The organism is Streptomyces sp. NPDC027189, from assembly GCF_055566975.1.
Genome location: NZ_JBVHRI010000044.1, coordinates 1 through 47,743, shown reverse-complemented (window position 1 = coordinate 47,743; position 47,743 = coordinate 1). Strand labels below are relative to the sequence as shown.

Here is a 47,743-nt window from a genome sequence, read left to right as displayed (position 1 = left end):
AGCTCCGCCTGCTGGGTGAGGGGATACAGGCGGTCCGAGCTCACTCCGGCGACAAGTGTCCTGGCGGTCACGCGGCGCAGGGTGGCGCGCGTACCGCCGCGACCGCGGCCGATGTCGTGAGTGTTCATGGCGTCTGCCAGCACGACATAGCCGCCCGCGTCGAAACGGCGCACCAGCTTGGCGGCGTGGTGGTCGAGATAGGACTCGACCTGGTACCGGCCGCCGTTCCAGGGGTCCTCCGTACCCTGGGGCGTGCGACCGAAGCGGACCTGCAACTCCGGCTCGCTGCGGTAGGTGACGTGGGCGAGGCGGCGGGCCAGGCCGAGCCCCGCGTGCGGACCCCGGCCGGTGTCGTGGTAGTCGCCGCCACGCCAGTGCGGGTCGCAGGTTCGCCAGAGGCGCCACCCGTGATCCACACCGTCGAACTCGGGTCTCCCAAAGGCCAGTTGCAGAGGGTGTTGCCTCTGACAGCCTCTGAGCGACCCGGGTCGAACCGGGGTCGCATCAGAGTGTTTTCCTCTGACTGCCTCCGATCGCCTCCGCAACCCGTCCTAGCAGGTCACAGCCTCATCGCCCCCACACAAGCGCAGGTCAGAAAGGTGCGCTAGCTGTACCACTGGTTCCTGGCGAAGGCGGTCATGTGCGGCATGGCTGCGGCTCCCGTCGTTGGGTGGTGGCGACATCGTCCGGAAGGGCGTCACGGCGCCGCAATACCTCTTCCGCCTCACGGAAGGGGTTGGGGAAAGCGCCTGTTCAGGGCGGGTGATCGTCCGCGGGGGCGAAATCAGGAGGGCGCTGAGTCGACGACCTTGCTGAGCGTTTCCGCCGATGGGTTGTGTCAAGCTCGGCACGCCCGCTTTGTGATACATGGGAGCTTTGGGCGTTTTGTATCGATTGTTGTGCCGCAAACTGGTGGTACATCGGCAGAAGTTGCATCGCTGCAGATCAGACATGATCATTTCCGCGTTGAGGGGTCGTGGGGTCGAATCCGGGTCGAATTTGCCATTTCTTCGCCCCTCCAGCGCGTAGTTGCAGGTCAGGAGTGCGTTGAGGTGGCGTGGTGGCAGGCAGTGCGAGAACAATTGCTGAGCCTGTGGCCCTGAAGGATGTACGCGAGCAGATTCTTCGTCTGCTGGTGGTAGAGAGGCAGCGCGTCGCCGGCCTGGGCAAATAGCCTCCACCGCTTCAGCTGGGCCACGGCCCGGCTGCACGTTGCCCATCCGCCGCGGCCCTGTGCCGTGAAGTGGTTCGCGACCTTTGTTCGACTTCTCTGCACCAGCAACCGCCCTGCGGAGTCCCGTTACCGAGCCTCACAGGTAGAGGCAGTCGCCACTGACGTAGTCCAGGAACTTGCCGGTCAGTTCAGGAGTCCACACCTTGACAGGCCCAGGCTTCTCGCCCGTCCGCTTCCAGTGCTCCACCCATTCCGGCGTCCACACCAGCGGCTTGGGCCGGCCGGGGGAAGCTCGACCAGCTGAGCCCAGTTGGTCGTGTACTCGCCGCGCACGATCCCGCTGCCCAGGAAGGAGCTGAGTGTGGGGTTGATGCGGTGCATCGTCGCCGCGCTGCTCGCGGCCGGCGCAATGCCCCTGGAAGAACTGCTGCGGGTGATGTAGTCGCGGAGGTTGTCCTCGACGGTGCCCTGACCGGCCACCGGCGGTTCACCGGCGCCAGCCATGACGGTCGTGACGTGCGCGTGCAGGGCTTCAGCGAGGAGTTCTTCCTTGTCCGCGAAGTGGTTGTACAACACGCCGGCGGCGACCTTGGCCTCGCGGGTGATGCCGCGCGGTCAGGCCCACGCTCCCGTGTTCGGCGATGAGGCGCGCAGCAGTGGCGATCAGGTGCTCGCGGAGCGTCTGATCGCCTCCGCCGTCCCGCAATACTGCGGGTTTCCTAGGTGACATCACGTCGCAGTGTAGTGAGGCTCGCAGCGGTGGCGATGACCACGGCGTACACGGCCAGCATTACCGCGCCGCCCCACTGAGGCAGCAGGCCGTCCTTCACTCGTGGGCCCCCGACAGGTTGCGTACTGATCGCGTTCGGTAGGCACCGGGGGTCGCACCGGTCCACCGGCGGAACGCGCGGATGAATGCCGCCGCGTCGGCGTACCCGAGACGTACGGCGATCTGGTCGACCCCGAGTCCGAGGGTGGACAGCATCTCGACAGCACGAGCGTGCCGCGCTGCGTCGACCAGACGCCGGTAGGACGTGCCCTCCACCGCCAGCCGCCGGTGCAGAGTGCGAGTGGAGACGTGCAGCGCGGCTGCGGCAACGCCCATGTCGGGTATGCCGTCCGGCCACTGCATGAGCAGTTCCCGTACCCGCGCTCCGAATCCGGTGTCGGTGCGCCGGGCCAGCAGGAGCCTGCACTCGCGTTCGCACACCTCCATGGTGTGCTTGTCCGCCTGCGGCAGCGACTGCTCCAGTACCGCCGCGAGGGTGACGATCGCGTTGCGCGGCGCCCCGAAGGCGATGGGCACGTCGTCAAACGCCTCGTACGGCGCGGACTTTTCAGACCGTGGGAAGCGCAGATCCAGCCGGAGGGGGGTGAAGGGCCGGCCCACAATGGTGTCAAGGAGGGCCCGGATATTGGCTATTTCCCGCTCGATGAAGAAGTGCCGGACGGGCGGGGGCACCAGCCCGTCGTCCAGGACGAGACGGACCTCGTTTCCGTCCTCCTGAAGGTGCATCCCGACCATGGCGAAGGTGAGTTCCAGGTAGCGCAGTCCCACAGCCGCGGCCTCGCGCAGCGTCGGGCTGGCGAGCAGTGCGAAGCCCAACACGCTGTACGTACGCAGCGGAATCCGGCTGCCGACCTCGAGCCCCAGGCCGGGAGCGTCGCCCGTGGCGCGGACCAGGTTCTGCGCCACAGTGAGCTCCTGCCAGGCCCGGACATGAGCGGCATCGTCGGCAAGAGCGTTCTCGTCCACACCACTGCCGTCGAGGCATGCCGGTACGGGCACTCCGCGCTCGACGCCCACGTCCACCATCGCGCGCACGCCTGCGATGCCTCGGTTGAACAGCCGCGGAGCTGTGGAGACTTCGTCGGCCGCCGCCGTGTGTCCGGAACGGCCAACAGCATGGCCGCCATTGCCTGGAACCAGCACTGCCAATCCCCCTAGCATCGGAAGGGATCGATGCGGCGTATCCCGCCGTAGGCTGCCATTCAGCCTAGTCGGGATGTGCGTGCGGGCCAGGGGGCGTACGCGTTATCAGCCACCGCTGTCTGTAGCGCTCGGCGCGCCCCACGGTCATCACGTGCGCAACCGCTGCACCGGAAAACATTCTCGAGCACAGCCAGTGAAACACACAGTGCCGGTTGCTGGTTGCCGAAGGCAACGGGGGCACTTCCGAATCGCACGGGCGGAGCGAATGATGGACGACTTCAGCACGTTGGAAGTAATGCTGGTCGACAATGAGGATCTCGTGCGCCGCGGATTCCGGCAGGCCCTCGGGGAGGCGCCGGATATCACGGTGGTCGCCGATACGAGAGTCGGCGAGGAAGCATTACGCATGGCCGAGCTGCGGCGACCGCAGGTCGTCCTCGTGGATGCCGAATGCGAATTCATCCGGAAACTCGCCCAGCCTTTGGGGACGGCAGTACCCGGAGTCGCGCCGGGGATAATTGTCCTGACCAGCAACGCCCTTGACAGCCATCTGCTCGGGTCGCTGAAGGCGGGCGCACGTGGTTTTCTGCTCAAGAGTGCCAGCCAGGACGAGCTGATCTCAGCCGTCCGTGCGGTTGCTGACGGCGCGGCCTTCTTGTGCCCCACGATGACCCGACGGCTGATCGATCGGTTCGAGATCCTGCCGCCGCCACATGAGCGGTCTCACGCGGTCGCCCTGGCAAGCCTGAGCGGCCGCGAGACCCAAGTTCTCTGCGGTATAGCCATGGGCAGGTCGAACCAGGAGATCGCCCACGAGCTGCATGTCACGCTCGCCACCGTGAAGTCCCACGTCTCGCGCATCCTCGCCAAGCTCGAGTTGCCGAACCGGATGCACGCGGCGCTGCTGGCCCAGCGGAGCGGTCTCGTGCACCCGCCCCAGCCACCGCGGGCCAAACAGGCCGCGGCAGGCCCCCTGCCCTCCGTCCCGTCCCGAGCCCGTGGTCAGGCGGGCTTGGTGAACGCGAGGACCACGTTGTGACCGCCGAAACCGAAGGAGTTCGAGATGGCCGCGGTGACCCTGATGCGCCGCTGGGTTCCCGTGACGATTTCCACCTTCACCTCGGGATCCTTGTCGTTGAGGTTCCTGGTCGCGGGAATCACGTCGGTGAAGACGCTCAGGACCGTGAAGATGGCCTCGATCGCGCCGGCCCCGCCTATGAGATGGCCGGTGATCGACTTGGTCGCCGTCACAAGAGCATGCGGACCGAGCGATTCCAGCAATGCCGCCGCCTCGATACGGTCACCGACGGGCGTACCGGGAGCGTGAGCGTTGACGTGAACGATGTCCTGCGGGCCGAGGCCGCCGGAGCGCAAGGCCTCGCGGATCGCACTGATCTGACCGTCCGCTGACGGAGATGTCATGGTGTGCGCGTCGGAGCTCATCCCTGTACCGGCGAGCGTGGCATACATCCGCGCGCCACGAGCTTTCGCGAACTGGGTTCGCTCCAGCACTACGGCACCGCCGCCCTCGGACATGACGAAGCCGTCACGGGCGCTGTCGAACGGCCGCGATGCGTTCTGAGGGTCCTCATGACGGCCGGACAGGGCTCCCATGCGGGCGAAAGCCGCCATGGACAGCCGGCCGATGCATGCCTCGGTGCCGCCGGCGACAACGACATCGGCCCGCCCGGCACGCAGTATGGCGAGCCCCATGGCTATTGCCTCCGCTCCGGAGGCGCAGGCACTGGTCGGCGCGTGGGCGCCGGCCCGGGCGTCGAGAGCCAGACTGACGGCGGCGGCCGAACCGTTGGGCATCAGCATTGTCACCGCGAACGGCGACACGCGGCCCGGCCCCTTGGCCAAGGACAGGTCGTGCTGGTCGACCAGCGTCGTCCCGCCGCCGAGGCCGGTGCCGATCACCACGGCCAGCCGCTCCGGCGCCACCTCGGGCGCGCCGGCGTCGGCCCATGCCTGCCGGGCAGCCACCATCGCAATCTGCTGGCAGCGGTCCATCCGTCGGGCCTCGACCCGGTCCAGTACCTCGGTCGGTTCCTGACTCAGCCGGCCTGCCAGCCGTACGGGCAGATCGCGAGCCCACGGTTCGTCGAGCACGGTGATCGGGGATTCGCCGGCAAGCAGCGCCTCCCAGGTGGAGTGGACGTTGCCACCCAGCGGCGTGGTCATTCCCAAACCGGTGACCACAACGCCGGTCGTACCCAGGACCTCCCCGTCCGGGCGACCGGGGAGTTCGGGGAGTTCGGGGAGCTTCGGATAACCCAAGAAGTAGTCGTCAGATGCGTCGTAGGACATCAAGGTTCCCTTTCTGAAGCCTTCTGGGGAAATGTTCTCCCTTGGATACGGGCCATTCGTCGCCCACTGGCCGTCGTCATGACGGTAGCCAGTACGAGGCACTTTCCGTAACGGCCGACGGACCGAACCGTGACGGCGGCCGGAGGATGGCTTTCATCCGTCTTCCGGCCTACTCGAAGCTCGCCTCCGGTAGGGGGATGGACACCATCCCGCGGCGGATACCCGATATTTCTCTGCCGACTTAGCATCTCTTCGAGTGGAACCACCATGACGCACACGTACAGCAATGGCTGGATACGTAACCAAGTCCCGGTGGGTCAGTGGGGAAATGGCAGGGGCAATGCCAATGGCCGAGTCGAACAGGAGGACCACGATGTCAGAGGATGCCGTCACAGAATTCCGACAGGAGCCGACGACCTTGGTCGAGCTCTGCAGGGATCGCGCGTCCAGGGAGCCGGATCGACGGATGTTCGCCTTTCTGGAGAACGGCCTTGAAGAGTCCGACTCGCTCACCCTCGCCCAACTGGACGCCCGGGCAAGGGCAATCGCCGCGCGTCTGAGCAGGCAAGCCCCGCAGGGCGCCCGCGCCGTGCTGAGTTACCCGCCCGGCCTGGACTTCGTGTCCGCCTTCTTCGGCTGCCTGTATGCCGGCCTGATCGCGGTGCCGGCTCCTCCGGTGCTGCGCGTCGGCGTCGACGACCGGTCTACGCGCTTCCGGGCAATCGTCAACAGCTGCCAGCCGGATGTGCTGCTGTCGAACGGGTCAAGGCTGAACCGTGTCGACGCGTTGCTGAAGGACATCTCCACACCATGCCGGCCAACCTCTGTGGCGACCGACGAGATCAGTGAGACGGACGCGTACGGCTGGAATGCCCCCGGCATCGGCCCGGACACGATCGCGTACCTGCAGTACACCTCCGGCACGACCGGTCCGCCCCGGGGTGTGGAGCTCACCCATGGCAACGTTCTGCACAACCTCTCGCTGATCTTGGCCAACGGTACCCGGGCCACGGACGACTTCGACCGGCTGCCGCCTGTCGTGTCCTGGCTGCCCGTGTTCCACGACATGGGACTGATCACCGGGGTCCTGCAGCCGATCTACGTCGGGTACGACGCCGTACTGATGCCGCCCTCGGCGTTCACCCAGCATCCGGTCAACTGGCTCCGCGCGATATCGGACCGCGGGGCGGGCATCAGTTCAGCACCCGGTTTCGGGTACGAGTTGTGCCTGCGGCGCGTCTCCGAGGAGCAGTTGCGTTCCCTCGATCTCAGCGCCTGGCGGATCGCGGTGGTCGGCGACGAGCCGGTGCGTGCAGAGATGATTGACCAGTTCAGTGCCATGCTCGCCCCGTTCGGCTTCCGCCGCGAGGCGTTCTTCCCGAGTTACGGCATCGCCGAGTCCACTGTCATGCTCAGCGGCGGGCCGGTGGAGCCCGAACCGGTGATCCGCCGGTTCGACGCGGTGGCGCTGGCGAAAGGCAAGGTGCAGCGAGCCGGTCGCGAGGACGAGGTCCGCCGGCTGGTCGGCCTGGGCCAGGTGCACCCGTCCATGACCATCGCGGTGGTGGATCCGGCCACCGGCGATCCGTGCGCCCCGGACGAGACAGGGGAGATCCTGGCTTCCGGACCGAGTATCGGTGCCGCGTACTGGAACGCCCCGAAGGAGACAGCGCGTACGTTCAACGCCACCGTGCGCGGCCACGAGGGCCGCCGGTTCCTGCGCACCGGCAGCCTGGGCTTTCTGGACGGCGGTCAGCTCTTCGTCACCTGCCGTGTGGACGACCTCATCGTCGTGGAGGGCATGCAGCACTACCCGTACGACATCGAGGCGACCGCGGCAGCAAGCCATCCCGCCATACGGGAGGGCTGCTCCTGCGCCTTCACCGTCGAGGACGGCGGACGCACGCGCCTCGTCGTCCTGGCTGAGATCAACAGCCGGTACCGCGTCATGACCGAACCCGTCCCGGACACTCCGTCAGGTGCCCGCGCGCCCCTCGCGGCGGATGAGGTCGAAGAAGCCGTCCGGGAGGCCGTCTTCGCCGGGCACGGCCTCCGGGCCGACGACGTCCTCTTGGTCAAGGCCGGTGCGCTGCCGTTCACCACCAGCGGCAAGTTGCAGCGCGCACAGTGCCGGTCCAGGTACCGGGCGCGGGCATTCGCCACAGTCTGAACGTCGCTCCATGCAGGGGGCGCACGAACTGTCCGTCGCCTTCTTCCTCTTCCTCCGTTTGGAGTGGTCACATGCGAACCAATCACGAGCACGGTGTCCGACTGCCCGAGGCGGTGGCCGGCGAGCACGGCGCACTGCCGACGCTGATCGACCTGTGCCGCACTCGTGCGGCAGCCGAGCCCGACCGGAAGAGCTTTGTGTTCCTGGGCGACGGTGTCGAAGAATCAGAATCACTGACCCTGGCCGAACTCGACCGCCGGGCGCGGGCGGTCGCCGTGACGCTACGACAGCAGGTTCCTTCCGCGCGCGCACGCGCGCTGCTGAGTTACCCGCCGGGACTGGATTTCCACGCCGCCTTCCTGGGCTGCATCTATGCGGGTCTGATCCCGGTTCCGGTGGCTCCGCTCGACGGGACGCGGAGCAATGCCAAATGGACTCGGGTGGAGTCGATTGCCGCGAGTTCCGAGCCCTCGCTGTTCCTGTCGACCGGCCCAGCGCTTGTCGCCGCGGAGCACGTCCTCACCGACACCGACGGGCTCGCCCAACTCAACCGGGTGGCGACCGACGAGGTATGCCTGGACCTGGCCCAGGAGTGGACCCCACCGGTGGCCGCCGCTGAGATGGTCGCCTATCTGCAGTACTCCTCGGGATCGACCGGTGTGCCGAAAGGCGTCGCGATCACTCATGGCAATGTGCTGCACAATCTGTCGTTGATATACGACAACACGCGTCGGTCTGCCGACGACGCCGGGCTGCCCCGCCCGTCGTCGGTGTCGTGGCTGCCGCCGCACCACAACATGGGCCTCATCTGCAATGTCCTCGACTCCCTTTTCTCCGGCCGGGACGTCACCCTGCTGCCGACGATGACCTTCGTGCAGCGTCCGCTCACGTGGCTGCGGGCCATCTCCCGGCTCGGACGCGCGGACAGTTGCGCGCCGAACTTCGCCTACGACCTGTGCGTCCGCCGGGTGACGGACGCACAGCGCCGGGAACTCGACCTCAGCCGCTGGGAGATGGCGCTGGTCGGAGGTGAGCCCGTCCGCTCCGATACGCTCGACCGCTTCAGCGCGGCATTCGCGGAGGCCGGCTTCCGGCGCGAGGCGCTGTCCCCCGCGTACGGCCTCGCCGAGGCGACAGTGATGGTCACGGCCGTGCCGGTCGGCCAGGCCCCGGAAGTCCTGCGGCTGGACTCCGAGTCGCTCGCCGCCGGAAAGGTGCGCCCAGCCGCGTCGGCACAGGACAGCCGGGAGTTGGTCGGCTGCGGCCCGATCCATCCGTTGAGCACGGCCATAACCGTAGACCTGGAGACAGGCAAGCCCTGCGGGGAGGACGAGGTGGGTGAGATCTTCGTATCCGGCCCGAGCGTCGCAACGGGGTATCTGAACGCTCCCAAGGAGACTGCCGAGACCTTCATGGGGTCCATTCCCGACCAGCCGGGGGAGCGGTTTCTCCGTACTGGTGACCTCGGTTTTGTGCAGAACGGGGAGCTGTTCATCACCGGCCGGGCAAAGGATGTCATCATCATCGCCGGTGCCAACCACTACCCGCAGGACATCGAGGCCACCGTTGAGGCCAGCCACCCGGCAGTCCGCGAGTTCGGTACTTGCGCGGTGTCGGTCGACGACGGCGTACACGAACGGCTCATCGTGCTCGCCGAGACGACGACGGCAGCCGGAGGCGAGACCGGTGATCAAGTGGCCGTCCAGGAGATCAAGCAGGAGATCAGGCGCGCGGTCCATGCGGGACACCGCATCCAGGTACACGATGTCGTCCTCCTCAAGCCGGGGACGCTGCCGCTCACGACGACCGGCAAGCTGCAACGGCGCGACAGCCGGGACCGATACCTCGGGGGTTCCTTCGAGGCAGCCCTCATCGAATGACGGTGCGCCCTCTGCACATCCGGTGCCCTGGCGGGGCCTTGCCGGCCAAGGCACCGCGCAGGTTCGCCGACGCCGGATCCCGTTGCCGCCCGGACGCTGACGGAGTCGATCCGCAGGAATCCGTTTTGGCAGGTCTCTCAGGGAGCGAAAGGGACCACGCAGGGACCGCAAGGACAAGAACCAACCGATAAGGACCAGGCAAGGCCAACACAACTGCACACGCCTGACCTGCAATGTATTCGCGAGGGGGCCGAGGACACCGGCCTGCTGGGCGTTCACCGCGGGGTGCCTGAAGAATGCGTCCTGGCGATGGCCGGTAGGCGCCAAGGAAACGGCCCCGAGAGGAAACGGCCCCGAGGAGTCACTCAGCGGCTGACCGTTCCCGGCCGCCGGGCGTGACGCGGATCGTCTCGGTGCTGTGCGGTGCCGCTGATTGCCCTGGTGACAGCGTGTCACCGGATCACAGTGGTCCGGGGTGGCTGAAGCGTCCGGCCCGGCGTTGGATGCGGTGACGGCGGGTGCGGTGGCGTACCGGCGGAAGCGCGGCTCGCGCGTCGGCGTGGGTGTAGAAGACGTGCTTGGCGCCCTCGATCAGCACCAGGTAGAGCACGACCATCAGGGCCAGGGCGAGGACGAGTCCGGGTGGCAGGGAGCGGAAACCGAGCGGTCCTGCGAGCGGTGACATCGGCAGCGCGACACCGACGGCGACGACACCTATGGCGCTGACCAGCAGGGGGCGGCTGGGCCGGCTGCGGTAGAACGGCACCCGGCGGGTGCGGATCGCGAAGACGACCAGCGCCTGCGTGGCGAGGGACTCCACGAACCAGCCGGAGCGGAACAACTCGGCGCCCGTGTGGAAGACCCCGAGCATGACCGCGAAGGTGAGGAAGTCGAAGACGGAGCTGACGGGCCCGAAGAAGAGCATGAAGCGACGGATGAAGGCGATGTCCCAGTGCGAGGGCGCGCGCAGTTGCTCCGGGTCGACGTGGTCGGTGGGGATGGTCAACTGACCGGCGTCGTACAGGAGGTTGTTGAGCAGGATCTGCGAGGGCAGCATCGGCAGGAAGGACAGCACGAGGGAGGCTCCGGCCGCACTGAACATGTTGCCGAAGTTGCTGGAGGTGCCCATCAGGACGTACTTGATGGTGTTGGCGAAGATCCGGCGGCCCTCGGCGACCCCGTCGGCGAGTACGCCGAGGTCCTTCTCCAGGAGCAGGACGTCGGCCGCGTCCTTGGCCACGTCGGTCGCGGTGTCCACGGACAGCCCCACGTCGGCGGCATGCAGGGCCAGCGCGTCGTTCACGCCGTCGCCCAGGAACCCGATGTCCCGGCCCCGGCGCCGCAGCGCCCGTACGACTCGTGCCTTTTCCTGGGGCGAGACGCGGGCGAAGACGGTGGTGGTCTCGGCCGCCCTGGCCAGCTGGTCGTCGTCCAGCTGACCGATGTCCCGACCGGTCAGGGCCCGGCCGGGCGGCAGGCCGAGGTCGGCGCAGACCTTCTGGGCGACGAGCGCGTTGTCGCCTGTACAAATCTTGACGGTGATGCCGAGGTCGGCGAAGCGGCGCAGTGAGGCGGCGGCACCGGCCTTGGGCGGGTCGAGGAAGACCAGGAAGCCGGCCAGACGCAGCCGGTACTCGGCGGCGGCGGTGAGGGATGTCTGCCCGTCCGCGTCCCTGGTGGCCACGGCGACCACCCGGCTGCCCGCCGCGAAGTGCTCCTGGAGCACTGCCGCGGCCTCCTCCGGTACGTCACCGCAGCGGGCCAGGACCGCCTCGGGCGCGCCTTTGGTGACGAGCAGGCGGCTGCTGTCCGGACGCTCGACGAGCGCGGAGCCCAGCTGCCGGTCGTGGTCGAAGGGCAGCAGCGCGAGCCGGTGGTGACCGTCCGGGTGCTTGCCGGACGCGGCCTCCCACAGGGCGATGTCCAGCGCGTTCCCGCCCACCTGGTCGAGGTCGCCCTCGGTGGCCAGCAGGCCCAGCGCCAGCACCGCGTCGGACGGTGTTCCGGCCGGGTCGAGGGCCGCCTCGAAACGGATGCGGCCCTCGGTGAGGGTGCCGGTCTTGTCGGTGACCAGGACGTCCATGTCGCCCAGGTCCTCGATGCACACCAGCCGTTTGACGAGAACCTTGCGCCGCGCCAGCTGCCGTGAGCCGGTGGCCAGGCTCGTGCTCACCACGGCGGGCAGCAGCTGCGGGGTGATGCCCACCGCGATGGCCAGCGAGAAGAGCAGGGCGTCGAGCAGCGGCCGGTGGAGCAGGAGGTTGATGACGAAGATTCCCGTGGTGAGGGCGGCGGCGACCTTGAGGAGCAGCATGGAGAAGCGGCGCAGTCCCGCCTGGAAGTCGGTCTCCGGCTGCCGTTCTCCCAGCCCCAGCGCGATCCGCCCGAACTCGGCACGGCCCCCGGTGGCGACGACCACTCCGGTCGCGCTGCCCCCGTGCACCACCGTCCCCATCAGCGCGCAGGAGGCCAGTTCGGCCAGTGCCGCCCCCGCTGCGACCGGCTCCGGGTCCTTGTCGGCGGGGGTGGACTCCCCGGTGAGGACGCTCTCGTCGCAGGCGAACGCGGTGCACTCCAGCAGGCGCAGGTCCGCGGGCACCACCTGCCCCAGCGTCAGACGTACGACATCGCCCGGCACCAGCTCGGTCACATCGACCTTGGTGGCCGCGCTGTCCCGGACCACGACGGCCGTGTGCCGCACCCGCGAGTGCAGGGCCTGTGCCGCCTTCTCCGCCCGGTACTCGTTGACGAAACCCAGCGCCACGCTCAGCACCAGAATCGCCGCGATGATGACCGCGCCGGTCCGCTCGCCGAAGAAGTACGAGACCCCGGCCGTCACCGCCAGCAGGATCAGCAGGGCGCTGCGCAGTTGCCGCCCGAGGACCGTCAGGACGTGGACGTGGTGCGTGCGTACGGCGTTCGGCCCGACGGCCGCGAGCCGCTCGGCCGCCTCACCCGTCTCGCCCCCCGACAGGCCCTCGGGACTGCTCGCGAGCGCGGCCAGTACGGCCTTCGCGTCTTCGGCGGCGGCGTCCCCCACCCGCAGCTCTGCCACACGGGTGGTCACTGACTCCAGGTCCATTCGGCGACCTCGGGCAGGTCCGCCCCATGGGTGCGGATCCAGTCGTGATGGCGGTAACGGACGTCGACCATTCGCTGCCGCAGCGCCGCCGCGCGGACCGCGAGACCGGGCACCCGGTCGATGACGTCCATGACCAGCCGGTACCGGTCGAGGTCGTTGCGTACGACCATGTCGAACGGGGTCGTGGTGGTGCCCTCCTCCTTGTAGCCGCGCACGTGCAGGTGCGGGTGGTTGGCGCGGCGGTAGGCGAGCCGGTGGATCAGCCACGGATAGCCGTGGTACGCGAAGACGACGGGCTTGTCGGGGGTGAACAGTGCGTCGTACTCGCTGTCGGGCATGCCGTGCGGGTGTTCCTCCGCGGGCAGCAGCCGGGCGATGTCGACGACGTTGACCATCCGTACCGCGAGTTCGGGCAGATGGTGGCGGAGCAGCGAGGCCGCGGCCAGCACTTCGAGGGTGGGTACGTCGCCCGCGCAGGCGAGCACCACATCGGGCTCGCCGGGGTCGGACTCGGTGCCGGCCCAGGCCCAGATCCCGGCGCCGCGGGCGCAGTGCGCGCGGGCGGCGTCGAGGTCGAGCCAGTCGAAGCAGGGCTGCTTGCCCGCGACGACGACGTTGACGTAGTCGCGGCTGCGCAGCACGTGATCCGCCACGGAGAGGAGGGTGTTGGCGTCCGGGGGGTAGTAGACCCGCACGACCTCCGGCGACTTGTTGAGTACGTGGTCGACGAAACCGGGGTCCTGGTGCGAGAAGCCGTTGTTGTCCTGGCGCCACACGTGCGAGGTGAGCAGGTAGTTGAGGGAGGCGATCGGACGGCGCCAAGGGAGCCGGCGGGCGACGCGCAGCCACTTGATGTGCTGGTTCGCCATGGAGCCGACGATGTGGACGAAGGCCTCGTAGCAGGAGAACAGGCCATGCCGCCCGGTGAGGAGATAGCCCTCCAGCCAGCCCTGGCAGGTGTGTTCGGAGAGGATCTCCATCACCCGGCCGCCACGCTCCAGGTGTTCGTCCGTGGGCAGGACCTGGGCCTCCCACGCCTTGCCGCTCGCCTCGTAGACGGCCTGGAGGCGGTTGGAGGCCGTCTCGTCCGGGCCGACCAGCCGGAAGTCGCGCCGCTCGCCTGTGTCGGCCATCACCTGCGCCAGCAGGTCACCGAGGACGCGGGTCGGCTCATGCGCTGTCGCGCCGGGCTTGTCGACCGGGACGGCGAACCGCTCCAGGGGCGGGAGGGGCAGGTCGTGCAGCAGCAGACCGCCGTTGGTGTGCGGGTTGGCGCCCAGACGGTGTGCGCCGTCGGGGACGCAGGCCAGGACCTGTCCCCGGGGGCGTCCGTGCTCGTCGAAGAGTTCCTCGGGCCGGTAGGAGCGCAGCCATCGCTCCAACTGCCGCAGGTGGTCCGGGTTTTCGCGTACGGCCGGCAGCGGCACCTGGTGCGCACGCCAGGTGCCCTCCACCGGGAGGCCGTCGACCTCGGCGGGTCCGGTCCAGCCCTTGGGCGTGCGCAGCACGATCACCGGCCAGCGGGGGCGTTCGGTGATGACGGAGCCGGTGCCTTCGGTGCGGGCGGCGTGTTGGAAGGCGGCGATACGGTCCAGGGCCTCGTCCATGGCGCGAGCCATCGCCTGGTGGACGGCGTGCGGGTCGTCCCCGGTGACATGGAGGGGCTCGTGGCCGTATCCCCTGAGCAGGGAGTCGAGTTCGGGCTCCGGTATCCGGGCCAGGACCGTCGGGTTGGCGATCTTGTAGCCGTTGAGGTGCAGGATCGGCAGGACGGCACCGTCCCGTACCGGGTCGAGGAACTTGTCGGAGTGCCAGGAGGCGGCCAGCGGGCCCGTCTCGGCCTCACCGTCGCCGATCACGCATGCCACCAGGAGCCCCGGGTTGTCAAACGCGGCCCCGTAGGCATGCGAGAGGGAGTAGCCCAGCTCGCCACCCTCGTGGATCGATCCAGGGGTCTCGGGTGCGACATGACTGGGGATGCCGCCCGGGAAAGAGAACTGCCGGAAGAGGCGAGCCATGCCGGCCGCGTCCCGCGTGATGTTTGGGTACGTCTCTGTGTAGCTGCCCTCCAGCCAGGAGTTCGCCACTACGGCCGGCCCGCCATGACCGGGCCCCCAGACACAGATCGCGTCCAAGCCCCTGGCTTTCACGACCCTGTTGAGGTGGGTGTGGACCAGGTTCAGTCCCGGTGAGGTGCCCCAGTGCCCCAGCAGTCGCGGTTTGACGTGCTCAGGTGCCAGCGGCTCGGTCAGCAGGGGGTTGGACATGAGGTAGATCTGCCCGACGGCCAGGTAGTTCGCCGCGCGCCAGTGGGCGTCCAGCGCGCTCAGTTCCTCCTCGTCGAGGCGGTCGAGGTCGTCGCGGGTGTCGAGCGTGTAGAGGGAGGTCTCGGGAGGGGGGCGGAGTGGCATGACGAACCCTTCTTGCAGGGGTCTGGTCAGGAACTTCCGGAACTGAGGCCGGGGAGGTGTTCGATTTCGTCGATGAAGGCGCGGGCGCCGTCCGAGAGGCGGCGGTTGTGGGAGCGGGCGTAGGCCCTCAGGGTGGTGAAGGCCTGTTCCATGTCCGTGTGGCGGCGTTCGGCGAGTTTTCCCTTGGCCTGTTCGATCAGGACGCGGCTGCTGAGGGCTGTCTGCAACTGCTCGTTGAGGAGCGTGCTGCGCTTGCTGGTGCGTTGTTGCAGCAGGCTGATGGTGGCGACGTCGGCGAGGGCCTGGGCGAAAGGGGTGGCTGCGGGACTGATGGGCGCCGGGGTGGTGTGGAAGAGCTTGAGGGCGCCGACGACCTCGTCGCGCAGGCGCATGGGCAGCGCCTGGACGGCGGTGAAGCCGCTGCGCTGGGCCTGGGCGGTGAACAGGGGCCAGCGGGCGGCCTCGTCGCGCAGGTCGTGAACGGAGACCGCGCTTCCGGTGTGGAAGCAGTCCAGGCAGGGGCCTTGGTGGTTCTGGAGCTGGAAGAGTTCCAGGAGGCGCACCCGTTCGTCGGAGGCGGCCATGACGCGCAGCACGTCGTCACGGTCGGCGAGCAGGACGCCCGCCGCGCTCGCATCGTGCAGGTCGACGCAGCGGTCGGTGAGGAGGCGCAGGAAGTCCATGAGGTCGAAGTCGGCGACGAGACTGTCCGCCAGCTCGACGAACGTCCGGGCCATCAGCTGTTCCTTCATGGTGCGCACCTCTGTGTGTGGGGCGTGAGCATCAGGGCTCCTCGTCGGGCGGTCGCGCATCCGGCGGTTGTGTGTTCGGGGGCAGGCGGAGCCGGTGGGCGATCACGTCGGTGGCAACCACCGAGATCCGTGCCCCCGGGCGTACGCGTGGGCGCGCAGCCGGATGAAGGCTTCCTCTCCGACCGGTCTGATGTGCGCACCGGACTTCTGCGGCGGCTGTGGTTCCTGCGGGGAGGACGGTGTCACTGACTGGCAGGCACTGCCATGTGCAGCAGCCGTTCGATGATCTCCCGGTACTGCCGGAGCGCGAGCCGTAGTTCCTCGGTCTGCGCATCGGTGTCCGGGTTCTGCCAGCCTGTGCGCAGGACGCGCCGTCGTTCTGTGAGGGTGTCGGTGAACCGGGTGGCGACCTCGTCGAGGACGGTGTCGGCCTCTTCCACCGCCTGGCGTGGGCTGTCGACGAAGGTGCCGAGGGCCTGTTGGAGGCGCAGGGTGAGCTTGTCCCGGTCGCCCTGTGGGACCAGTTCCGGGCCGAGTTCGCGATCGGGGCTGTCGGCGCTGGTGCCGGGCTCGCGCGGTGCGTGAGCGGGTTCGGTGCGGGGTGTCTGCGGGGCGCGCTGCATCGCGGGATCCGCGGCCACGGGCTGGGGTTGCTGTGCGTGTTCGGCGCTGTGCGACATCACGTGCTGCTTCCCTTCGCGTGGCGTCGGGTCAGTGGCCACGGCGCGTGCCGCTGGTCCTCGCGGGACGACGCGTCGCGCCGATCCGGGTAGGCCGGCTGTTCGCCGACCAGCGCCTCGAAGAGGCCCCGGGCTTCGACCGTGGCCTCCCGCATTTCCTCGGTGCCGCTCTGGTCGCGAGCCGCCGCGTGCATGCCGCGGTAGCCCTGGACATGGTGGGAGTGGTGGACGGAGAGGGCGGCGATCTGGTTGTCGAACTGCTCGCCGCCGGGGAAGCCGCGGTCCCCTGCCAGGCGTGCCAGTAGCGCATCCGCCTCGATGACGGCCTTCTGCGGTGATTCGACGAACTGCTCCTGGATGGTGGCCCATTGCGTCACGTAGTGCTCGCGGGCCTCGGGCGACAACGACAGCTCCGTGAGGGAGCCGTGCTCCCTCACGCGCTCGACGAGTTCCTGCTCGGCAGCCTTGGTGTCGCCGTCGTGGTCGGCGACGGCACGGTCGTACTCGGGGCCGAAGCGCCGCTTCAGCCCGTGCCCGCCACCGCCTTGCATTCGTCCACGTCCGAGATGGAGGAGGGCGGCCAGACCGATGACGATCACAGCGATGATCACGACGGTGAACATGGCTGGCCTCTCTGACTCTCGGTTGGCACGTTGGTCTGCTTCATTGCCGTCAATTCCTGTCGGCTCATTGCGCGTTGAGGCCTGCCGGGTGGTGTCCACACGGTGTGGGAACGGCCCGGGGGCTTTCTGTCACAGCTTGAAGCCGTCCTTGGCGTTGTCGCCGGACTGCTTCAGGTTTCCGGAGACCTGGTCGGTCCTGCCGCGCCGCTGTAGTCGCCTGTTGCGGGTGGTCCGGCCGATGCGTTCGGTGATCAGGCCCTTCAGTACCTGCGTCTTGTGCTTGATCGTCTGTCCGACGCTCATGGCCGTCCTCCTACGGGTTTGCGGGCGGTATCGAGCCTCGGAGTGGACTACCTGCGGCTGTACCGGCGCCTGCCCCCGCCGCGCCCACGCATCGCGAAGCCGGCGAGCCAGACGACCAGGAGTACGGCGGCGACCCACCAAAGGGCCTGCATGGTGAAGCCGAACCCGAACACGACCAGGATCAGCAGAAGGAGAAGCATCCACAGGATCATTGCCGGGCCTCCGGATCGCGGGAATTTCCTGACTTCCGCGGGGTCCGGGCGAAGCGGGAAGGCGGAATGCGTCGCCCGGGTGATCCGGAGTGGCATGGCCCTACACCGTGCTGTCAGTCAACGCCGGGCGACTTCCCTTGTCAACGCAGTGTCGACATGGGGGAGTTCTGCGAGCTGGGCAGGGGCCGCTGGGGCAAACGGAGCCTTGGCGGGAGCGTTGACCGGCTCGGCCGGTGGCGCCGGCAGGATGCGGTCCTCCCACCAGGACAGGCCCATCACGGTGGCGAGCAGGACGAAGGGGGTCGAAGCCGGAACGATCAGCGCGTACATGTGTACCGCCTGTCGTGAAATGCGTGCGACGCGGCGGGCAGCAGGAGGGTGCCCGCACGGGGCGCATCGATGCCGCGCCGGGATCGAGTGGCGATGGCGGGTGCGGGAGTCGCCCGTTGGTGACGGGACGGGTTCCGGCACTGATGCGCGAGGTGCGCCCCCGAAGGAGCGCGAGAGGTGATCGACGTTGCCGGGGGCTCGGGCCGTACCACGCACGCTAGCCCTCGCCGCACTCACCGGACAGATGTCAAGTGGCCATCCCCTTTCGACCGGTTCCGTCGGACGCCGCGGACATGGGTCGCTATCCGCAACCTCTGGGGAGGGTTAGGCTGTTCGAACAGGCCCCGGCCCCCGGCAGTGATGCGTTGTTCCGCTCCGGGGAGGCCCGCCGTGTTCGTTCTGCTTCTCGTCCTGATCGTCGTCCTGTTCGGCCTCGGCTTTCTCAATCCCCTCTGGTGGGTGGCCGCGGCCGTGTTGCTCTTCGGCGCCACCCGCTACGGCCGCGATCGCGGGGGAGGCTGGATCCGTGACGACGGTTCCGATCTCGGGGACCACCAGGATTACCGGGGCTACCAGGAGCGCCGGGACCGGCAGGACCGCTGGGACCGCCGCTACAGCCGTCAGAACCGGGCGCGCTGGAGGCGCGAGGACCGTCGGGACCATGAACGCCGCGGGTGACCGGTGAACCGGCTTGGCATCCAGAGATTCCCGGGAGGCTTTTCGTCACACCGGGCACGCAAAGATCGTGGAGAGGTGGATGCCGTGCATCGCACAGCCATGCTTCCGAAGGACTGGTGGGAGCTGAGGGCCGAGGCCTCGGTGGAGGAGGACCCGGCGGGTCAGGATGTCGTGGCGCTGCGCGCCGAGATCGATCAGCTGCGGCGGGCGCCGGCCGCCCGTGTGGTCGTCGACCAGGCCTGCGGCATGGTGATGGTCCTGGCCCCCTGCCGCTGTGGGCCGGCCAGGAGCCTGCGGGTGGACATCTCGCGGCAGTGCAACACCGAACTTCCGGACGTGGCCGCGGCTCTGGTCGCGACCTGGGAGGGCGAGCCGCTCTCGCGGCTGATGCAGCGGGGGCTGCGGCGTGCGCTGCGGCGGCTTTACGCGGAAGACCGAGGGTGCGACTCACCACCGGCGGATGAGGGGTCCGGAAGGGGAAGGTCATGATTCACGCAGCCGATGTCCGAGAGTGGCGTGACCGCGACGTCGTGGACGCACAGTCGCACAAGATCGGTGTCCTGGAGGCGGTGTATGTGGACACCACCACAGATGAGCCGGCCATGGCCACGGTTCGCACCGGGCTGCCCACGCGGCACCGGCTGGTCTTCGTCCCCTTGGCGGACGCGATCGCCGGGCCGGACTATCTCAGGGTCGGCTATGCCAAAGCACTGGTGAGGCAGGCTCCTTCGATCGGCACCGACGACGTGCTGCCCGCCGAGCAGGAAGTAGCGATCTTCAAGCACTACGGACTGGCCTACAAGCCCGGCGCAGCCGGCGAACGGCAACTGGCGCGCCGCTGACCGCTCATGGACAGGATGACCGCGTTGTGAGGTACGCACCATGCACCAGGTGACCACACCCCGTGAACAACAGTGGCTGCTGACGGCTGTCACTTCGACGGGGGACGCGGCGTTGGCTGTCGAGATCCTCGAACTGCGGGCCAGAGTTGAGCAGTTGGGACAGGCGCTGGCAAGTCGTGCGGTGATCGACCAGGCGCGCGGCATGGTGATGGCCCTGGCGCCGTGTTCCAGCGAGCGGGCCTGGGACCTGCTGGTGGACGTGTCGCAGCACTGCAACGTCAAGCTCCGGGACGTGGCCGCTGATCTGGTCGCCACGACGAAGGACGAGGCGCTCCCGGAACAGCTACGGCAGGAGCTGCGCCGGGCGTTGCGGCGCCTTCACGCGGCGGAACGGCGGTGACGAAGTGCGCGCCCGGCGGACGGCACCGGGAGCTGTGAGCTCAACCCTCCGGTGCCTTCGTCCAGGACGGCCGTCGGACGCCCCTTGTGTATCCCACCTCGTGGAACTCAAACACCGGCCTGGTTCCTCCCCTCGCCAGGCCACGGACGATGGGGGCGATGAGGTTTCAACTCCGCTTTCAGGGCTAGTCGTTGGACATGTCCAGACGCTACGGCGGAAGCCCCGCGGGGACGGTCATCTCCATCATCGCGGACATCGCGGCACTGATCCTGATCCTGTGGATCGCCCTCTACCTGTTCGACGCCAACACCGCCAACAGGACGGTCTCCTGGGTCCACGACGCGGCGAACTGGCTCTCGGGCTGGTCGCACAATCTGTTCACCATCCACTCGGACGACTGGCGCACCGTGGTCAACTACGGTCTGCCCGCTGTCGTCTACCTCCTGATCGGTCACGCGGTGGCCGGCCGGGTCAACCGGACCTAGCCCCTCCGCCGACGCGCAGCCGCGCGTAGAACATCGGGGCGGAACGGGCCGCGCATGGCCCGTCGCCCTCGATGCCCACGTGCCGGAGCCTGAACGTGGCATCGACTGTCCACGAGGCGCGGACGGCACTGAACTGCCAGGCACAGAAGCGGTACCCAGCCCCAGCCCCCGGCAGCGTGATATTCCACCCCGAGGAGGCCCATGGTGTCTGCAGGTACCGCAACTCCCCTCATCCCCGCAGAAGCTCCCCGAGCTCCGGGCCGGCGGCCTGTGGTCGCTGATACGGCGGAGGGCTGCGAGACGGTCGTCGTCAGCGGCGGTCTCACTCTCGCCACCGTTCCGGGACTGCGCGAGCGTCTTCTGGGCGCATGTCACAGCCCCGGAAGGCAGTTGACCCTCGACCTGTCGGGCGTCACCTCCTGCGACACTCTGGGCCTCGGGCTGCTCGTCGCCACGGCACACAGGGTCCGCCTCTCCGGCGGCAACCTGTGCCTTGCCGCCCCGAGCCGCGCCGTCGCCGAGGCGCTGAGCGACAGCGGGCTGATCCGGCTCCTCCGGGTCCTTCCCGATGCCGGCACGGCCGTCGGAATCACGGCGGCCGAGGCGCCCGCCCCGGGGCTCCGGACAGCGGCCTAGACACACGGATGACCGGTGGACGACTCGCCGCCAAGGAGCTTCGCGCTCACCCGACGACTGCCCGGGACAGGGCGGGGATCAGCCGTGGACACGTGACGCGTCGGAGTCGGAGTCCGCCTGTGCCGGCCAGTTGTCCCGCCGTTCCCGCGCCACTGCCGCACGGCTGCCGATGCGTTCGCCGCCGGAGCCGACCCGTTCTCCGCTCAGCGAGACGGCGGGCGCGGTGGGCGGGGCAGGGGTGATCAGTTCCGGGAGTTCGGGGAGCGCGGGGCGCGGGCTGCTCCGGCGCGCGGACTCACCGTCGGTTTCCCGGCTCTGGTGCTCGAAGAAGCGGAGCATCTCCACCGGGAACGGCATGACCAGGGTGCTGTTCTTCTCCGCGGAGACGTCCACCACGGTCTGCAGCAGGCGCAGTTGGAGCGCGCCCGGAGTGTCGGCCATGGTCGCCGCGGCGTCGCTCAGCCGCTGGGACGCCTGGAACTCGCCGTCGGCGGCGATGACCCGGGCCCGGCGCTCACGTTCGGCCTCGGCCTGCTTGGACATGGAGCGCATCATCGACTCCGGAAGCGCGATGTCCTTGATCTCCACGCGTTCGATGCGCAGTCCCCAGGGTTCCTCGGTGGGAGCGTCCATCACCTTCTTGAGCTCCGCGTTGATGTGGTCGCGGTCGGAGAGAAGCGTGTCCAGATCCGCCCTGCCGATGACCGCACGCAGCGAGGTCTGGGCGATCTGGGAGACGGCGCTGGGGTAGTTGCGGACGTTCACCAGGGCCTTGACCGGGTCGATGACCTTGAAGTAGACGACCGCGTCGACGGTGAGCGTCACGTTGTCGGCGGTGATGGATCCCTGCGGCGGGATACCGAGGACCTCGGTCTGCACGGACACCTTCCGCATCCGGTCCCCGATCGGCCTGATGACGCGCAGGCCGGGCCCGCGGATGTCCGGCAGCAGCCGCCCGAAGCGGAACACCACGCCCTTCTCGTACTGCTGGACGTTGCGCAGGCTCAGGGCGAGCAGGACCAGCCCGACCGCAGCCAACACCACCAGCACAGTGATCAGAACACCCATGGTTCTCACATTCCTTACGTCGGTGGTGTCCCCGAACCCGAGCGGTCCGGGAAACACACGGCACGGGAGGACCCCGGCCCGTTGTCCGTGGTGCGGCGGCCGGGGTCCCGGGCTGCTGTTGATCTGCTACGTCGGCCCGGCTCAGCCGGGAGAACTCATCGGTACGTCGGTCCGGTCGGCCCGGGTGATGCCGGTGGCGGCCAGAGTCCGCTCAGCCGAGACGGTGTTGTCGTCCTGTACTGCCCTGGCCATCGCGGCGCGTGCGGGCGAGGGGGCCGTCTCCGGAGGGATCATCAGGAACAGGAAGTGGTCCTGGTCGCCCCGGGTGACGATCATCGTGCCGTCCCCGATGGCGGACCAGTCGATGCAGACCGTATGCCCCTCGACGACCAGATGGCCCGGTGTCCTGTCCCACCCGCTCGCGTCGAGACCGACGCGGGCGATGGGGCCCAGCCGCGCCGTCAGCGCGATGAGCAGGCCGGAGAGCTGGCTCTCGAGGTCGCGCGTCCTCGGCCACCATGCGCCGTCGAACGTCCCCGTGCGATGGGGCGGCGTCTCCATCCGCAGGACCGCGGTGCCGGGGAGCACCGGCTCACTGCTGGTGTCTGTCAGGAGCCTGACGGGGTGTCCTGACGGGGTGTATGGCGGGGAGCATGGCGACTCACTTCTCTCCCGTGCGGGCCCGGCGCCGTCCGCGTCCCCCGTCGCGGCGATCGCAGGTGCCGCTCGTTCCGGCACGACCGCGAGCCTTCTCGGGGGCCGGTGGCGCCGGCCCCCGGACAGCCGGCCGGGAGCAGCCGTAGGGGAAAGCGGTGATGCGCTCGTCGTGCTGTTGTTGAGCAGATGGATCAGGAGCACGCCCACAGTGACCATCGCCAGGAGCACGACCACGGTCAGGAAGGTCTCCATGGCCCTCACACCCCCTGTGCTGGATTCGGTATCGGAAGAGCGACTGGCGTGATGCCGAGTACCGGAGCGGTGACTGCCGGGATCCGTGGACGTGCGATCGAAGCGCGGGCCTCGTGGCCTCCTTCGGCGTCCCAGACGGCCTGCACGGCCCGGTCGGTCGGTGCCACGGTGCGCAGGCGCGCCGCCTCCTCCATCAGCCGGCCCGTGGTCGAGGTGCGCAGTGGGTCGCTCGCGGCGGCCATCAGCCAGGCGGCCGAGACGCGAGTCGTCTGCGCATCGAGCACGGCAGTCAATGAGGGAAGTTCCGCCCCCAGATCACGGGAGCGGGGCCACCAGGAGCCATCCAGCAGAGCCGGTGCCGAACCGGTGAGGGCCGGTGACATGCGGAGAGACGGAGAGGAGGGTCGGTCTTCGAGTGTCGGCGCGTACGAAACGGTCGCAGTCATGATGCGAACCCTGCTCCGGACCGGTCGGAACCAGCCCGGCGTAATCAATCGCCGAAAACGACACAAGCATGGAGGCCGGTGCGCGAAATACCCTCGGTAACACGAGGGTACTCCTCCGGCCGGCCGTACGGACTCTGCCCAGCAGTCGCGGTGCCCCGGGACCCGTTACCCGAGTCGACCGATCCGAGATGGCGAGTTGATGAACAGATCCGGCGGGCCGTTCCACGGACGCGATCCGTGCAAGTGTGGGAAGTGGACGGGCCGACGCCGAGCACCCGGATACCGATCGGCTGCGGCGGTCGGCCGTCTGTGACAGTGAGGAGCGCGCCATGGGCGCGAACACGGCCGAGACTGCGTTACCCGACACCCTTCAGAAGCTCACAGACCATCTGACGGCCTCCTACGCCAACCTGCTGACGGCCGCAGTCGTGCGGGATGTCGTGCAGGACTGCTACCAGCCGCTCAGCAACGCTCGTATCGCCAACTACGTGCCGATCCTCGTCGAGCACAACAGCCGCACCAGGCTACGACGACTCGCCCCACGCCCCGATCCCACGGTTCCCCTTCGTGAGGAGTCCGACGGGACACGAGGCCACTCCGTCACCACGGTTCTGCGAAGGCTTCGCATCGCCCTGACCCGCTCGGCATAGACACCGCGCCCGTTCAAGGCACACTGGGCACACGGGCCCGCTCGATCAACTGCTCGCCCGGTGCCCGGTCCAGGTCGCCTGCTCCCGTCAACCCCGTACCCGTTCCGCCGAGGCGGACGCCGCGCCCGTGATCAGTACGACAACGGGTTCTCAGGACAACGCCGACCGCTTCCCCGGCGGGGGCAGCTTCTGGAGCAGCTCCCAGAGCGGTCGTGAGCCTCCCGCCCACTCGCCCAGCGTTTCCCGGTCGACCAGATGCAGCTTCTGGGACTTCGCCAGCGGCTCACACCCCGAGGTGAAGCGTCCGTTCGTCACCAGAACCACCACGTCCCCGCCGTGCAGCTGTCGACCGGTGCCGTTGAGCACATGCAGATCCGGGGTGCCCACCGGCGATCCCGAGGCCCCGTCCTGCCGGTGCTTGCACTGGATCACCCACCGCCTGCCGAGTGGATCGGTCGCTGTCACATCCGCGCCGTTGTCCCCGGCCCCGCCCACCTGTACGGCATCCGCGCAGCCGTCACGGCGCATCAGGTCCCGTACCGCGAACTCGAAGTCCTCGTGGTGGAGCCCGTCGAGGTGGGGGAGCCTGTACCGCAGCCTCCGCACGTGCACCCGCTCCCAGCGGCGCTCACCGCCCACTGCGTGAGCCAGAGACCGCCGGCCCCGCCCACGACGGCGGCGAGCACGGCGAGCAGCCGCCAGTTCCCCAGCAGCCACTCACCCACGGCGACGCAGAACCCGACGCCCGCGGCAGCCGCGACGGCGAGCACCAACGGCTGGGGACCTCGGGGCTTCGTCGGGGTCCGGGCACGCTGCGGAGACTTACGAGTCCGCCGCACCGGCGGTCGGCGGCTCACCACCGCCCCCCGCCGACAGCGACACGACCGCAGACGCCCGGAACCGGAGTCGTACGCCCGCCATCCATGTCAGAAGTGACCTGTCCGCTGCTGAAGCCTCGGATCACCAGGCCCGCCGACGGCAGTATCGTCAGCTCGTGCCACGCTCCCGGAGCACAGCGACCGGCCCCCCGGACTTGTGTTCCGTCGTTCCTCACGTACGGATCGGTCCAAGGCACCGTGTCCTTCCTCGGCGCTCCTGCGCGGCCGCTCCGACCGGACAACAGGCATCGGTGCGGACATTCTTGACACTAGGTCAGATTTCCCGGCCGGCTGAGAGCGAGCGCCCCTTTTCGGCCGCGCCGAACACTCGTCCCCCGCCCGTCGCGTGCCCCCAGGGCACACGCGATCCCATCGGGTGGGCCCTCGACGGGGGGTGCGATTCCGAGCGGGACTCGGACGGTGATCGGATTCGTTGCGCCCCGGCTCTCGTCGGACGTCAGCCTCAGCGAGATGCTGTTGATGCAGTTGCGCTGATCGGGGGAGTCCGAGACCCCGTCCGCAAGGAGTTACCCGAAGTCGGCCGAGAAGCGCGCGTCGCGGGGCACGAAGACCAGGCGCCGGCGAGTCGGGAGCCCGGTCCGTACGGTGACCACGGCTGGTTCGGCCGCCGGTCTCCAGGCCACGCTGCGTGGCGATCACCGTATGGATGTAGCGGGCGTCCTCGGCGCCGCGCGCCGCGACGACCTCGGCGCGGATCCGGTCGAGCTCCTCGCCGAGCAGCTCCGTGTGATCTTCGAGCGACTCAAAGGGGGCGACAGGTACGGCAGCTGTGGACATCGCAGGCTCCTTGAGGGGCCTAGAGAGCGAGGGTGAGCGGACCTGCCGCACCGTTGACGCAGGTCTGGATCAATTGGCCCGGTTCACCGTGCAGTTCGCCGGTCCGCAGATCGCGGACGCGGCCGTGGACCAGCGGGACGAGGCAGCCGAAGCAGATCCCCCGGCGGCACCCGTACGGCATCGCCACGCCTGCCGCTTCCCCGGTATCCAGCAGCGGCACGGACGCGGACGCGTCGGCCTCGATGCCGCTGCGCTCGAACCGGACCCGGCCGCCCGGCGTCGCGTCGGCGTCCGCCGACGGTACGGGCACCGGCCGGAAGCGCTCCACGCGCAGCCGTTCGCCCGCCCCGGCCGCCGCCCAGTGCCGCTCCAGTGCGTCGAGCAACCCGTCCGGACCGCAGCACCGACCCGTCGGCTCTTCGCCCGTTCGGCCTGGTCAAATGCTGTCGGGGGGTGGGAGGGGCACGCTGGTGTGCGCGGTGCCCGAGGCACCGGAGGGTGCCGTGGCGGGTGTCGCCGAGGTCGCGCTGAGTGCGAGGAGCGCGACGTCGTCGGCGGGTCCTGCGGGGAAGGTGTCCAGAAGCGAGGTGAGGTCGCTGATGATCGCGGCGGCGCCGAGGGCCCGGTTGGTGACGGCGTGGTGGGTGAGGTGCGCGACCAGGCTGCTCTCATCGAACCCGGCGCCTTGGAGGGTACGGCCCTCGGTGAGTCCGTTGCTGTAGAGGAAGAGCGCCTCGCCGGGCAGGAGTTGAATGTCCCGGGAGACGAAGTCCGCCTGGTGCAGGGCGCCGACGAGCATCCCTCCGGCCAGGCTCACCGGCTCGGTTCGGGCGACCGTCCGGTCGGGTCCGCCGCGCCGGGCGGGTCGCAGATGGTGGGCCGGGAGGTGGCCGCCTCCGGCCAGGGTGAGGGCGAAACCGCCCGCGGGCTCGGGGGCGAGGGTGCCGAAGACCAGGGTGCAGAAGCGGCTGCCGTCGGGCGACGCCGACAGCAGAGCGGAGTTCAGCGCCCGCAGTACGGCACACGGGTCGCGCTCCAGCAGGACGGTGGAGCGCAGGGTGTAGCGGACCAGCGAGGTGAGAGCGGCGGCGGGTGCGCCCCGGCCGCTGACGTCGCCGAGAAAGAACGCCCACCGCCCGGCGCCGAGCGGGAAGACGTCGTAGAAATCCCCGCCGACGTCGTGGACCGAGGCGGTGGTGTAGTGGCACGCGGCCTCCAGGCCCGGCACTTCCCGGAGCGCCGGGGGCAGCAGGGTGCGCTGAAGGGTGGAGGCGTACGCGGCGATCTCCGACCGGTCCCGCTCGGCGCGCTCCCGTGCCGCGTGCTCGACCTCCACCAGTTCCCGTTCCACGCGGAGCATGCGCAGCGCGGACGGCCGCAGTTCGAGTTCGTCCATGACGAGCGCGGCCAGGTCGGTCAGGGCAGTGGCCTGGTCCGGTGTGATCCGGCGCGGCTTGGTGTCCAGGACGTCCACGGTGCCCAGGCGGTGACCGTCGCTGGTGGTGATCGGGGCGGCGGCGTAGAAGCGCACCCGGGCCGGGCCGGTCACCAAAGAGTGGGCGCGGGCGAGGGGGTCGTCGAGAGTGTCGGGGACGACCAGCGGGCTGCCGGTGAGGATCGCCGAGGTGCACAGCCCCGGGTCCCGGCCTATCTGCGTGACCCCCGCCAGCCCGTACGCGGCCTTGAACCAGACCCGGTCGGTGTCCACGATCGTCACCGTGGCGGACGGAGCGTCGAACAGGCGGGCAGCGAGTGCTGCGATCCGGTCGAATGCCCCGTCGGGCGGAGTGTCCAGGATGTCGTACCGCCGCACCGCCGCGATCCGCCGCGCCTCCTGCTCCGGCGACAGCTCCACGCGCTCCTCCATGCCTCCGCACACGCAGGCTCCGGCCGATGCGGGCGGCTATTCGGGCCGTTGGGTCCGGTCGTTGTGGGCGAGGCCGTCCGGATGTTCCTCCGTGCGCTCACCAAGAGGAAGAACCAGTACGTGGAAGGTCGTTGGGCCGGGCAGGCGCTGGATCCGCCCCACTTCCTGCCAGCCCCAGTCCTTGAAGACGGCACAGGCCGAACCGGCGGACTGATCCACCAAAGTGACGCCGAGCGAAGCCTGATGGTCGGTGAGCAGGCGCTCCTGGAGCCGGCGGGCGAGCCCGCGGGCGTACTGGTGGGGATGGACGACGGTTTCAAGGATCGCGAACACGTGTCCGGACGCGGTCAGTTGCTCCAGGTTCTGCGGCAATGGTCCGTCGAACCCCTGCCACCAGGAGCCGTCGCGCGGCACGGAGAAGCCGCAGACGCACCCCGTCAGGGCCTCCGCCTCGGCGACCAGCATGTCGAATCCCGGCAGTTTCACGTCGTCCGCCAGGCGGTGCAGGAACTTCTGCCGGTCGTGGAACTCCTCGCCCGGCTCGGCGGCGGAAGACTCCACGTACAGATCCGCCAGGTCCTCCCGCAGGCCCTCGGCCTGCCAGCGGTTCAGCCGGCGCAGCCGCACCGCGTCCAGGTCGAGACGCTCTGAGCCTTCGGGTTCGTGCGGTTGCCGCGGGGTGCGCATGAGGCGCCTCGGTTCAGGAGACCGGGAGAGGTACGGGACTGCCATCGTGGCCGATGGGCGGTGCGGCGCCTGGGTCTGGGACGTCTGTACAGCAGCATAGCCTCGGATCGGCGCCGCGCCGGGGCCCGTTGGGGGCACGGGGCCAGAGGGGCGCCGATGGAGCAACGGTGAATGCGTCGGCCGGAACCATCCGTGGGCAGCGGCGGTCGGACGGTGGAAACCCTGTTTGAACGCGGGCTGTTCGGGAAGCCGTCCGGTGTGCTTCGGACCGGAGGCACGCCCGTGCGAGCAGCTGTCGCTGCTCCTCTGTGTGCTGCGGTCTGCCGGCTCCCACGGTGAGTGATGCCACCGATCGGGGAGACACGTGCCCATACCGGATGTAAGCACGCAGAGCCCACGAAGCACACGCGCCCACGACCACGACGACGCGCCGGACACCGACGCTGCGTTCCGCCGTATCGCCGCCCTGCCGGACGGCCAGGAGAGGTCCGCGCTGCGGCAGGAGGTGGTGTGCGCCTGGATGCCGATGGCCGCACGGCTCGCCCGGCGCTTCCGCCATCGCGGTGAGACCTTCGAAGACCTCAAGCAGGTAGCCCAACTGGGCCTGGTCAAGGCGGTGGCCCGCTTCGACCCCGGTCTCGGCACCGCCTTCCCGAGCTTTGCCATACCGACGATCCTCGGCGAGGTGAAGCGGCACTTCCGTGACGACCTCTGGGGCGTACATGTGCCACGGCGTGTACAGGAGCTGCGCGGCCGGGTCCGCGCCGCCGGCCATGAGCTCAGCTCTTCGCCGGGCGGCCGCGAACCCTCCGTCCCCGAGATCGCCGCGCACACCGGCCTGACCGAGGCGGAGGTACGGCTGGGACAGGGCGCGCTGGGGAGCTTCTCCGCCCTGTCCATGGACGTCGTGCCCGGCCGCTCCGCGGACAGCCACCCACTGACCGACACCCTCGGCGCCATGGAGCCCGGCTTCGACCGGGTGATCAACCGCGAGGCCCTGCGCCCCCTGCTCCGGGCACTGCCCGAACGCGAACGCCAGATCCTGTACATGAGGTTCTTCTGCGAGATGACGCAGGCCCGCATCGGTCTGCAGCTCGGTGTCTCTCAGATGCACGTCTCCCGTCTGATCACCCGCACCTGTGGACGCCTGCACGACCAGGTGATGGCCGACCCCCGCGTTCCGAGGAGGGCCGCGTGACGACGTCCCGGGTGCACGGGCGGCGCCTGCGAACGGCCCTGTTCCGCTTCGCCTGTATCTGCTCTAGGCTCCACGCAGGGAAGACTGGACTGCGACCGTGTCAGGTACCAGCAGGTCTCCCCAACCAGGCTCCCAGCCCCCGAGCCGGAAACGAGGCCGGCCGGAGCCGCAGCGCCGGAGTGCGCGGCTCCAGCCTCCGTCCTCCCGGCATTTTCCAGACGGGGTGTTCCCACCAGTCCCGCCGCCGCGGAGGACAGCGCGCGAGGAAACGGTGGAGGGGGCCTCACATCCTCGTGGCCACGGCCGCCGCCGCACAGCGGCGGCGGCCGTCCGGACCGCGACCCCCGGCGCAGGGGCCGCGGTGGGTGGCGCGCCGGCTGTGGCGCGGAGTGGGTCAGGACCTCAGACCGGGGAGGGGTTCGGAGTCGTCGATGACAAGATCCTCGAAGGACTCATGATCCGTCGGCCCAGGGTTCGAGTCCCACCCGCCCCACTTTGAACGTGCTCTGACCTGCGGAAACGTTCCTCGTGAGGTGTTGGAGCGTCAACTTTCGCCCATCGGACTGAATCCGCTGCTCACGCCTTTGGAGTCCGGCGTCACGCGCGCCGCTTGGGGGATCTCCGTCCGCTCTGACCTGTGGCGGAGTAGGTGATCAAGGTTGTGTATAGCCATCCAGGATGGCTGCCCTGAGGCTCGATACCAAGATCCAGGGGCCGGGCAGGGGTTGGGACGACGCCGACGTTTCCATGCCGATCGTGTCCCGGCCGGCGTTGTCGTCCAGGGCGTGGCGGCCTGTGTGCCGATAGCAGACCTGGAGTTGAGTGGCGGCAGGTGACCGTTGAGAGGGCGTCCTGGCTATGGCTGAGGGGGCAAGGAAACGGCCCCAAGAGAGAACGGCCCCGAGGGGTTACTCGACCCTCTGATGTGGTGACCCACCTCCACTGTCGCGGAGAACGTATACGTCGGACTTCGTTCACTTTCGGCATGAGAAAGGGCCAGGCCACTACTGCAGTGCGTGGACCGAGGCTGAGAACACCGGGGGCATCCGGGACGCTGCGGGGACGATGAGGCGGGCGGTGCTGGGACGGCGGCTCGCGGCCAGCAGGGCCCCGGTCAGCAGCCGGTGGCGCCGGGTCAGCCGGGCCCAGGCGCGCTCGTATTCGTCCGGTCGCCCGGCGGCCAGGCAGCGGATGGCGGCCCCGGCCGTTGCCAGCGCGAGGGCGATGCCCTCACCGGTGAGGGCATCCAGGTAGCCCGCGGCGTCGCCGACGAGCAGGACACGGCCGGCGGTTCTGCGCTTCACCCGCTGTCGCAGTGGTCCGGCGCCGCGCACCTCCGTCGCGGCCGGGCCGCGCAGCGACGCGGTGAGGGCCGGGAAGCCGGCCAGGTGCTCGTCGTACCCGCGGCGGCTGCGGCTGAGGACCGCGACGCCCACCAGGTCGTCGCCGACCGGCGTCACATAGGCCTCGCCATGCCCGGACCAGTGGACCTCCACGAAGTCCGTCCACGGCTCGACGCGGTAGTGCCGGCGCAGTCCGTAGCGGCCGTGGGGACGGCCCGGCAGTTCCAGCCCCAGGCCGCGGCGCACCGGGGAGTGCAGGCCATCAGCGGCGATCAGCCAACGGGCCGTGGTTCCGGCGGCGGTGACCGTGTCCGTGCTCTGGCACACCTCGCCGACCTTGCCCGGCAGCATCCGCACGCCGAGGCTGAGCGCGCGCTGGTGCAGTGCGGAGTGCAGCGTTGTACGGCGGATTCCCAGCCCGCTGTGGCCGCGGAAGGACGCTTCGGCGCGGGTGGTGCCGTCCACGTAGCGGATGCCGCGCAGTTCGCGGCCGGTGACCTCGACGCCCAGTGCTCGCAGCGCGGCGACGCCGCCGGGCATGACGCCTTCTCCGCAGGCCTTGTCCACGGGCGCGGTCCGGGGTTCGACGACGACAGTCTCCAGGTCGGCGAGCGCGGCGTGGATGGCGGCGGCCAGACCGGCCGGTCCGCCGCCGACCACCAGTACGTCGATCACGCTTGCGCGGCCGCGGTTGGGGTGGTCGCGGCGGCCAGTGCCTGGCTCTCGCAGCGGATGCGCACGGTGAGCAGGGCGGCGTTGAGTACCGTGAACACGGCCGCGGTGATCCAGGCGGTGTGCACCAGTGGCAGGGCCACGCCCTCGGCGACGACGGCCACATAGTTCGGATGCCGCAGCCACCGCCACTGGTAGGGGCCGCCCGTCACCAGCGCCTGGCCGGGTACGACGATCACCCGGGTGTTCCAACGGGGTCCCAGGGTGTGGATGCACCACCACCGCACTGACTGAGCGGCCGCCAGCACGGTAAGCATCGGCCAGGCCAGGTCGGGTACGAAGGGTCGGTCGGCCAGCCACACCTCGCCCGGGCAGGCGACCAGCAGGCCGGTGTGAAGGGCGACCATCGCCGGGTAGTGGCCCTGCCCGGTCTCGGTCGCGCCGTGGGCGGTGCTCCACCGCTCGTTACGGCGGGCGACGACGAGTTCGGCGACGCGCTCGCCGGCGACGGCGGCCACCAGCAATCCGTACCAGATCATGTGTCCTCTGTTCTTCGACGATCCGAACTACCAGCGCAGCAGGACGAGTTCGCAGGCCATGCCGGGCCCCATCGCCAGCAGCAGGCCCGGCGTGCCCGGCGGCGGGCGGCGTTCGGCCAGGGTGTCGCGCAGCACATGGAGCACCGAAGACGAGGACAGGTTGCCCACGTCGGCCAGATGACGCCAGGTCACATCGAGTGCGTCGTCGGGCAGGTCGAGGGCCTCGGTGACGGCCTCCAAGACCTTGGGGCCGCCGGGGTGGCACACCCAGGCGGTCACGTCGTTCGGCTTGATCCCGTGGTCGCCGAGGAACCCCTCGACGTCATCGGCGAGGTAACGGCGCACCACATCGGGGACCTTCGGGTCGAGGACGACCTGGAAGCCGGTGTTCTTGATGTCCCAGCCCATGACGCGCCCGGTGTCCGGATACAGGTGGCTGCGGGAGTCCACGATCGTCGGGTCGGCGCTCTCGTCCGGGCGGTCTGGGCGGTCCGCGCCGCACGCGACGACCGCGGCGGCGCCGTCGCCGAACAGTCCGGTGGCGACCAGGTTGGCCATGGAGGCGTCGTTGCGCTGGAAGGTGAGCGAGCACAGTTCGACCGACAGCAGCACCGCCACGTGGTCGGGCCGGCCCAGCAGGTAGTCGTGCATACGGGCCAGGCCGGTGGCACCGCCGGCACAGCCCAGGCCGAACAGGGGCAGCCGTTTGACGTCCGGACGCAGTCCGAGGCGGCCCACCAGCCGTGCGTCGATCGAGGGGGTGGCGATGCCGGTGACGGAGGTGAAGATCAGCAGGTCCACGTCGGCTGCGGACAGACCGGCGGCGTGCAGAGCGCCCCGGACGGCCTTGGCGCCCAGGTCTGTGGCGGCGGCGATGAAGACGTCGTTGGAGGCGCCGAATCCGTCCAGTTCCTCGTACTGTTCGAGGGGCAGCGTCATGTGGCGCGAGCTGACCTTCGCGCTGCGGTGCAGCCGGTCCAGGACCCGGCGGTCGGTGTCCTCGGGCAGGCAGGTGCGGGCCACCATGTCCGTGATCTCGTGCTGGGTGCGACGGTGCGGTGCGAGGGCACCGTGAACAGCTGCGATCCGGGTCATACGGTTCCCGTCTGGTTCCTGCACTGGGCTGACCTGCTCTGCACGTGTTCCCCGGTCCGGGGCTTCGACACCCTTGATCGCCCGTCCGGCCGTTCGTCCTGGGGGCGCGGTGCTCCAGCCGGGTGGGGCCGGGGCGCCTACGATCGGCCGGGTGGGCACTCCCGAGCAGTCGACGACCGGCGGTCCCGAGGCGAGTTGGGCCGGCCGGGTGGGTGGCCTGGCCGGGTCGTGCCACCCCGGGCCTGTCGTGGCGGTCACCGTCTTGATGGCCGCGCTGGCCGTGACCGCCGGCCAGAGCGCCGCGCGTTGTGTGCTGACCGGCGCCGCCGTTCTGACCGGGCAGTTGTCCGTCGGCTGGTGCAACGACGCGTTCGACGCGCGCCGGGACATCGCCGCGGGCCGCCGTGGCAAACCCGTCGTCGACGGCACGGTCGGCGTGACGCAGGTGTGGGTGGCCGCGTATGCCGCACTGGCGCTGTGCGTGCCGCTGTCGTTCGCCTGTGGGCTGTGGGCGGGCGCCGTTCACCTGACCGGGGTGGCGGCCGCGTGGGCGTACGACCTGCGGCTCAAGGCGACAGCGTGGTCCTGGGCGCCTTACGCGGTGGGTTTCGCCAGCCTCCCGGCGTTCGTCGCGTTGGGGCTGCCGGGGCAGCCGTGGCCGGTCTGGTGGGTTGTCACCGCGGGGGCGTTCGTGGGGGTCGGCGCCCATCTGGGTGACGTGCTGCCGGATATCCGTGGGGATCTGGCGACGGGCGTACGGGGATGGCCGCACCGGCTGGGCCCGGACGGCGCGCGGCTGCTGCTGCCGGTGCCGCTGGTGGCCGCGTCCGCGGCTCTGGCGCTGGGGCCCGCCGGACCACCCGGCGGATGGGGAATTGCGGCGCTCGCGGTGACCGTCCTGGTGGCGGTGGCGGGGACGGTGCTGGGACGCCGCTGGGAGCGGTTGGCGTTCGCGGCAGCGGTCGCCGTGGCAGTGGTGGACGTGGCGTTGCTGCTGCTGCGCGGCACCGGGATCGCCTGACCGTTCGGCCTCGCCGGCCGGCTCACACCGTACGAAAACCCACAAGCGGAAACAGGAGTTCCGCGTCCCTACTGCGGTTGCCGTCAGTTCGCGAGTGCTGTCCCCGGTCGTGACCTCGGCGCGGCCGATAAGGCTGCCGTTTACCGCTTTGCCGGTCCACGCCAGTGACGACCGAGCGACGGCGCCACCGGCCGCCCGCACCACAACCTGCTGGTGGCGGCGGACTGCGAGGCGTCGGAGTTCGGTCGCGGGTGGTCAGACGATCAGGCCGTTGAGGGGTTCGGTGCCGTCGATGAAGCTGCCGGCGAGGTCGGACAGGCGGCGGTTGTGAGCGCGGGCGTAGGCGTGCAGTGCAGAGAAGGCCTGTTCCATGTCGACGTCGAGGCGTTCGGCGAGTTTGCCCTTGGCTTGTTCGATCAGTACGCGCTGCTCAGTGCGGTCCGTAGCTGTTCGTTGAGGAGGGTGCTGCGGTGGGTGGAGCGTTGTTGCAGGAGGCTGATGGTGGCGACGTCGGCGAGGGCCTGGGCGATGAGTGTGCCGGCCGGGTCGAAGGGGGCCGGCATCGGAGCGGAAGAGGTTCAGGGCGCCGACGACCTCGTCTCGCAGGCGCATCGGCACGGCATGGACCGCCGCGAACCCACTGCGGTGGGCTTGCGCGGCGAAGCGCGGCCAGCGGTGGAACTCTGTGGTCACGTCGGGGACGGAGATCAGTGCGCCGGTGCGGAAGTTCTCCAGGCGGGGGCCTTCGTCGTTCTGGAGCTGGAAGAGCTCCAGCAGGCGTACCTGTTCGCTGGAGGCGGCCATCACTCGGAGTTCGCCGTTTTGGTCGGCGAGCAGTACCCCGGCCGCACTCACACCGAGCATGCCGACACAACGGTCGGTCAGCAGGCACAGAAAGTCCATCAGATCGAAGTCGGCGACCAGATTGTCAGCCAGTTCGACGAATGTCTTGGAAAGGAGCTGCTGATCCGTCGTGCGCACCTTTGCACGGGGACTGGTCTGCGCCAGGGAAGGTGGGATGTGTCGTCAGGCGTCATCGCTACTCTGATCCAGGTTCGTGTCCGCAGCGAAGCGGAGGCGACGGGCGACCATGCCTCCGTCGTGCGGCTCGTCGGCCCCCGTACCAAGCAGGACCGGGGTAGCGATATCGGCATCGGTCCGCTGGCCGGTGTCTGGGTGCCTTGCCGGGCTGCCTGCTCGGCCGTCAGCCCCGGGAATCTGGCCGACCAGCCACCAGCCCTCACAGGGCACACCTGCCGCCCGCCGCTCATCCACTGATCCTCACGTGCGTGCCTCACCCTGGTCCTGCTGCGGTCACTGGATCCGTGCATGGTGCGCGAGGCCGCCAGGCTGCACCGCTGTCCGTTCTCCGAGGGGAAGGACCAGGGCCCGCAACACCGTAGGGCCTCGTGGCCTGTAGACCAGGCCGATGTCGCGCCATCCCTGCGACCGGAACCCGGCACACGCCGCACGACGGGTTCGGTCCACCAGGGTCGCGGCGAGCAAGGCCCGGTGGTCGGTGAGCAGCCGCTCCTGCAAACGGTCGGCCAGGCCGTGGTACCGCTCGGAGGGACGGACCACGATCCCGCTGATGGCGAAGAGCTGTCCGGACGCGGTGAGCTGCCCGACGTCTTGCGGGAGTGTTCCACGGAATCCGCTCCACCAGGAGCCGTCACGCCGCGCAAGGAATCCGAACGCACCCCACCAAGTCCGGTGCCTCCGCGATAAGCATGGCGAACCCCGGCCGCCAGGTGTCACGTGTGAGGCGGCGCAGGAAGTCCTTCCGGCCGCGGTGCTCCCAACCGGGCGCTGTGGCGCAGGACTCCGCGTACAGGTCCGCCAGGTCCTCCCGAAGTCCCTCGGCCTGCCAGCGGTTGAGCCGGCGCAGATTCAGGGGCGTCCTGCGCGGGGCGGCGGCCGGTGGTCTGCGCGCTTCCGCGGTCCGCTCGGCCCGGGCGGGGCACAAGATGTTTACACGGCGATGATCGGGCGGCTTCGATGCCGTTCTGCCGTGCCGCCCTCGACATCTGCCGGCCAAGCGGCACGCCCGCCCGGTCAAACCCTCGCCCTCCGGGGTTGGTCGCAGGGGCACTGTCCGCAGAGCAGGGGGTGGCACTAGGCTGCCTGGTGAGGCCCGAGACCCCGGCAGCAGCTCAGTTGCTCCGCTCCAGGGAGGCGCGCGGTGCACGCAGGTCTCGACATCAGCGACGTGCCACGCCCCAGTACGGCGGCAGAGCATCGAGCGCACCGTGACGTGATCCTCCTCTCGGCCGGTGGCCGACCGTGGTGAGCGCCACCCCGAAGTTGCCGACGGCATCCCTGGCCCGCCTTTCGGACCGGCTCCCCCTGGAAGTCGCGTACGCGACCTGCGTACCGGCGAACTTCACGCCCAGCCACGCAAGGAGTCCCCTGTGACTGCTACTGCTACTGCTACTGCTACTGCTCTCGCACCCGCCGGAGCCACCTTCGGCGAGGAGTTCGGCAAGGAACTCGACCGGATCCGCTCCGAGGTCATCGCCGCGCGCGGCGCCGAGGACGCCCGCTACATCCGTACCGTGATCGCCGCCCAGCGCGGTCTGGAAGCGGGAGGCCGGATCGCGCTCGCCGTATCGCTGTTTCCGCCCGCCTGGGCGGCGGGCACCGCCATGCTCTCCCTCGCCAAGATCCTGGAGAACATGGAGCTGGGCCACAACGTCCTGCACGGCCAGTGGGACTGGATGGGCGACCCGGCCATCCACTCCACGACCTGGGAGTGGGATTTCCTCACGCCCGCCGAGGCCTGGAAGCACACCCACAACCACCTGCACCACACGTACACCAACGTTGTGAACCTCGACCGCGACCTCGGGTACGTCGTCTTCCGGATGAGCGCCGAGCAGGCCTGGCGTCCGCGCCATCTGGCCCAGCCGTTCTACAACTTCCTGCTCGCTCCGCTCTTCGAGTGGGGCATCGCGCTGTATGACCTGGAGCCCGATGCCGTCGCCGCCGGCCGCAAGTCGTGGCGTTCCTTCCTGGACGACGTGAGCGGGCTTCTTGCCAAGGCCACCCGCCAGCTCGCCAAGGACTATGTGGTCTTCCCGTTGCTCGCGGGCCCGTCCGCGCTGCCCTGCCTGCTCGGGAACCTCACCGCCAACACGGTGCGCAACGTGTGGACCCACACCATCATCTTCTGCGGCCATTTCCCCGGGGCCGTCCAGACCTTCTCCGAGGAGCGCATCGAGGGCGAGACCCGCGGCGAGTGGTATCTGCGCCAGATCCAGGGCTCCGCCAACATCGAGGGCGGCCCGCTCTTCCACATCCTCAGCGGAAACCTCGGCCACCAGATCGAGCACCATGCCTTCCCCGATCTGCCCAGCAACCGCTATGCGGAGATCGCCCCGCAGGTGCGCGAACTCTGCGAGAAGTACGGCATCCCGTACGTCACCGGCCCGTTGTGGCGGCAGTACGGCTCCACCTGGGGTCGCATACTGCGCTTCGCCGTACCGACCCCCGTTGCTCAATGAGGGGTGGCGTCGGAACTGTTCACGGCGCCGTCGCTGGACGACGCGGACGGCGCCGGATCGCTGGGACCGGCACTGGGACTGGCACTGGGACCCGAGCTGAAGCCGGGACCAGAACTGGTGTCCGGTGCTGCGCTCGCGTCCGGCGCGGCAGGGCTGTCCGTCTGCGGCGCCGTGCCACTGGACGCACCCGGGGTGGGTGTGCGGCTGTCGGCGGGAGCGGGGGTACCGGCCGTGCCACCGCCCACCGAGGTTCCCCTGCCCGGCTCGTTCTTGACCACGGCCGCCACCGGCTTGCCCGCGATCAGCTCCACCGCGGTCACTGGGAGCATCGCCAGGGCGAACACCAGGCCCGTCGCCAGGGCGTACTTCTTCCAGCCGATGGACCTCCAGAGGGAGCCACCCCGATAGGTGGTGACCACGAAGGGCGGCGGCCTCGCGGCAACAGCCGTGGCGTCCGCCGGTGAACCGAACGCCGCCCGGGCGTCCGCGCGGTGTTCCGCCCGCTCCTCGCCCGGCGTCCTCGGCATCCCTACGGGCGGCACCCGGCTGCGGATCCCCTCGCCCGTCCGCCGGAAAGCATGCGAGAAGACCGCTGCGCCGGTGGTCGCGCTGGTACTGATCACAGCGGCGCCGATGATCGTCCCGGTCACCCCCAGCAGGGACGCCAGCACCGCGCCGACCATCGTCGCGAGTGCGCTCGCCACTACCTGCACAAGAGTCAGGTCGAGGACCTTGCGCTTGGGCGCCCGTTGCTCTTCGGCTCTGCGATGTCCCATCAATCAATGTCCCTTGACAGTTCTTTCAGCGGTGCGGACGGCGCAACGGGACGACTGCTCTAGAGAGCCAGGGTGAGCGGACCTGCCGCACCGTTGACGCAGGTCTGGATCAACTGGCCCGGTTCACCGTGCAGTTCGCCGGTCCGCAGATCGCGGACGCGGCCGTGGACCAGCGGGACGAGGCAGCCGAAGCAGATCCCCCGGCGGCACCCGTACGGCATCGCCACGCCTGCCGCTTCCCCGGTATCCAGCAGCGGCACGGACGCGGACGCGTCGGCCTCGATGCCGCTGCGCTCGAACCGGACCCGGCCGCCCGGCGTCGCGTCGGCGTCCGCCGACGGTACGGGCACCGGCCGGAAACGCTCCACGCGCAGCCGCTCGCCCGCCCCGGCCGCCGCCCAGTGCCGCTCCAGTGCGTCGAGCAGCCCGTCCGGACCGCAGGCCCAGGTCTCGCGGTCGTACCAGTCCGGGCAGAGCACACTCATGTGCTCCGGGAGCAGCCGGCCCGCGGTACGGGTGTACCGCGCGTGAACGCTCAGCCAGGGCAACCGGGCTGCCAGTCCGGCCAGTTCGGCACGGAAGAGGAACTCGTCCGGGCCGGGTGCGCTGTGCAGGAGCACGAGGTCGGGGGCGGGCCCGGGAAAGCGGCGGCGCGCGAGGGTGCGCAGCATCCCCGCCACCGGGGTGATGCCGCTGCCCGCCGTCACCATCAGCATCCGCGGCGGCAGCGGATCCTCCGGCAGCGTGAACTCGCCCTGCGCGGGGCCCAGTCGGAGCACGGTACCGGGACGGGTCCGGTGCACCAGGTGCGGGGAGACCCGGCCGCCAGGATCCTCCTTGACCGTGATCGTCAGCGTCCGGCCCTTCGGTGCCCCGGTGGGCGGCGGGGGCGAGGTGATCGAGTACGTACGCCAGTGCCGTACGCCGTCGATCTCCACCCCCACCGGCAGGTACTGCCCGGCCCGGTGTCCCGCCCAGCCGCGCCCGGGACGGATCTCCAGCGTGGCCGCCCCGGCGCACTCCGGCCGTACGGCGACCACCCGGGCCGCGGGATGGCGCGCGGACAGCAGCGGGTCGATCAGGCCGAGGTAGTCGTCCGGCGCGAGGGGAGTCGCGAGAGGGCTCACGAGGGTGCCGGCAAGCCGGCCCGCCGCGGCCAGTGCACGGCCGCTGCCCCGGTCGGCGAGACCGGCGAGAGCGCCGAAGAGGTGGGCCGTCGTGCCGGAGACGGCCGACGGCATCGACGGGAGGGCCAGTGTGCGCAGAACCGGCATGGGCAGGAACCCCTCTCTCACCACAGGGCGCACGCAGGTGCCGAGCGCGCCGGGCGGATCGGCTCGTCGGGCACATCACGGCGTCGCGTACTCGGGATCGCTTCGGTCACGTACGTCGCCCCCTGGGTGGCGGGCCGCAGCCGGCGTTGCGCCGGAGAACCACACCGGCACGGCCGGCGGCGGGCGCGGGACCAGAGGCGAGTGCTTCAGAGCACCGCCGCCGCATTCCGCCGGTGTGGTCCACGTACCGGCTTCCTGCGGCGGCGGTGTTTCCTGCGGGGAGGACGGTGTCACCGGCCGGCAGGCGCTGACATGTGCATCAGTCGTTCGGTGATCTCCCGGTACTGCCTGAGCGCGAGCCGTAGTTCCTCGGTCTGCGCTTCGGTGTCCGGGTCCTGCCAGCTTGCGCGCAGGGCGCGCCGCCGTTCCTTGAGGGTGTCGGTGAATTGGGTGGTGACGTCGTCGAAGACGGTGTCAGCCTCTTCGACCGCCTGGCGCGGGCTGTCGACGAAGGTGCTGAGGGCCTGTTGGAGGCGCAGGGTGAGCTTGTCCCGTTCGCCCTGCGCGAGCATGTCCGACGTCGGCTTGCGATCGGGGCTGGGGCTGTCGGCGTTGGTGCCGGGCTCGCGCTGGGCGTGTTCGGCGTTGTGCGACATCAGGTGCTGCTTCCCTTCGCGTGGCGGCGGTTCCGTGCCTGCGGCGCGTGGCCTCGCATGTCGTGGGACGGCGGACTGTGCCGGTCGACGTCGGTTGCCTGTTGGGTGACCAGTGCCTCGAAGAGGCTTCGGGCTTCGACCATGGCCTCCCGCATTTCCTCGGTGCCGCTCTGGCCGCGGGCCGCCGTGTGCATGCTGCGGTAGCCGGGGACCTGGTCGGGGTGGTGGACGGAGAGGGCGGCGAGCTGCTCTTCGAACTGTTCGCCGGGGAAGCCGCGGTCTCTCGCCAGGCCGGCAAGGAGTGCGTCGGCCTGGATGACGGCCTGCTGCGGCGAGTCGACGAACTGTTCCTGGATGTCGGCCCACTGAGCCCTGTACTGCGCGCGGGCTTCGGGCGACAACGGCTGCTCATCAAGGGAGCCGTGCTGCTTGACGCGCTCGCCGAGTTCCTGCTCGGCGGCCTTGGTGTCGCCGTCGTGGTCGGCGACGGCACGGTCGTACTCGGGTCCGAAGCGGTGCTTCAGCCCGCGCCCACCGCCGGCTCGGATGCGTCCACGTCCGACGATGAGGATGGCGACTGCCGCGATGCCGATCACGGCGATGATCACGATGGTGAGCATGGTGGCCTTCTCTGGCTCTCGGCTCGTAGGTTGTCCGGCTTCATTTGCCGGCCGCATCAATTCCGCGTTGGCCTGCCGGGTGGCGTCCACGCGATCCGGGCGCCACCCGGGGCGTTCGTGGTCAGGGCCTGAAGGCGTCCTTGGCCTTGTCGCCCGACTGCTTCAGGTTTCCTGAGATCTGGTCGGTCCTGCCTTGGCGTTGTAGTCGCCTGTTGCGGGTGGTCCGGCCGATGCGTTCGGTGACCCGGCCCTTGAATGCCTGGGTCTTGTGCTTGATCGTCTGTCCGACGCTCATGGTTGTCCTCTGCTCGTTCGCTGGATGGGCTCTCGTGCGTGATTGCCGTGCGGGCAGCCGTTTCCGCGGGTGGGAGAGCGTCTGGTGTGGACTACCGGCGGCTGCGGCCGTACCGGCGGCTACGACCGCCGCGCCCACCGCCGCCGCGCCCGCGCATCGCGAAGCCGACGATCCAGACGACCAGCAGTACGGCGGCGACCCACCAAAGGGCCTGCATGGTGAAGCCGAACCCGAACACCACCAGGATCAGCAGAAGGAGAAGCATCCAAAAGATCATTGCCGGGGCCTCCAGATCGCGGGAAGTTCCTGATTCCGCGGGGTCCGGGCGAAGCGGGAAGGTGGAATGCTGCCCGAACAATCCGGAGTGGCATAGCCCTACGCCGTGCTGCCAGTCAACGCCCGACAACCTCGCTTGTCAACGCGGTGTCGGCACGGGGGAGTTCTGCGAGCTGGACAGGGGCGGCTGGGGTGAACGGAGCCTCGGCGGGGGCGTCGAGTGGATCGGCCGGCGGCGTCGGCAGGACGTGGTCCTCCCACCAGGACAGGCTCATGACGGTGGCGAGGAGGACGAAGGGGACCGATGCCGGAACGATGAGTACGTACATGCGTGCCACCTGCGGTGGGATGCGTGCGACGCGGCGGGCAGCAGATGGACGGTGCCCGCATGGGGCGCATCGAGGCCGTGCCGGGACGGCATGTCGACGGCGGGTGCGGCCCGTTGGGGGCGGGGCGGGTTCCGGCACTGATGCGCGAGGTGCGCCCCCGAAGGAGCGCGATTGGTGATCGACGTTGCCGGGGGCTCGGGCCGTACCGTGCACGCTAGCCCTCGCCGCGCCTCCCGGACAGACGGCAAGTGGCCATCCGGTCTCGGCGGAGGACGCCGGCGTGGGCCGCTATCCGCAACCTTCGGGGAGGGCTAGTCTGTTCGAACAGGCCCTGGCCCCCGGCAGTGATGCTTTGTTCCGCTTCGGGGAGGCCCGCCGTGTTCGTCCTACCTTCTCATCGTCGCTCTGATCTTGTTCGGTTTCGGGTTCCTCAACCCCCTCTGGTGGGTGGCCGCGGCCGTGTTGGTCTTCGGCGCCACCCGCTACGGTCGCGATCGTGGCGGAGGCCGGGGCCGTGGCGGCGGGTCCGAGTACCGGGACCGCCGGGAGCGTCAGGACCGCTGGGACCGTCGCTGCAGCCGTCAGCACCGGGCGCGCTGGAGGCGCGAGGACCGTCGGGACCGCGAACGCCGCGGGTGACCGATGCACCGGCCTGGCATCCAGAGGCTCCGGGACGGCTTCGGCCACACCGGACGCACCGCAATCGTCGAGAGGTACGTGCCATGCACCGCACAACCACGCTCCCGGGGGATTGGTGGGATCTGACGGCCGAGACCTCGGTAGAGGACCCGGCGGATGAGGATGTCGTGGCGCTGCGCGCCGAGGTCGATCAGCTGCGGCGGGCGCTGGCCGGCCGTGCGGTGCTCGATCAGGCGTGCGGCATGGTGATGGTCCTGGCCCCCTGCCGCCGTGGGCCGACCAGGAACCTGCTGGTGGATATGTCACGGCAGTGCCACACCAGTCTTCCGGAGGTGGCTGCGGCTCTGGTCGCCGCCTGGGAGGGAGAGCCGCTCTCGCCGTTGATGCAGCGTGCGCTGCGGCGTGCGCTGCGGCGGCTTTACGCGGAAGACCGGGGGTGCGACTCACCACCGGCGGATGAGCCGACCGGAAGGGGAAGGCCATGATTCACGCAGCCGACGTCCGCGAATGGCGCAACTGCGACGTCGTCGATACCGAGGGCCACAAGATCGGTGTGCTCGAAGCGGTCTATGTGGACACCACCACGGACGAGCCGGCCGTGGCCACGGTACGGACGGGACTGCCCACCCGGTACCGTCTGCTCTTCGTCCCCATCGATGATGCGATCGCCGGGCCGGACTATCTCAAGGTCGGCTATGTCAAAACCCTGGTGAAACAGGCTCCTTCGATCGGTACCGACGACGTGCTGCCCGCCGAACAGGAGGAAGCGATCTTCAAGCACTACGGACTGGCCTACAAGCCCGGCGCAGCCGGCGAACGGCAACTGGCGCGCCGCTGACCGCCTATGGACAGGATGACTGCCCTGTGAGGTACGGACCATGCACCGGGTGACCACGCCCCGCGAAGAACGGCGGCTGTTGACGGCCGTGGCTTCGGCGGAGGAAACGGCTCTACTGGCCGAGGTCGTCGAACTACGCGCCAGGAATGAGCAGCTGGGGCGGGCGCTGGCGAGCCGTGCGGTGATCGACCAGGCGCGCGGCATGGTGATGGCCCTGGCGCCGTGTTCCAGCGGCAGGGCCTGGGACCTGCTGGTGGAGGTGTCGCAGCACTGCAACATCAAGCTCCGTGACGTGGCTGCGGCTCTGGTCGCCACGACGAAGGACGAGAGGCTACCGGAGCCGATACAGCGGGAGCTGCGTCGAGGGCTGCGGCGCCTTCATCTGGCAGACCGGCGGTGACGGCATGCGTGGCCGGCGGACGGCACCGGGGCTGTGAGCTCAACTCTCCGGTGCCTTCGTCCAGGACGGCCGTCGGACGCCTCTGTTGGGTAGCCCACCTCGTGGAACTCAAACACCGGCCTGGCCGTTCCCTGACCCCGAAGCCGTTGAGCAGGCAGAACGCTCGAGAGCGCCACTCCGCCGGCGGTGTCACTGCGGTGGCGGCAGGTAGACGGTGAGCGCACGTGCTGCTTTGTCGAGGTGGAGCGCGTCAGTCGCCGGACTCACTTCGCCGTCACGGGTGTAGTCCTCTTCCGCGCTCATTCCGTCGATCCGCAACCGGGTGACGGTGGTGGCCTGGTAGACGCGGGAGCGGGCGAGAGTGCCGGTGAGGAAGGCGGTGACGAGCCGGGTGCGGGCGAAGGGGTGGCTGCCGTCGACGGTGCGGATGTCGAGGAGTCCGTCGTTGAGGGTGCGGCGGTAGGAGGGCGCGAAGCCGGGCGGGTCGTAGCGGCTGTTGCCGGCGAAGAGCAGCCACAGCCGTCGGTGCCGCCCGTCGATGGTGACCTGGCTGGGGGTGCCGTCGGCGAGGACGCGGAGCAGGCCGATGCAGAGAGCGGGCCACTTGCCCAGGCGCGTCTCGCGGGCTTCGCGGGCCCGGACGAGTTCGGGGTAGACGCCGATACTGAAGGTGTTGAGGAAGTACGTGCTGGCACCGTCTGCGGAGGTGACCCGGCCGAGGTCGACGGCTCCGCCGCAGCCCGCCTCCACGGCGTCGGCGGTGGATTTGAGGGTCGTCAGTCCGAGGTCGGCGGCGAAGTGGTTGAGGGTGCCCGCGGGGAACACGGCCAGTGGCAGTCCGCTATCGATGGCGCGGACGGCTGCTGCGTTGACCGTTCCGTCGCCGCCGACGACGCCGAGGGCGCCACCGTTGGCGAGTACGTCCTTGGCGGCTTGGTCGAGCACCAGGTGCAGGTCGACGCCACTCGCGCAGAGCCGTATGTCCGCCAGCGGCAGGAGGGTCCGTAGTTCGGCTTCGGCCGGGGTGTCGCCGCCCGCATCGCTGTTGACGACCGCGATCAGCCCCAGACCCGCGGGAAGCGCGGGGACCGGGACGTTCGGCCGGGCGGTGTCGGCGGGTTCGTCCACGTGTAGCGGCCACCAACGGCAGGTCGCCGCCGCGACACCGACCCCGAGTGCGGCGCCCGCGAGCACTTGACCGGGCGAGTACGTGCCGGTGCGGGCGCGGAACACGGCGGCTGCCGTGGCCAGGGGGATGAACGCGACTCCCAGCCCGGGCGACTCCAGGGTGACGGCGGTCGCGAAAGCCGCGAAGGCGGCCGCGTGCCCGGCCGGCAACGCCCGGGTGGCGGGCCGAGGTGGAAGCCGGTGGCTGGAGGCCGATTTGGCGGCGATGCTGACGGCGGTGGAGGCCAGGGCGAGTGAGCCGGTGGCACGCAGGGCGGCACGGCGCGCGCCACGGTTGCCGGACAGACCCATGACGGCCGCGCCGGCCAGCCACGGCAGCATGGGGTGGGAGGAGGCGACGCGCGAGAAGAGCCGTGCATCGAGTGCGCGGAGGTGTCTCATGCCGACTGCGTACCCGCGGCGATGCCGACCACGCGGCCGCCTGCCCACGCGAATCGGTCAACTGCGCCTGCTGCGTTGCCCGTTGATCATCCGGTTCCAGACGCGACCGCCCAGGGGCGTCTCCACGTCCGCCGCCCGCGCGTCCCGTGGGCAGCCGCGGCTGCGTGGCGCAGAGCCTGTTTGAAAGCGGGCTGTCCGGGGACCCGTCCGAGGTGCTTCGGACCGGAGGCACGCCCGTGGGAGCAGATGTCGCCGCTCCCTTGTGTGCTGCGGTCTGCCGGCTCCCACGGTGAGGGACGCCCCCGATGAGGGAGACACGTGTCGATGCCGGACGTACGCACGCAGGGCTTACGAAGCGCGCACCGCTACGACGACCCGCCGGACACCGCCGCGGCGTTCCGCCGTATCGCCGCTCTGCCGGACGGCCCGGAGAGGTCCGCGCTGCGGCAGGAAGTGGTGTGCGCCTGGATGCCGATGGCCGTACGGCTCGCCCGGCGCTTCCGCCATCGCGGCGAGACCTTCGAGGACCTCAAACAGGTCGCCCAACTGGGCCTGGTCAAGGCGGTGGCCCGCTTCGACCCCGGTCTCGGCACCGCCTTCCCGAGCTTTGCCATACCGACGATCCTCGGCGAGGTGAAGCGGCACTTCCGCGACGAACTCTGGATCGTCCATGTGCCGCGGCGTGTACAGGAACTGCGCGGCCGGGTCCGCTTCGCCGGCAATGAGTGCGCTTCGCTCAACGGCCACGAACCCTCCGTCCACGAGATCGCCGCGCACACCGGCCTGACCGAGGCGGAGGTACAGCTGGGCCAGGGTGCGCTGGAGAGCTTCGCCGCTCTGTCCTTGGACGCCGTGCCCGGCCACTCCGCGGACAGCCATCCACTGACCGACACGCTTGGTGGCATGGAGCCCGGCTTCGACCTGACCGTCAACCGTGAGGCGCTCCGCCCGCTGCTGAAGGCACTGTCCGAACGCGACCGCCAGATCCTGTATATGCGGTTCTTCTGCGAGATGACGCAGAGCCGCATCGTCCTGCAGCTCGGTCTCTCGCAGATGCACGTCTCCCGTCTGATCACTCGCATCTGTGCCCGCCTGCGCGACCAGGTCATGGCCGACACCCACGCTCTGAGGAGGCCATCATGACGACATCCCGGGTGCACGGGCGGCGCCGGGCCGCCAGGCCCGATACTCGTCGTTCCGTGGAGAGGCAGACACTGACTGCCGCCGGACGGGCGGGCTTTGCCGCGCGAGGCGTGGTGTACGTCCTCATCGGTGTACTGGCCGTTCGGATCGCCCTCGGCCGCGGCGGCGAGTCGGCGGACCGCCAGGGCGCGCTGGCCCAGGTCGCGGCGCAGCCCTTCGGGAAGGCGATGCTGTGGGCGCTGGTCGTCGGGTTCGGCTGCATGGCGTTGTGGCGGGGCGCCCGCGCGGTCCATGGCAGGGGGCCTCGGCGCAAGGCGGCCTCGCGAGTGCTTGACGGTGGACGGGCGCTCTTCTACGCCGCCATCTGCTGGGCCACCGCCGCGTACGCAGCCGGGGGTGGCCAGGGCTCCAGCGGCAATGCGCAGTCGCAGGACTGGACGGCATCGGCACTCAAACTCCCCTACGGCCGGGTGCTGGTGGGTGCCGCGGGCTGCCTCCTGATCGGCGTCGGCGGGGTACTCGCCGTCCGGGCGGCCATGCGGCGCTTCCTGCGGCAGCTGGACACCGGCACCATGAGCCACCGTACGAAGCAGGTCGTCACCGCCCTGGGCGTCGGCGGAGGCGTGGCACGGGGTGCGGTGTTCGCCGCGGCAGGGATCTTCATCCTGGTGGCAGCCATCCGCTTCGACCCGGACGAGGCCAAAGGCGTGGACGCGACGCTCCGCAGCTTCACACAGACACCGGTGGGGCCATGGCTCCTGGTCGCCGTCGCGATCGGGCTGGTTCTCTTCGGCGTCTTCTCCTTCGCCTCGGCCCGCTGGCGCCGCCTGTGAGCGCCCGACCCAAGCCGGATCCGCCGGCTCCTCCCGCAGGCTCGCCCTTGGGCCCGAGCCGTCACCACGCAATGGTCAACACAACAGCAGAGAACCGTCCCGCCCCCGTCACTGACCGCATGTGGGCATGCGGAGCGGCGGTCCGCCATCTACCACCACGCGTCAGTGGGCCGGGCGTCGGCGCGAGCGCGATACCGAGCGCACGAGCAGGTACAGCACGGCGGCGATGACGAGCAGCACGCCGATGGAGAGCAGATACAGCATGCCGTCGACGACAGCGCCGATGACGACCAGCGCGATCGCGCCGCCGAGAAGAACCAGGAAGAAGACCATGGCGCTACGCCTCCTGGGGTCCTGGCGGATGGGCGGACCAGAGGTCGTCCACCAGTTGTGCCAGCGTCCTTCGGTCCCGCGCCTACCTCAATTTCAGCATGATCTAGCGCGGAACCCCGGGCGTTCACGCCCGGGAGGAAGCGCTTCTCTGGACTGCTCTGACTTGCGCGGGTGCTCGGGTCCGCAC

At 69.7% G+C, this 47,743-nt stretch carries 48 protein-coding genes and 2 pseudogenes; 18 read left to right on the top strand and 32 right to left on the bottom strand.

Going from position 1 to position 47,743, the window contains the following annotated elements:
- From ACZ4RZ_RS47320 to ACZ4RZ_RS47310, 3 genes and pseudogenes are all read right to left on the bottom strand, one after another.
- Positions 1–383 (bottom strand): annotated as a pseudogene (locus ACZ4RZ_RS47320) (homoserine O-acetyltransferase family protein); the annotation flags it as partial.
- Positions 384–1,357: 974 nt separating this feature from the next.
- On the bottom strand, positions 1,358–1,780 hold the full coding sequence (locus ACZ4RZ_RS47315) for a TetR/AcrR family transcriptional regulator (RefSeq protein ID WP_467753797.1): 423 nt from the start codon (positions 1,778–1,780) through the stop codon (positions 1,358–1,360).
- Between the two features lie 220 nt (positions 1,781–2,000).
- On the bottom strand, positions 2,001–2,990 hold the full coding sequence (locus tag ACZ4RZ_RS47310; RefSeq protein WP_467753796.1) for an AraC family transcriptional regulator: 990 nt from the start codon (positions 2,988–2,990) through the stop codon (positions 2,001–2,003).
- A 385-nt stretch (positions 2,991–3,375) separates the two neighbouring features.
- Here ACZ4RZ_RS47310 and ACZ4RZ_RS47305 point away from each other — a divergent pair, with 385 nt between their 5' ends.
- The gene (locus ACZ4RZ_RS47305; protein ID WP_467753792.1) at positions 3,376–4,146 is read left to right on the top strand and encodes a LuxR C-terminal-related transcriptional regulator; all 771 of its coding nucleotides are present in this window, start codon (positions 3,376–3,378) and stop codon (positions 4,144–4,146) included.
- Here ACZ4RZ_RS47305 and ACZ4RZ_RS47300 read toward each other — a convergent pair.
- Positions 4,110–5,417, bottom strand: a complete 1,308-nt coding sequence (locus ACZ4RZ_RS47300) for a beta-ketoacyl-[acyl-carrier-protein] synthase family protein (RefSeq protein ID WP_467753791.1) — start codon at positions 5,415–5,417, stop codon at positions 4,110–4,112. The genes ACZ4RZ_RS47305 and ACZ4RZ_RS47300 overlap by 37 nt on opposite strands.
- 286 nt (positions 5,418–5,703) lie before the next feature.
- On the opposite strand from ACZ4RZ_RS47300, the gene ACZ4RZ_RS47295 reads away from it, so the two are divergent.
- Both ACZ4RZ_RS47295 and ACZ4RZ_RS47290 read left to right on the top strand, forming a co-directional pair.
- Complete coding sequence (locus ACZ4RZ_RS47295) at positions 5,704–7,587, top strand: fatty acyl-AMP ligase (RefSeq protein WP_467753789.1); 1,884 nt, start codon at positions 5,704–5,706, stop codon at positions 7,585–7,587.
- A 71-nt stretch (positions 7,588–7,658) separates the two neighbouring features.
- Positions 7,659–9,467 carry a fatty acyl-AMP ligase gene (locus ACZ4RZ_RS47290; RefSeq protein WP_467753788.1) on the top strand — a complete coding sequence of 603 codons (1,809 nt, stop codon included), beginning with the start codon at positions 7,659–7,661 and terminating at the stop codon, positions 9,465–9,467.
- Between the two features lie 460 nt (positions 9,468–9,927).
- Here the strand turns inward: ACZ4RZ_RS47290 and mgtA are convergent, their stop codons facing one another.
- The 8 genes from mgtA to ACZ4RZ_RS47250 all read right to left on the bottom strand — a co-directional run bounded on the left by mgtA (position 9,928) and on the right by ACZ4RZ_RS47250 (position 17,860).
- Positions 9,928–12,534, bottom strand: a complete 2,607-nt coding sequence (mgtA, locus tag ACZ4RZ_RS47285; protein ID WP_467753786.1) for a magnesium-translocating P-type ATPase — start codon at positions 12,532–12,534, stop codon at positions 9,928–9,930.
- Positions 12,531–14,960 (bottom strand): phosphoketolase family protein, encoded by a 2,430-nt coding sequence (locus ACZ4RZ_RS47280; protein WP_467753785.1) that lies wholly within the window; start codon positions 14,958–14,960, stop codon positions 12,531–12,533. Before ACZ4RZ_RS47280 ends, mgtA begins: the two co-directional genes overlap by 4 nt.
- Before the next feature lie 26 nt (positions 14,961–14,986).
- A complete protein-coding gene (locus ACZ4RZ_RS47275) occupies positions 14,987–15,712 on the bottom strand; it encodes a GAF and ANTAR domain-containing protein (protein ID WP_467753784.1) in 726 nt (241 codons plus the stop codon).
- A gap of 242 nt (positions 15,713–15,954) precedes the next feature.
- Positions 15,955–16,392 carry a hypothetical protein gene (locus ACZ4RZ_RS47270; RefSeq protein ID WP_467753794.1) on the bottom strand — a complete coding sequence of 146 codons (438 nt, stop codon included), beginning with the start codon at positions 16,390–16,392 and terminating at the stop codon, positions 15,955–15,957.
- Positions 16,392–17,015: a hypothetical protein gene (locus ACZ4RZ_RS47265; RefSeq protein ID WP_467753783.1), complete on the bottom strand. Its 624-nt coding sequence runs from the start codon at positions 17,013–17,015 to the stop codon at positions 16,392–16,394. Before ACZ4RZ_RS47265 ends, ACZ4RZ_RS47270 begins: the two co-directional genes overlap by 1 nt.
- Positions 17,016–17,144: 129 nt before the next feature.
- Positions 17,145–17,318 carry a CsbD family protein gene (locus tag ACZ4RZ_RS47260; protein ID WP_467753782.1) on the bottom strand — a complete coding sequence of 58 codons (174 nt, stop codon included), beginning with the start codon at positions 17,316–17,318 and terminating at the stop codon, positions 17,145–17,147.
- Between the two features lie 47 nt (positions 17,319–17,365).
- On the bottom strand, positions 17,366–17,518 hold the full coding sequence (locus ACZ4RZ_RS47255; RefSeq protein WP_467753780.1) for a hydrophobic protein: 153 nt from the start codon (positions 17,516–17,518) through the stop codon (positions 17,366–17,368).
- A gap of 129 nt (positions 17,519–17,647) precedes the next feature.
- On the bottom strand, positions 17,648–17,860 hold the full coding sequence (locus tag ACZ4RZ_RS47250) for a hypothetical protein (RefSeq protein WP_467753778.1): 213 nt from the start codon (positions 17,858–17,860) through the stop codon (positions 17,648–17,650).
- Positions 17,861–18,250: 390 nt separating this feature from the next.
- Between ACZ4RZ_RS47250 and ACZ4RZ_RS47245 the strand changes: the two genes are divergently transcribed.
- From ACZ4RZ_RS47245 to ACZ4RZ_RS47220, 6 genes are all read left to right on the top strand, one after another.
- Positions 18,251–18,538, top strand: a complete 288-nt coding sequence (locus tag ACZ4RZ_RS47245) for a hypothetical protein (RefSeq protein ID WP_467753777.1) — start codon at positions 18,251–18,253, stop codon at positions 18,536–18,538.
- A gap of 84 nt (positions 18,539–18,622) precedes the next feature.
- On the top strand, positions 18,623–19,027 hold the full coding sequence (locus tag ACZ4RZ_RS47240; protein ID WP_467753776.1) for an ANTAR domain-containing protein: 405 nt from the start codon (positions 18,623–18,625) through the stop codon (positions 19,025–19,027).
- A complete protein-coding gene (locus tag ACZ4RZ_RS47235) occupies positions 19,024–19,380 on the top strand; it encodes a PRC-barrel domain-containing protein (protein ID WP_467753775.1) in 357 nt (118 codons plus the stop codon). The genes ACZ4RZ_RS47240 and ACZ4RZ_RS47235 overlap by 4 nt, the downstream gene beginning before the upstream one ends.
- 40 nt (positions 19,381–19,420) lie before the next feature.
- Positions 19,421–19,780, top strand: a complete 360-nt coding sequence (locus ACZ4RZ_RS47230; RefSeq protein WP_467753774.1) for an ANTAR domain-containing protein — start codon at positions 19,421–19,423, stop codon at positions 19,778–19,780.
- A gap of 197 nt (positions 19,781–19,977) precedes the next feature.
- Positions 19,978–20,265, top strand: coding sequence for a hypothetical protein (locus tag ACZ4RZ_RS47225; RefSeq protein WP_451258785.1), 288 nt, complete (start codon positions 19,978–19,980; stop codon positions 20,263–20,265).
- Positions 20,266–20,535: 270 nt separating this feature from the next.
- Complete coding sequence (locus tag ACZ4RZ_RS47220) at positions 20,536–20,901, top strand: STAS domain-containing protein (RefSeq protein ID WP_467753773.1); 366 nt, start codon at positions 20,536–20,538, stop codon at positions 20,899–20,901.
- Positions 20,902–20,979: 78 nt separating this feature from the next.
- On the opposite strand, the gene ACZ4RZ_RS47215 is transcribed toward ACZ4RZ_RS47220, so the two are convergent.
- The 3 genes from ACZ4RZ_RS47215 to ACZ4RZ_RS47205 form a co-directional block, all read right to left on the bottom strand.
- Positions 20,980–21,969, bottom strand: a complete 990-nt coding sequence (locus tag ACZ4RZ_RS47215) for an SPFH domain-containing protein (protein WP_467753772.1) — start codon at positions 21,967–21,969, stop codon at positions 20,980–20,982.
- A 141-nt stretch (positions 21,970–22,110) separates the two neighbouring features.
- Complete coding sequence (locus tag ACZ4RZ_RS47210; protein WP_467753771.1) at positions 22,111–22,878, bottom strand: DUF5994 family protein; 768 nt, start codon at positions 22,876–22,878, stop codon at positions 22,111–22,113.
- Between the two features lie 5 nt (positions 22,879–22,883).
- Entirely contained in the window at positions 22,884–23,324 is a 441-nt protein-coding gene (locus tag ACZ4RZ_RS47205) for a DUF5994 family protein (protein ID WP_467753769.1), read from the bottom strand.
- Between the two features lie 329 nt (positions 23,325–23,653).
- On the opposite strand from ACZ4RZ_RS47205, the gene ACZ4RZ_RS47200 reads away from it, so the two are divergent.
- Positions 23,654–23,974 (top strand): three-helix bundle dimerization domain-containing protein, encoded by a 321-nt coding sequence (locus tag ACZ4RZ_RS47200; protein WP_467753768.1) that lies wholly within the window; start codon positions 23,654–23,656, stop codon positions 23,972–23,974.
- A 150-nt stretch (positions 23,975–24,124) separates the two neighbouring features.
- Here ACZ4RZ_RS47200 and ACZ4RZ_RS47195 read toward each other — a convergent pair whose 3' ends face one another.
- From ACZ4RZ_RS47195 to ACZ4RZ_RS47180, 4 genes and pseudogenes are all read right to left on the bottom strand, one after another.
- Positions 24,125–24,580 (bottom strand): restriction endonuclease, encoded by a 456-nt coding sequence (locus tag ACZ4RZ_RS47195; protein WP_467753767.1) that lies wholly within the window; start codon positions 24,578–24,580, stop codon positions 24,125–24,127.
- 1,089 nt (positions 24,581–25,669) lie between these two features.
- Positions 25,670–26,050, bottom strand: a pseudogene (locus ACZ4RZ_RS47190) (2Fe-2S iron-sulfur cluster-binding protein); the annotation flags it as partial.
- Between the two features lie 36 nt (positions 26,051–26,086).
- Positions 26,087–27,517: a PP2C family protein-serine/threonine phosphatase gene (locus ACZ4RZ_RS47185; RefSeq protein ID WP_467753766.1), complete on the bottom strand. Its 1,431-nt coding sequence runs from the start codon at positions 27,515–27,517 to the stop codon at positions 26,087–26,089.
- 36 nt (positions 27,518–27,553) lie between these two features.
- Positions 27,554–28,204, bottom strand: a complete 651-nt coding sequence (locus ACZ4RZ_RS47180) for a hypothetical protein (protein WP_467753764.1) — start codon at positions 28,202–28,204, stop codon at positions 27,554–27,556.
- Between the two features lie 364 nt (positions 28,205–28,568).
- Here ACZ4RZ_RS47180 and ACZ4RZ_RS47175 point away from each other — a divergent pair, with 364 nt between their 5' ends.
- Positions 28,569–29,402, top strand: coding sequence for a SigB/SigF/SigG family RNA polymerase sigma factor (locus ACZ4RZ_RS47175; protein WP_467753763.1), 834 nt, complete (start codon positions 28,569–28,571; stop codon positions 29,400–29,402).
- Between the two features lie 1,004 nt (positions 29,403–30,406).
- Here the strand turns inward: ACZ4RZ_RS47175 and ACZ4RZ_RS47170 are convergent.
- The 3 genes from ACZ4RZ_RS47170 to ACZ4RZ_RS47160 are packed head-to-tail and all read right to left on the bottom strand — an operon-like array spanning position 30,407 to position 33,051.
- Complete coding sequence (locus ACZ4RZ_RS47170; RefSeq protein ID WP_467753762.1) at positions 30,407–31,420, bottom strand: NAD(P)/FAD-dependent oxidoreductase; 1,014 nt, start codon at positions 31,418–31,420, stop codon at positions 30,407–30,409.
- Positions 31,417–31,956, bottom strand: a complete 540-nt coding sequence (locus tag ACZ4RZ_RS47165; RefSeq protein WP_467753761.1) for an isoprenylcysteine carboxyl methyltransferase family protein — start codon at positions 31,954–31,956, stop codon at positions 31,417–31,419. The genes ACZ4RZ_RS47170 and ACZ4RZ_RS47165 overlap by 4 nt, the downstream gene beginning before the upstream one ends.
- A gap of 27 nt (positions 31,957–31,983) precedes the next feature.
- Positions 31,984–33,051 (bottom strand): type III polyketide synthase, encoded by a 1,068-nt coding sequence (locus ACZ4RZ_RS47160; protein WP_467753760.1) that lies wholly within the window; start codon positions 33,049–33,051, stop codon positions 31,984–31,986.
- Between the two features lie 151 nt (positions 33,052–33,202).
- Here ACZ4RZ_RS47160 and ACZ4RZ_RS47155 point away from each other — a divergent pair, with 151 nt between their 5' ends.
- A complete protein-coding gene (locus ACZ4RZ_RS47155; protein ID WP_467753759.1) occupies positions 33,203–34,072 on the top strand; it encodes a UbiA family prenyltransferase in 870 nt (289 codons plus the stop codon).
- Positions 34,073–34,327: 255 nt separating this feature from the next.
- Here the strand turns inward: ACZ4RZ_RS47155 and ACZ4RZ_RS47150 are convergent, their stop codons facing one another.
- Positions 34,328–34,936 carry a GAF and ANTAR domain-containing protein gene (locus ACZ4RZ_RS47150; RefSeq protein WP_467753793.1) on the bottom strand — a complete coding sequence of 203 codons (609 nt, stop codon included), beginning with the start codon at positions 34,934–34,936 and terminating at the stop codon, positions 34,328–34,330.
- 1,547 nt (positions 34,937–36,483) lie between these two features.
- Here ACZ4RZ_RS47150 and ACZ4RZ_RS47145 point away from each other — a divergent pair.
- The gene (locus ACZ4RZ_RS47145; protein ID WP_467753758.1) at positions 36,484–37,575 is read left to right on the top strand and encodes a fatty acid desaturase family protein; all 1,092 of its coding nucleotides are present in this window, start codon (positions 36,484–36,486) and stop codon (positions 37,573–37,575) included.
- On the opposite strand, the gene ACZ4RZ_RS47140 is transcribed toward ACZ4RZ_RS47145, so the two are convergent.
- The 7 genes from ACZ4RZ_RS47140 to ACZ4RZ_RS47110 form a co-directional block, all read right to left on the bottom strand.
- The gene (locus ACZ4RZ_RS47140) at positions 37,569–38,351 is read right to left on the bottom strand and encodes a hypothetical protein (RefSeq protein ID WP_467753757.1); all 783 of its coding nucleotides are present in this window, start codon (positions 38,349–38,351) and stop codon (positions 37,569–37,571) included. The genes ACZ4RZ_RS47145 and ACZ4RZ_RS47140 overlap by 7 nt on opposite strands.
- A 59-nt stretch (positions 38,352–38,410) precedes the next feature.
- Positions 38,411–39,625, bottom strand: a complete 1,215-nt coding sequence (locus tag ACZ4RZ_RS47135; RefSeq protein ID WP_467753755.1) for a ferredoxin reductase — start codon at positions 39,623–39,625, stop codon at positions 38,411–38,413.
- 290 nt (positions 39,626–39,915) lie between these two features.
- Positions 39,916–40,281 (bottom strand): hypothetical protein, encoded by a 366-nt coding sequence (locus ACZ4RZ_RS47130; protein WP_467753754.1) that lies wholly within the window; start codon positions 40,279–40,281, stop codon positions 39,916–39,918.
- The gene (locus ACZ4RZ_RS47125; RefSeq protein WP_467753753.1) at positions 40,281–40,901 is read right to left on the bottom strand and encodes a hypothetical protein; all 621 of its coding nucleotides are present in this window, start codon (positions 40,899–40,901) and stop codon (positions 40,281–40,283) included. Before ACZ4RZ_RS47125 ends, ACZ4RZ_RS47130 begins: the two co-directional genes overlap by 1 nt.
- Positions 40,902–41,022: 121 nt before the next feature.
- Positions 41,023–41,196: a CsbD family protein gene (locus ACZ4RZ_RS47120; protein WP_356460416.1), complete on the bottom strand. Its 174-nt coding sequence runs from the start codon at positions 41,194–41,196 to the stop codon at positions 41,023–41,025.
- A 91-nt stretch (positions 41,197–41,287) separates the two neighbouring features.
- Positions 41,288–41,461, bottom strand: coding sequence for a hydrophobic protein (locus ACZ4RZ_RS47115; protein ID WP_467753752.1), 174 nt, complete (start codon positions 41,459–41,461; stop codon positions 41,288–41,290).
- Between the two features lie 127 nt (positions 41,462–41,588).
- Positions 41,589–41,801, bottom strand: coding sequence for a hypothetical protein (locus ACZ4RZ_RS47110; protein WP_467753751.1), 213 nt, complete (start codon positions 41,799–41,801; stop codon positions 41,589–41,591).
- A gap of 722 nt (positions 41,802–42,523) precedes the next feature.
- Between ACZ4RZ_RS47110 and ACZ4RZ_RS47105 the strand changes: the two genes are divergently transcribed.
- Genes ACZ4RZ_RS47105 through ACZ4RZ_RS47095 form a run of 3 tightly spaced genes read left to right on the top strand, consistent with a single transcriptional unit; the run spans position 42,524 to position 43,678 of the window.
- Entirely contained in the window at positions 42,524–42,925 is a 402-nt protein-coding gene (locus tag ACZ4RZ_RS47105) for an ANTAR domain-containing protein (RefSeq protein ID WP_467753750.1), read from the top strand.
- A complete protein-coding gene (locus ACZ4RZ_RS47100; protein ID WP_467753749.1) occupies positions 42,922–43,278 on the top strand; it encodes a PRC-barrel domain-containing protein in 357 nt (118 codons plus the stop codon). Before ACZ4RZ_RS47105 ends, ACZ4RZ_RS47100 begins: the two co-directional genes overlap by 4 nt.
- Positions 43,279–43,318: 40 nt before the next feature.
- A complete protein-coding gene (locus ACZ4RZ_RS47095; protein ID WP_467753748.1) occupies positions 43,319–43,678 on the top strand; it encodes an ANTAR domain-containing protein in 360 nt (119 codons plus the stop codon).
- A 189-nt stretch (positions 43,679–43,867) separates the two neighbouring features.
- Here ACZ4RZ_RS47095 and ACZ4RZ_RS47090 read toward each other — a convergent pair whose 3' ends face one another.
- On the bottom strand, positions 43,868–45,247 hold the full coding sequence (locus ACZ4RZ_RS47090) for a diacylglycerol/lipid kinase family protein (RefSeq protein ID WP_467753747.1): 1,380 nt from the start codon (positions 45,245–45,247) through the stop codon (positions 43,868–43,870).
- A 324-nt stretch (positions 45,248–45,571) separates the two neighbouring features.
- On the opposite strand from ACZ4RZ_RS47090, the gene ACZ4RZ_RS47085 reads away from it, so the two are divergent.
- Positions 45,572–46,390 (top strand): SigB/SigF/SigG family RNA polymerase sigma factor, encoded by an 819-nt coding sequence (locus tag ACZ4RZ_RS47085; RefSeq protein WP_467753746.1) that lies wholly within the window; start codon positions 45,572–45,574, stop codon positions 46,388–46,390.
- Complete coding sequence (locus ACZ4RZ_RS47080; protein WP_467753745.1) at positions 46,387–47,223, top strand: DUF1206 domain-containing protein; 837 nt, start codon at positions 46,387–46,389, stop codon at positions 47,221–47,223. Before ACZ4RZ_RS47085 ends, ACZ4RZ_RS47080 begins: the two co-directional genes overlap by 4 nt.
- Positions 47,224–47,385: 162 nt before the next feature.
- On the opposite strand, the gene ACZ4RZ_RS47075 is transcribed toward ACZ4RZ_RS47080, so the two are convergent.
- A complete protein-coding gene (locus ACZ4RZ_RS47075; protein ID WP_384170436.1) occupies positions 47,386–47,556 on the bottom strand; it encodes a hypothetical protein in 171 nt (56 codons plus the stop codon).
- Positions 47,557–47,743 lie beyond the last annotated feature (187 nt).

Coding starts and splice junctions, on each gene's coding strand:
- ACZ4RZ_RS47310 (WP_467753796.1), bottom strand. CDS start 2,990: ATGGTGGACGTGGGCGTCGAGCGCGGAGTGCCCGTACCGGCATGCCTC.
- ACZ4RZ_RS47305 (WP_467753792.1), top strand. CDS start 3,376: ATGGACGACTTCAGCACGTTGGAAGTAATGCTGGTCGACAATGAGGAT.
- ACZ4RZ_RS47300 (WP_467753791.1), bottom strand. CDS start 5,417: ATGTCCTACGACGCATCTGACGACTACTTCTTGGGTTATCCGAAGCTC.
- ACZ4RZ_RS47295 (WP_467753789.1), top strand. CDS start 5,704: ATGGCTGGATACGTAACCAAGTCCCGGTGGGTCAGTGGGGAAATGGCA.
- ACZ4RZ_RS47290 (WP_467753788.1), top strand. CDS start 7,659: ATGCGAACCAATCACGAGCACGGTGTCCGACTGCCCGAGGCGGTGGCC.
- ACZ4RZ_RS47280 (WP_467753785.1), bottom strand. CDS start 14,960: ATGCCACTCCGCCCCCCTCCCGAGACCTCCCTCTACACGCTCGACACC.
- ACZ4RZ_RS47275 (WP_467753784.1), bottom strand. CDS start 15,712: ATGAAGGAACAGCTGATGGCCCGGACGTTCGTCGAGCTGGCGGACAGT.
- ACZ4RZ_RS47270 (WP_467753794.1), bottom strand. CDS start 16,392: ATGTCGCACAGCGCCGAACACGCACAGCAACCCCAGCCCGTGGCCGCG.
- ACZ4RZ_RS47265 (WP_467753783.1), bottom strand. CDS start 17,015: ATGTTCACCGTCGTGATCATCGCTGTGATCGTCATCGGTCTGGCCGCC.
- ACZ4RZ_RS47260 (WP_467753782.1), bottom strand. CDS start 17,318: ATGAGCGTCGGACAGACGATCAAGCACAAGACGCAGGTACTGAAGGGC.
- ACZ4RZ_RS47255 (WP_467753780.1), bottom strand. CDS start 17,518: ATGCTTCTCCTTCTGCTGATCCTGGTCGTGTTCGGGTTCGGCTTCACC.
- ACZ4RZ_RS47250 (WP_467753778.1), bottom strand. CDS start 17,860: ATGTACGCGCTGATCGTTCCGGCTTCGACCCCCTTCGTCCTGCTCGCC.
- ACZ4RZ_RS47235 (WP_467753775.1), top strand. CDS start 19,024: ATGATTCACGCAGCCGATGTCCGAGAGTGGCGTGACCGCGACGTCGTG.
- ACZ4RZ_RS47230 (WP_467753774.1), top strand. CDS start 19,421: ATGCACCAGGTGACCACACCCCGTGAACAACAGTGGCTGCTGACGGCT.
- ACZ4RZ_RS47225 (WP_451258785.1), top strand. CDS start 19,978: ATGTCCAGACGCTACGGCGGAAGCCCCGCGGGGACGGTCATCTCCATC.
- ACZ4RZ_RS47215 (WP_467753772.1), bottom strand. CDS start 21,969: ATGGGTGTTCTGATCACTGTGCTGGTGGTGTTGGCTGCGGTCGGGCTG.
- ACZ4RZ_RS47210 (WP_467753771.1), bottom strand. CDS start 22,878: ATGGAGACCTTCCTGACCGTGGTCGTGCTCCTGGCGATGGTCACTGTG.
- ACZ4RZ_RS47205 (WP_467753769.1), bottom strand. CDS start 23,324: ATGACTGCGACCGTTTCGTACGCGCCGACACTCGAAGACCGACCCTCC.
- ACZ4RZ_RS47200 (WP_467753768.1), top strand. CDS start 23,654: ATGGGCGCGAACACGGCCGAGACTGCGTTACCCGACACCCTTCAGAAG.
- ACZ4RZ_RS47185 (WP_467753766.1), bottom strand. CDS start 27,517: ATGGAGGAGCGCGTGGAGCTGTCGCCGGAGCAGGAGGCGCGGCGGATC.
- ACZ4RZ_RS47180 (WP_467753764.1), bottom strand. CDS start 28,204: ATGCGCACCCCGCGGCAACCGCACGAACCCGAAGGCTCAGAGCGTCTC.
- ACZ4RZ_RS47165 (WP_467753761.1), bottom strand. CDS start 31,956: ATGATCTGGTACGGATTGCTGGTGGCCGCCGTCGCCGGCGAGCGCGTC.
- ACZ4RZ_RS47160 (WP_467753760.1), bottom strand. CDS start 33,051: ATGACCCGGATCGCAGCTGTTCACGGTGCCCTCGCACCGCACCGTCGC.
- ACZ4RZ_RS47150 (WP_467753793.1), bottom strand. CDS start 34,936: ATGCTCGGTGTGAGTGCGGCCGGGGTACTGCTCGCCGACCAAAACGGC.
- ACZ4RZ_RS47140 (WP_467753757.1), bottom strand. CDS start 38,351: ATGGGACATCGCAGAGCCGAAGAGCAACGGGCGCCCAAGCGCAAGGTC.
- ACZ4RZ_RS47135 (WP_467753755.1), bottom strand. CDS start 39,625: ATGCCGGTTCTGCGCACACTGGCCCTCCCGTCGATGCCGTCGGCCGTC.
- ACZ4RZ_RS47130 (WP_467753754.1), bottom strand. CDS start 40,281: ATGTCGCACAACGCCGAACACGCCCAGCGCGAGCCCGGCACCAACGCC.
- ACZ4RZ_RS47125 (WP_467753753.1), bottom strand. CDS start 40,901: ATGCTCACCATCGTGATCATCGCCGTGATCGGCATCGCGGCAGTCGCC.
- ACZ4RZ_RS47120 (WP_356460416.1), bottom strand. CDS start 41,196: ATGAGCGTCGGACAGACGATCAAGCACAAGACCCAGGCATTCAAGGGC.
- ACZ4RZ_RS47115 (WP_467753752.1), bottom strand. CDS start 41,461: ATGCTTCTCCTTCTGCTGATCCTGGTGGTGTTCGGGTTCGGCTTCACC.
- ACZ4RZ_RS47110 (WP_467753751.1), bottom strand. CDS start 41,801: ATGTACGTACTCATCGTTCCGGCATCGGTCCCCTTCGTCCTCCTCGCC.
- ACZ4RZ_RS47105 (WP_467753750.1), top strand. CDS start 42,524: ATGCACCGCACAACCACGCTCCCGGGGGATTGGTGGGATCTGACGGCC.
- ACZ4RZ_RS47100 (WP_467753749.1), top strand. CDS start 42,922: ATGATTCACGCAGCCGACGTCCGCGAATGGCGCAACTGCGACGTCGTC.
- ACZ4RZ_RS47095 (WP_467753748.1), top strand. CDS start 43,319: ATGCACCGGGTGACCACGCCCCGCGAAGAACGGCGGCTGTTGACGGCC.
- ACZ4RZ_RS47090 (WP_467753747.1), bottom strand. CDS start 45,247: ATGAGACACCTCCGCGCACTCGATGCACGGCTCTTCTCGCGCGTCGCC.
- ACZ4RZ_RS47085 (WP_467753746.1), top strand. CDS start 45,572: ATGCCGGACGTACGCACGCAGGGCTTACGAAGCGCGCACCGCTACGAC.
- ACZ4RZ_RS47080 (WP_467753745.1), top strand. CDS start 46,387: ATGACGACATCCCGGGTGCACGGGCGGCGCCGGGCCGCCAGGCCCGAT.
- ACZ4RZ_RS47075 (WP_384170436.1), bottom strand. CDS start 47,556: ATGGTCTTCTTCCTGGTTCTTCTCGGCGGCGCGATCGCGCTGGTCGTC.